We start from the raw sequence: 49319 nt of genomic DNA on the forward strand, positions 1-49319 counted from the left end.
AACCACCTGATCCCATCCCGAACTCAGAAGTGAAAAGCGCCATCGCCGATGGTAGTGTGGGAGATCCCATGTGAGAGTAGGTCGTCGTCAAGCTTTTAATTAAGAAGCCCTGATCGCTAACGCGGTCAGGGCTTTTTTGCGTCCGTCGAAAATGCCTCGCCTTGATCCCCCGATAGCAAAACCTTAGCTAAGGGGTCAGATCCCTAGACTGACTGCAGTGATCTGAAACTGATGTACGTACAGGGATCTGACCCCTGAGGGTCAAATGGCGATAGCGAGAAGTCATAAAATTGGAAGCAGATGCGCGCGCAAGTGAGCTAAAACTTAGCTACTCAATAGATTCAATGCTCTTCCTGCTTCAACATTAGCCTGAGCTTGTACTGAAACGGATGAGCGCTCAAGGATGTCAGCAGCAACTTGCTGACTTATCGTTGCGGCAAAGTCCGCATCTTCAATACGGGAGCGTGCAGCAGATTCGTTCACTTGATTTTCAAGCAAAGCATCTATTCGGCTGCTAAAAGCATTCTGAGTCGCTCCATAATCCGCTTGAAGGGAATCAATACTTTCAATGCTGCTGTCTACTGCCTCGATTGCTGTATTTAAGGTAGAGGGTTCAGTAACATCAAATGAGAAAAGCCCATCAGAAGATAAGATGGAATTCAGGTCTGACGTCGGTATTCCTATTGTATTCTCAGCTTCTGCTCCAACTTGGAATTCTAAAGTACTCGTATCGGATAATAACTCTTGCCCAGCGAAGGTTGTCGAGCCGATCGTATTCTGTATGTTTTCAATTAAAGCATTAGCTTGCTGCTGGAGAGCTTGTCTGTCTGAGTCTGAGTAAATCCCATTTCCAGCTTGAACAGCCAGTTCACGTAAAGAAGACAAATCATTTGTTATAGATTCAAGGCCTCCCTGTGCAATCTGAGTGACTGATATGCCAGACATACTGTTTGCGATTGCCTGGCCATTACCATCGATTTGGCTGGTTAAACGATTGGCAATTTGTAATCCTGCAGCATCCTCTGCGGCACTATTAATACGTTGGCCACTTGCAAGGCTTGACTGTGTAGAGTTAAGCGACTGAGTGGCCGCCGCATTTACATAATTTGAACCAATGTTGTTAATACTCATGAGATGACCTTTCCGATCTGAAGCGGAAGTTGTGATTGCCTCCTTTGAGTATAGTCTTCAATTCAGTAGATTAAAAATTGACCTATCTTGTTTTTTTATGGGTTCCTGCGATAGAACGCTGCAAGCTAAATCATGATGGACAATGTGCTGTGGTTTTTACAAACGCCTTCTTTAGTGCCATTGGTGCGGCAAAAGAGCTGCCTTTGATTGGCGGCCAAGTTGCCTTAGGGAGTTGTGTCTTATCGCTACTGGTTAGAGCTGAGATGGGGATGTCTTGGCATCCATCACCGTCTACATCGTAACCTAGGGGTACACCGTTGCTGTCATCAAGGCGTATAAATTGATAAGCAGCTTGTTCGTATGTGTCCACAAAGACATTGTCAGAAATGAAATAGTTGAGCTCTTTCTCCGCTGCTCCAACAGTCGTAACGCCTTTTGCAAAAGACAAAGTATTGATCGCTCTTGAACCACTGTTTCCTGCGATTGTGAAGACTTGTACCCCTTTATCCGTCAATGCTTCAAGGGCTTTAATGACTAGATAAGTGTCGTGCCAACTTGGATTTTCTTCGCCCCATTGGCGAATCGTTTCTATGTATTTTTCTCTATGTTTTCTACTTAGTGGTTGATCAAATGCACTGATGAGGGTTGAAGACTCCCACGACAATACAAGAGAATCTATTGGTGTTCGATCAAAGCGATCATTAATGCTATTGATGGCCATTAGAATCTCTTTCATAGGGCTGCGTTGTCCAGCGAGTGGATATCTTAAAAAAACAAAGCTTGGATCATTTGCGATGAGCTGTACCATATCACCGTGGTAATATGCTTCTTTTTGGTAGTCTTTATCTATATCAACAACGCCATACATCCAACGGTGCTGTGTCTTGTCATCCTCAGATTCGAATGCTTCCATCGGAGGATAAAAACGATCGATGATGGCGACGTAGTAATAGCTTTTCTGTTCTTGACTGGATACGTTCCACGTTAAAGCGAGAATCAAGCATGAAAGCAATAGTCTAATGAACTTCATATGGGCTCTCCCTCGGTTTTAAAAAGGTAGTCAGAGAGCACGGATGTGCTGTGGTATGAAACAGGTGTCTTACATAAGCTTTGTCACACATTGAAAATTTCTCCATGTTTTCAATGTGAATATTTTGTGACGATATGTATAACCTTTGATGAATTTTGTCGTTAGTTCAGGTTCAAACGTGTATTTACAAAGCGCTCCGAGCTTTTATTGTCTAAGTTAAAAATAAGGTCTAAACCAAGGCTATTGATAGCCAAGGTGGAAAAGTATGTTCAAACGTTTATTTTCAAGAACAAAGAAAGAAGCTCTATCGAGTACACCAAATCGAAATATTAAGCCCATGGAGCATAATCGTGGGGAGATGTCTCGTCTGATCGAGTCTATCCAAATGAATAACCCTGATTGCGATGTGCTTAATGTAGAGGAGCTGCAACAAAAATTTAATCAGTTCGTTGCTCAAAACAAATTAGGTACCGATTTAAAGACTGATTACATCAGTCATTGTTCTCCTGAGAAGTTACAACGCTTATTGGAATCAGGTTACTATGGTTCGACCATTAAAAATGGTATCAAGAAGATAGAAGCTTCAGATCATGAGTTTTCTTGGTCATCTGACAAAGACGTCGTAGGTTCCCTTTTCATGGATAGAGGTTTCTTTATCTTAGTGAGAGCTGTTAATCGTAAGTCAGGATTTACGCGTCGTTGGGTGTTTGATATGTACCTAGCAACTAAGCACTTTGCTTAACCTTTTGATGTAAATATGTCTGTTCTCGCGCCTGAGTTTTTTATTAAACATTTCCTTAATGCTGATTACGTAGAAAAGTCCGAAACGATCCAATCTCTATGGAGCGGTTATGGTCATATATCCCGTTATCATGTTGAACATCGAGGGAATCGCTCGAGTGTTATCTTAAAAGCAATCGATTGGAAGGCTACTGCCAAACACCCTCGTGGCTGGCAATCCGACCTAGCACATCAACGTAAGGTAACTTCCTATCAGGTCGAGATGGATTGGTACAAGAACTGGTCAAGAGACACCCAACATTCGATTAGGATTCCAAACTTTTTATCTAGTTTGGAACAAGAGTCTGCCGTTTATTTGTTGTTAGAAGACCTTGATGCCAGTGGCTTTCATGTGCGTTGTGCATCTCTTGAATCTCATCAAGCCAGTACCGTATTACATTGGTTAGCTAGTCTTCATGCCCATTACTTAGTGATCACCCCCAATGTAGATTGGCCTAAAGGGCTTTGGCCCCAAGGCACCTATTGGCATTTAGCAACGCGTCCAGATGAGTGGCAAGCCATGGCAGAAGGTCTGTTAAAACAGAGTGCACAGCGGCTCGATGACGCTATTAGAACCTGCTCGTATCAAACGTTGGTGCATGGCGATGCGAAGGTGGCGAACTTTTGTTTCAACGAGGACTTATCCGATGTGGCGGCGGTAGACTTCCAGTACATTGGCCGCGGCATTGGTGTTCAAGATTTAGCGTATTTCTTGGGTAGTTGCTTAAGCGAAGCACAGCTCGAAGCAGATATCGATTATTTACTAGATATCTATTTTAGTGAACTGGCCCGTTGCATTATTGCTCGAGGAGAGTCGCCAGACTTGGCTGAATCCGTGACACAAGCATGGTATCGACTGTTCCCTGTAGCATGGGCAGACTTCCATCGCTTTATCATGGGGTGGTGTCCAACCCACCACAAAAATACCAGCTTTAGCCAGCGCATAACACAAATAGGCTTAGACCAAGTAAGCCTTTAACTATTTCGAAGTGCACGGTTAGTTTTTGCTGTGGCTTCCGCGGTTAATGGGTTTTCTGGCCAAGGATGCTTAGGGTATCTACCTCGCATTTCTTTACGAACGTCTGGGTAAGCTTCTTTCCAAAAAAATGCTAAGTCCATGGTGACAGCCAAAGGGCGTTGAGCAGGCGATAGCAGTTCAATTTTTACCGTCTGCCCTGCGATCATAGGGCTTTGCGTTTCGCCAAACATTTCTTGTAGTTTAACGCGAATGACAGGCTGCTCGCCTTGGTAATCCACTTTTATATTTGAGCCGGATGCCACGGGAATACGAATCGGTAATGTCTGTAAACTTTGTTGTTGTGGCCAATCTAGTAATGCCATTAAAGGGTCTAGTATAGAAAGCTTCTCTAACTGCTGAATGCGCTTCACGCCCGTTAAAAAAGGCCCTAGCCAATCCTCTAAACGTTCTAGCAAACACTCGTCCGACGCATCCGGCATTGATGGGTCAAGGTGTCGATGGGCAAATTGAATACGGGCACGAAGGGCTAGGCTGTCCTCGTCCCAATTTAACACGTGTAAGCCTTGTTGGCGGATATAGTGACAAGTTGCCATGGTTACGGCGCTGTCTGGTAAATGACTAAGGCGCTCCTGCTTGAGTTTTAGCTTGCCCAGCCAAGTCTCTGCAGCACCAACCAAACCACCGCTGGCTTTATCCCATTCACAGCGTTCAATAATTTCAATTTGATCGGCCAGAGCTTGTTCTAATTCGTTTAACGAAATAGGGCAGGTTAGATAGAGCCAATCCGCATCCCGCTCCGCATGACCACCGAGCTCCAACGCGATCAGAAAATCACTATTAGCATTCGAATCATGGTTAGCGAGCAGGGCTTGTCGGCCATTGCTCAACTTAAATAAGGTTTCACCTCCCTGTTGGCGTTGACGCATCGCGATACGATCAGGAAAGGCGGTGGCCAAACAGGCGGCTAAAGAGAATGATCTATCGGACTTATTATTAGGCAAATGTCGCTGCAAAGCGTTGATCGAGCGTTGCCAAGCTTTGCCTTTGGTCGCATAGGTAATAGCGTTGTGTAGGTTGGAGTCTTGGTGTTGTTTCGATACACCTTCGTAAAGTAACGCGGCTGCTTCTAAGGCTGATTGAGCCTCCCCACGTCGGCTTGCTTCGAGTAGCAAGCGCGCCAAACGCGGCGGTAAAGGCATACTTGCCAGCGCTTCTCCATCCGCGGTCAGAGCGAGGCTGTCGCTTGTTTCCAGCAAGCCTAACTGTGTTAACAAGCTTTTTGCCTGTTGCCAATGGGCTAATGGCGGCAAGCTAATCCAATCTAACTCTTCACGCTCTTGTACCCCCCAACGAGCCACATCCATCACTAGATGACTTAGATCTTCTAGCTCGATCTGTGGTGCGTTATGGGCTGCTAGACGGTGTTGTTGCTCTTCTGACCACCAACGGTAACAGACACCGGCTTGCAAACGTCCCGCACGCCCCGCTCGTTGAATGGTTTCAGCTTGGGAAGCACGACGAGTATGCAAACGTGTGGTGGCGGTTTTGGCATCAAAACGGGCTTCGCGAGAGAGGCCAGAATCAATCACAACACGAATGCCTTCGATGGTTAAACTGGTCTGGGCGATGCTGGTTGCGAGCACCACTTTTCTTTGTTTTTCTAGAGCGGGTGCAATGACCTTTTCTTGCTCTGCCACGCTCATATCACCAAAGAGAGACAACAATTCGGTGTTATCGGGCAGTTGATTTTCTAACAGGCTTTGTACTGTGCGGATTTCACGCTGACCAGGCAAAAACACGAGAATCGATCCGTCTTCTTCGCGCAACGCTTGTTGAACCTGCTTGGCAATTTGCAGAGATACGTCCTGCTGTTTCAATGCTAGGTTAGCGTAACGCATGGTGATCGGAAATTGTCGCCCTTCACAAATAATAGGCTCGCAATGCAGCAGTTCCGTTAAGCGTTCGCTATCCAGTGTCGCGGACATGACTAAGAGTTTAAGGGGATCATCTTCACGAAACAGTTCCCGCGCTTGTAGACTCAAAGCAAAGGCGAGATCAGAGTGTAAATTGCGCTCATGAAATTCATCAAAAATGATTAATGCGACGTCATCTAAGCTCGGATCATCTTGCAACATACGGGTGAGAATTCCCTCTGTCACGACTAAGATTTGAGTATTAGCGCTTTGTTTGCCTTCTTGGCGGATCTGGTAACCAACACGTTGACCTAAGGGTTCGCCTAGCTGGTCTGCTAGACGCTTAGCGGCTGACTTAGCGGCAAGGCGACGCGGTTCGAGCATGACGATTTTGCGCTGACCAAGCCAATTCGCATCCAGAAAAGCAAGTGGCACGGCTGTGGTTTTACCTGCCCCAGGTGCTGCTTCTAAAATAGCTTCATGGTGCTGATTTAACTGTGATTGCAGCGCTGGGATGGTAGAGTAAATAGGTAAAACAGTCGTCATGTGAATCCCCTGTAACGATGCTCACATAATAACGATATTTGTTTTAACTTTCAGGATATATAAGGCAGAAGCGGAAAGGACATAGGAGCTTTCAGGCATTGTTAATGGTGTGTTAACAAAAGCATGATAAAGATCTTCTAGCACATACCGCCTCCGCTAAATTAATAAAAAATATAAGGATAGAGAACGGCATGAACGAACTCGGTAAGAAAACCCTGTTAATCGTTGATGATGAGCCAGATATTCGACACTTGCTATGCGATGCGTTAGCTCAAAAAGGCTATCAAGCATTGGATGCGCAAAATGGCGAGCATATGTGGCGTTGCTTGGAAAAGCAGCCTGTTGATTTAGTGCTAATGGATTTATACCTACAGGAGGAAGATGGGCTTCAACTGGCTAGGGAAGTGCGAGAACGCTTTCATGACATGCCGATTATGATGCTCACTGGTAAAGGGGATGAAACCGATAGAATCCTTGGTCTAGAGTTGGCTGCGGATGACTACATGATGAAGCCATTTAATTTGCGAGAGCTGACCGCTCGCATTCATGCACTGCTACGACGCAGTGCCCGCCAAGCACCAACACAGCCGATCAATACGGATCATGACTGTCTCTATTTCGGTAAGTGGACATTAGACCTGACCTCGCGACAGCTTCGTGATCAGCAGGGAGAAGAGGTGATTCTTACTCTAGGAGAGTTCTCTTTACTCGAAACACTTGCCACGCGCCCGGACCGCGTTCTGACGCGAGAACAAATTATTGATTTAAGCCGTGGACTGGAGACAGAAGTATTTGATCGCACCGTCGACGTATTGATTCTACGCTTACGTCGTAAATTGGAAGCTAACCCCAAAGCACCGGAATTTATCAAAACACAGCGTGGTCTGGGCTATTTATTTAATGGTCCAGTGGCCAAGAGTGTGAGCTAATGCGACAAGTTAGCATCCGACAAAAAGCCTCAATCATCATCTTTGCCATCAGTGTGGTGGCTTTTTGTATGGTGTTAATTGGCTGGCAGTCGATGCGAGTAAGTGAGTCATCACTGTCAGACTTTGAAGCGCAAACACTACCGGAAATCAGTACCGCCCTGACGTTAGCCGAAAGTGTGGCGCAACTGGCGGCAGCTGCACCCTACACAGCCGGTTCAGCCCGTCCCTTTCAACTGCAAACAGAGTCCGAGCGTTTAACGCGGCGAATCACCGATTTGCGCAGCGTGGCGGATAGCTTAAATGACACCGAGTTTCGGGCGCAGATTGAGACGCGCTTAGGAAGCTTTGATGCCACCCTGGCAGAGCTTGTCGATCTGGTGCACGAAGAGTTGTATATCCGAGAAGACAGTTTGGCGCAGCAGTTTGCGATTCGCCAGCTCATTAGCACAGAAAGTAGCTTAGCGAAGGTACACCAAAAACAAGTTCTAGTCTGGCTGCTGAGTCTAATTGAACAGCCAGGAGATGTGGCATTACAGCTAACTCATGAGCTGAACCTCTTGAATGCTGAACCGCAGACAAAGAAGATCGCCACTGAATTGCTCAAGGCGCAGCAGCGTCTGAATGACATTCAAGAGCGGAAAATCTATTTGTTGATCTCATTGCGTGCGAAGTCTGAGCAGCTAAGTGCGCAAGTCAGTGATTTTGTCGGCATGCTGCAGAAACAAGTGTCTCGTCAACGTATTGAAGTAAGCGAGGTTGTAGCGAAAGGACAGCGTTGGTTGGCAGGGATTTCGCTATTTCTTGTCTTAGGTCTAGGGTATCTGTACGTTTCAAGCCGACGCATGACAAAGGACTTGGAAGCCGTGACGCATGACATGGAAGAACTGTCTCTTGGGCAAGTGGACTCTCGCAGCCCGCAGGTGCGTCGTAATGATGAAATCGGCACCTTAGCCAATGCCTTTGAAGTGTTCCGCCGAGATGCCATTCGTCGTATCGAAGTGTCAGCAGAGCTGTCAGAGCAAAAGCGTCTACTGGAAACCATCTTCGACAATATGAACGACGGCTTAAGTGTATTTTCGGAGCAGGGGCTTTTGATTGCATGGAACAAGGGCTACGAAAGCTTGTTCGAGATTCCACCCAATCTATTGTATCGCGGTATGCCGATAGACGATGTGCAAGCGTTGATCACGCAAAGCTCTCATAAAAACCTCAATATAGAAAACCAGCTGGTGCAGATGGATGAAATCAACGCCTCGCGCCACCATCGTAGCCAAAGTTTTGAGCGGCACTTTGATTCAGGAAAGATCGTCGAATTTAGGTCAAAGCCCATGCCAGAAGGGGGCTTTGTTACCCTTTATACGGATCTTACGGAGCGTAAAAGTGTCGAGAGCCAATTGCGTCAGGCGCAGAAAATGGAGGTGCTTGGGCAGCTAACGGGTGGGGTTGCCCATGACTTTAATAATCTACTGGCAGCCATCATGGGGAACTTACAAATGCTGTCGGATTCTGAACCCAAAACACTGGATCAAGCTCGCTACATTGAGCGATCCCTCGCGGTGGCTGAAAAGAGCAGTAACTTAGTGCACCGTTTATTAGCGTTCAGTCGTAGACAGCAACTGTTTCCTGAACCCACGCATATCGATGATTTGATAGAAGGCATGTTGGACTTAGTTGAGTACAGCGTGGGCAATCATATTACGGTAGAAGTTGACCTGAACTGTCCCGAAGAACATTGTCTGATTGACCCATCGCAATTGGAAAATGCTCTCTTGAATCTTTCCTTAAACAGTGCCGCTGCTATGTCCCGAGGTGGTTATCTACGCTTCTCCACTAAGTTAACTCAACTGCCGGATTCAGATGTTCCTGCGGTACGCATTAAAGTAGAAGATACTGGAAAAGGCATATCCGAAGCCGTATTGGGGCGTATTTTTGAACCCTTCTTTACCACCAAACCTGTTGGCAAAGGCAGTGGGTTGGGGCTCAGTATGATCTATGGTTTTGTGAAGCAAAGTGGTGGCGAGATCATAGTGACATCCGAAGAAGGAGCTTGGACCAAAGTCTGCTTGTTCTTGCCTCTGATGGCGCAAGAGAGAGCCTTTAACAAACGGACCACCATTGAAAGCTTACCAACCCTAGTCGTGCCCGAAGAGCCGCTCATTTGGTTGGTGGAAGACGACCCTGAGGTATGCCACGTTATGCGTGAACAGCTGCAGCAATTGGGTTGTACAGTACAGACATTTGAATGTGCAGAAGCGGTTTTGCAAGCCTTGCAAGGTTCGTTTCATCCAGATGTAGTGATGTCGGATGTTAACCTTGCTGGCGACCTACACGGCGTGGCGCTGGCTCACAGCTTAAAGCGAATGTCGTCATGGCAAGGGCAAGTGTTGCTTATGTCGGGTCTGCCAATTCAAGAATTAAGTGAAAGTTACGGCTTAATGAAAGAAGATTTAATTCTCTCAAAACCTTTTACTATTAATGAGTTAAGTGAAGTTTTTCAGTTCAAAAACTAGAATATTACAAATATTACAGCCCTTGCACACTGGTTGAAATCTTTCGTTAGTTTTCGTCGACCATATTGTTATGAGAAACAGCGGTGACTGTCTGTTTCAGCGGCCTTAGCCGAGAATAAAAACAATACTGGAGTCATTTTCATGAAATTTAACTACCGTAAACTTGCTTGTCTTGTTGCTGCCGGCGCACTATCCACTGCTGCGATGGCGGAAACTCCTATCATCGGTCTGATCACTAAGACCAACACCAATCCATTCTTCGTTAAAATGAAAGAAGGCGCTCAAGAAAAAGCCGCTGAGCTAGGCGTTGAGTTGCGTACTTTTGCTGGTCGTTACGACGGTGATAACGAAACTCAAGTTCAAGCTGTTGAAAACCTGATTGCATCCGGTGCTAAGGGTATCTTGATCACACCAAGTGACACCGCAGGTATTGTACCAACCATCGAAAAAGCACGTGAAGCGGGCTTGTTGGTGATTGCACTGGATACACCGCTTTCACCAGCCAGTGCGGCGGATATGACGTTTGCAACGGATAACTTCAAAGCCGGTGAAATGATCGGTATGTGGGCCAAAGCGAAAATGGGCGATAAGGCGAAAGATGCCAAAATCGCACTGTTGGATCTAAGCACAAGCCAAATTACGGTAGACGTGGCGCGTAACCAAGGTTTCTTGAAAGGCTTCGGTATTGATCTAAACGATCCAAATCAAATGGGCGATGAAACCGATCCACGTATTGTTGGCAACGACGTGACCCAAGGCTCGGAAGAGGGCGGTCGCCGTGCCATGGAAAACCTATTGCAAAAAGACCCAGGTGTGAACTTGGTGTACACCATCAACGAACCCGCTGCTGCAGGTGCGTATGAAGCATTGAAATCATTCGGCATGGAAAAAGATGTGCTGATTGTCTCCGTTGACGGTGGTTGCCCCGGTGTACGCAACATTGAAGATGGCGTGATCGGTGCGACGTCTATGCAATTCCCTCTAAAAATGGCCTCTGAAGGCGTTACTGCGATCGTTGAGTTCGCGAAATCTGGCACACGCCCGAGCGCATCTGACGGTCTAGACTTCTACGACACTGGGGTTCAGTTGATTACTGACGAGCCTGCCAAAGGCGTTGATTCTGTTACGTCTAAAACTGGCCTAGCGATGTGCTGGGGCTAATCGAGTAAAGACTTTTCATTGAAGGGACTTTCCCCTTGCGCCGCTGGCTGAGCTTTGGTCAGCGGCAGTTATTCTGTCTGGAGTTAACCCTATGAGTTCTGCTAACCCAAAACCGTCTGCACCGGTATTAGATCATGATAAAGTCGCAGATCAGGCTGGCAGTGGTAGCTATGTAGCGAATTTCGAAAGTAAAGACAGTGCGCTGACACGCTTTCAGAAATTTCTTCATAAGTACCCGGTCGCAGCGCCAACCATCGTCTTAGTATTTGCCATTATTGGCTTTAGTCTATTGGTTGGAGACCGTTTCTTACATCCATTTAACTTATCCCTCGTGCTACAGCAGGTGACCATCATTGGTGTGATCGGTGTGGCGCAAACGTTAATTATTTTGACCGCGGGGATCGATCTATCCGTGGGGGCGATCATGGTATTAGCCTCCGTCGTGATGGGGCGCATGGCGATTGACCACGGCTTGGATGCGGGCTTTGCCTTGCTGATAGGTATCAGTGTTGGTGCCTTGGCAGGTTTGATTAATGGTACCTTGATTACCCGTTTCAAATTGCCGCCATTCATTGCCACCCTAGGCTCTTGGAACGTGTTTTTTGCCTTGAACCTTTGGTACTCAAAAAGTGAGACCATTCGTTCACAAGACATCGCCAATAATGCGCCACTGTTGCAATGGTTAGGGGAAACGATTTCATTCTTCGGTGCTCGGCTGACCTATGGCTCACTCTTGATGTTGGCCTTATTCTTCCTGATTTGGTACGCCTTAAATTGGACTGCTTGGGGGCGTCATGTGTATGCCACGGGGGATGACCCTGCGGCAGCTAAGTTGGCAGGTATTCGTACTGATCGCATTCTATTGTCTGTCTATGTGTTAGCGGGCGTGGTATGTGCAATAGGTGCTTGGGTATTGATCGGCCGTATCGGTTCAGTATCACCTCAAGCGGGTTACACCACTAACCTTGATAGTATTACGGCGGTGGTAATCGGCGGGTGTAGTTTATTTGGTGGGCGGGGCTCTATTTATGGCACGCTGATCGGGGCGCTCGTAGTGGGGGTATTCCGAAACGGTTTGGCGCTCGCAGGAGTCGATGTGCTTTGGCAGGAGTTCACCGTAGGTATCTTGATTATCGTCGCCGTTGGTGTCGACCAGTGGATTCGTAAGGGGACAGCATAATGACAGCACATTACGATCAACAACCGGTATTACAAGCTCGTGGTTTAGTAAAACGCTACGGTAGCGTGACCGCCATCGATCATGCCGATTTAACGCTTTACCCTGGGGAAATCCTAGCGGTAATTGGTGATAACGGGGCTGGCAAATCGTCCTTGATCAAAGCTCTTTCAGGTGCACTGGTACCTGACGAAGGTGAGATCTTGCTGGATGGGCAACCTGTGCACTTCAACTCCCCGATGCAGGCACGTGAACTTGGCATTGAAACCGTCTACCAGAACTTAGCCGTTTCTCCTGCTTTGAATATTGCGGATAACTTGTTTTTAGGTCGAGAGCTTCGCAAGCCAGGTATTTTGGGGTCGGTCTTCCGTATGCTCGACAAAAAAGCCATGGAAGAGCGTGCTCAAGCGAAGATGAAGGAACTCGGTCTGATGACCATTCAAAACATCTCTCAGGCCGTTGAGTCTCTCTCTGGTGGTCAGCGTCAAGGTGTTGCTGTGGCGCGTTCTGCTTTGTTTGGTAGTAAAGTAGTGATTATGGATGAGCCGACTGCCGCACTGGGTGTGAAAGAGTCTCGTCGTGTACTGAACCTGATTAAGGAAGTGCGTGACCGTGGTTTACCGATCATTTTAATCAGTCACAACATGCCGCACGTATTTGAAGTGGCGGATCGCATTCACATTCACCGTTTAGGAAAGTGTGCGGCAACCATTACGCCTGAATCACATACTATGTCTGAAGCCGTCGCTATCATGACGGGAGCGATGGAAGTGGACGACAGCTCCGCGGCTGCGTAAAGTGGCGACTGAGTAAAGTGTGTGGCGGAATCGGTTGAGTGGAGTGACTATGGCATGTTTATCAAACGCGCGTAATGAAGCAAAAGTGGCAGCGCCGCGTTCTGCATACGCATGGATGGCATCGTGCCTAAGACGCTCCTTGATCACGGCTGCCTGTATTTGCTCCTCTTGGGGAGTGTTTGCGCAGCCAGTCGTTGATCAGCCGCTACGCTCTATTGGTATGAGCGTGGCCGATCTTGGTAATCCATTCTTTGTGGAGTTGGTGGATTCCGCTACCCGCAAAGCGAATGAGCTGAATGAAGGCGTACCGGTGGAGGTCATCGTTCGTTCAGATGCTTATGACCTGAACCGTCAGATGCGTCAGCTTAATGACTTTATTGAGCGTAAAGTTGACCTCATCATTCTGACGGCAGCGGATGAATATAAGATTGCGCCGGTGGTGGCAAAAGCTCAGCGAGCAGGCATCAAGGTGATCGCAGTGGATGTCAACGCACACGGTGCGGATGCCACCATTACCACAGATAACGTTCAAGCGGGTATGGTCGCCTGTGAAAGACTTGCCAAGGAAATTGGCTACCAAGGACAGTTCGTTATTATTAACGGCGTGTCAGTGTCATCGGTGCTTGAGCGGGTTGCTGGATGTAAATCTGCCATCAATCGTTACCCCAACATCACCTTATTAAGTGATCGACTGAACGGTACCGGAAGTCGCGAAGGCGGAATGGAAGCGATGACTTATCTAATGGAAGAATATGACCATTTAGACGCAGTCTTCGCGATCAATGACCCGACCGCATACGGTGCCATGATGGCAGCGCAGCAAGCAGGTAGGAACGAGTTTGTACTAGCTTCTGTTGATGGGTCTAACTTTGCCATCAAAACCATTCAATACCCTAACATATGGTTAGCGACCGCCATTCAAAGGCCACAGCTTATGGCGGAAAAAGCGGTAGAAATTGGTATGGCGTTGCTTAAAGGGGAAGACGTGCGCCAACGCTTTATTCTGATTCCTGCTAAGTTGGCGCAGAAGGATGCACAACCAGCATCTAATTGAAGGCTAATAGTTGGCGTTCTTGGCGAACCTCGTTACTCTAACGACTTAGTCGCCAAGGATGTTATATGGATACGTCGAGTCTCTTCCAGCAAATCTTTAATACCGTTTTCCCATTACTGATCATTGTTTTGATCGGGTTCTTTTACGCTCGTGTTCGACCGACAGATATGACCGTCGCCAATCGAATCAATATGAGCGTGTTTATCCCTGCTTTGATTTTTTCGGTCATGGCCGCGAAAGACTTCCAAATACAAGCGTATCAACCCTTAATTGCGGCCTCGGCGTTCGTGGTCATATGCTCAGGTTTAGTCGCGTGGCCGATAGCAAGGCTGCTGGGTTATGAGTTTAAGACCTTTGTACCGCCAATGATGTTTAATAACAGTGGTAACTTGGGCATCCCCCTAATGGTACTCGCGTTTGGTGAGTCAGCGCTGCCTATTGCTGTGGTGATGTTTTTAACTGAGAACCTGCTGCATTTTACCCTAGGTATGTACCTCCTCAATCCGAAGACTAATCTGATGAATCTGCTGAAGATGCCGATGATCATAGCCACGGTATTAGGTGTGGTGTGGAGTGTTCAAGGATGGAGCCTGCCTCCATCGATCGGTACTGGGGTAGATATGCTGGGACAGATATCCATCCCATTAATGCTGTTTGCCTTGGGCGTTAGAATGACCGATGTGGACTTTGGGCAGTGGCGTATTGGTGTGGTCAGTGGGTTAGTGAGCCCGTTAAGCGGTCTCATCGCGGCATTAATATTCTATTGGCTATTTGGTTTAACAGAAGAGTGGTTTGGCTATTTAATTGTCTTTGCCTGTTTGCCGCCTGCGGTGTTGAATTATATGGTGGCGGAGATCTTTCAGCAGGAGCCGCAAAAGGTGGCGTCCATCGTTTTACTGGGTAATTTAATGTCATTGGCGTGCATTCCTGTGGCGCTGTATTTTGTTCTTTAGTGGAGTTGCATAGCATGTTGGTGCAAATAGGTTTGCTCGCGTTATTAGTCTTGGCTTATGTCGTAGTGCTGCGATTAATTTCAAAAGCCATTCACTCGGTGGGTTTGCGTCGCTCGTTGAATGATTTGCGGGTTAGTTTGATCTCAAAGATGGTGAATCTTGCCTTAACCGCAGTGTTTGTCTTCCTGTTTTGTGTCGTGTTAGGCGTTGGGTATGGTCAATTAGCGGTCTTTTTCTCCTCTGTATTTGCCGTAGTCGGTATTGCCTTATTCGCTCAATGGTCGATTCTAAGTAACGTCACAGCCAGTTTGATTATCTTTTTCGGGTTCCCTTATCGAGTTGGGGACTGGATAAAAGTCGTCGATAAAGACGAAGAGATTCTTGGACAAATTCATGAAATTACCAGCTTTCATGTGATCATCACTCGTCTAACGGGTGACACTGTGACGTACCCAAACAGTATGATTTTGCAAAAAGGGGTTATCCGCTATCGTAATGAAGCCGAAGCGAAACAGCACTCAACGTTACTCAAAGACGTTGCAAAAGGTGACAATGGTGCAACAGAAATAAGTAAAAATTGATCAAAATTTACTCAGTCGATCGGGTTTGTGGCATACTATATGGCCTCGTCTAACATTTCACACCACAAGCTCGGTAGGAGAGTTCCATGAAATCCAAACCCGAAGCCCTGATCACTAAGCATCCCGGCCTCATTCATAGCGACGCAATGAAAGTTAAATCCCATGTACAACGTAATCAAGAAGACTGGGTGCTGCATACTTTGATGATCGAAGGTTATGACGTGCCATTCCGCTTTAAACGTCAAGGAAAGTACCACTCGCTACGAGGCGCACGTGTAAACCTGACCTATTACCCTGCTCAAGAGTCCGTTGCTGGGATCGATATGGAAGTCATGAAAGTCGTGCGTGTGAAGCGCAGCTAACATTCCTTCTTTGTCAGAGCTTTCGGCCTCTATCATCTAAGATCTTTTCGCCGTCTTCTTTGAAATATGGCCCTTGAGGCCACTTATCTAGTATATCTAATACACTTTCACTAGGGCGGCACAATTTTACACCCTTAGGGCTACAGACAATCGGTCGATTGACTAATATTGGGTGTTCAAGCATAGCCTTGATCAACTGTTCATCGGTAATATCGTCATCTAGAAGTCCCATTTCTTGAGCTGGCGACTTGGTGATGCGTAAGGCTTCTCTTGGAGTGATATTCGCCGCTGCAAATAGCGCCATCAGCTGGTTGCGAGTCCAGCCATCCTTAAGGTATTCAATAATAATTGGAGTGTAGCCCGCATCTTGTATGATTCGCAGTACGTTTCTAGAAGTGCCGCATTCTGGGTTGTGATGAATTACAATCATAGTCGTCTCTTCGCTAAAATGGTTAATTGGATAAGGCTCAAATAGAGGCTTGATTTACCCGTTGGCTGAGTTGCTCTGCACTTTCTACCCGTTCCGAATATCGGTCTACGAAATAGTCCTTACTTCCTCTTAGTAACAATGTGAACTTCATTAACTCCTCCATGACATCAACGATTCGATTGTAATAGGGGGATGGTTTCATCCGATTATTGTCATCAAACTCTAAGAAGGCCTTTGCAACACTTGATTGATTGGGGATTGTGACCATGCGCATCCAGCGCCCCAAAATACGTAATTGATTCACTACATTGAATGATTGGGACCCTCCACATACCTGCATCACGGCCAGCGTTTTTCCTTGGGTTGGTCTAACTCCTCCAACGTTTAAAGGAATCCAATCAATTTGGCTTTTGAAGATACTACTCATTGACCCGTGGCGCTCAGGAGAGCACCACACCTGTCCTTCTGACCAAATCATGAGCGACCTTAACTCTTGAACCTTAGGGTGCTGGTCATCCGCCATATCTGTCTGTGGAAGCCCTTCAGGGTTAAAAATCCTGACTTCTGCTCCCATGCTTTGTAATAATCGAGCGCTTTCCTCAATCACTAAACGGCTGAAAGAACGTTCTCTTAAAGATCCGTAGAGTAATAATATGCGAGGTGGGTGTTCGCTTATTTTGGGTTGGCATTTTTGTAAGGAGGGGATGTCAAGTTTATCCGTTTGTAGATTCGGTATGGCGTTATCTTGAAACATAGTAGAGCTTGTCCATAATATCTGTATTTTCATATATGCGAATAACTGTATATTTGTTTCCCCATATATTCAAGTGTTGTTCAAAATTTTCAAGGCATGCTGTTGGATTCTCCTTGAGGGGCTATTCCTTTCGTCATTGTCTGAAGGTACTCTTCGCTCATTGTGAGTATTTCTTAGGAGTAATATCAGGTAATGACTACGGCCCGTTCTCAGTCTTGGTTTGACGTCTTTAAGCGTGTTGAGCGCAGCGTTTGGTTTCAAGGCTTTATAATCAGCATCATCATTATTGCGGCCTTAACGGTGGGGGCAAAAACCTACCCGCTCCCGTATTCCGTTGAGCTGGCGATTAACTATCTTGATACGCTGATCACCGTGTTTTTTCTGGCGGAAATACTGTTGCGCTTTGTCACCTATGAACGCAAACGTGAGTTCTTCAAAGATCCTTGGAACCTATTTGATTCCGTCATCGTTATTGGTAGTTTAGTGCCGATATCCAATACTGACATGGTGCTAGTGGCGCGTCTGTTGCGCGTATTACGAGTGCTGCGACTGGTATCGATCATCCCAGATCTACGAGTGTTGATTAATGCCTTGCTAAAAGCCATTCCGAAGATGGGCTACATCGCCTTATTGATGTTCATCATCTTCTATATTTTTGGTGCGATGGGGTCAATCTTTTTTGAGGGCATCAACGAAACACTGTGGGGTGATATCGCCATTTCCATGTTGACCTTGTTCCGCATCGCCACGTTCGAAGATTGGACCGACGTCATGTATGAGACGATGGCTGTATACCCACTGAGCTGGATGTACTACGTGGTGTTTATCTTCTTAACCGCGTTTGTGTTCTTGAATATGATGGTAGGTGTGGTGCTAGAGGTAATGAGCCGCGAGACATCCGCTGAAGAACAGCAGCACCAAGAGGATCATCATCAAGCCTTGGTTGAGCAAATCTCGCAACTACAGCAACAAGTGCAAGCCCTGAGCGACAAACTGGATCGCAAGGACTAGCAGTAGGCTAGTCCAAATGCAGCGTTAATCCCTGTTCTGGCAGTGGCAAAGCAGTTTTGTAGCGCACTTGTTTTAAGGCAAAGCTAGAGCGAATGCTGGCGACGCAGGGAATCTTTGAAAGGTACTGGAGGATAAATTTCTCCAGTGCTTTCATATTCGGTACGACCACACGTAATAAGTAATCCTCATCCCCTGTCATAAGATAACACTCCATCACTTCTGGTCGATCACTGATCGCTTCTTCAAAGCTCTGTAAGGCTTCTTCTACTTGTTTCTCTAGGGTAACGTGGATAAATACATTCAGCGTTAGGCCCAGCTTCTCCGCTTCCAACAAAGTTACCTGCTGTTTAATAAGGCCTTTCTCTTCCATGGCTTTGATACGGTTGTAGCAAGGCGTGGTGGACAAGTTAACCGCTTTGGCGAGCTCAGCGTGGGTGATGCGAGCATTTTCTTGGATTTGGTTAAGAATCAATATATCGGTTTTATCAAGCTGGCTCATGATATTTTCTTTATAATTTAATTTTGCAGGGTAAATTTTCTCTAATTCAGAGATTTAAGAGAGATAATAGGAAAATAAAACTCGGCGGCAGAAATTACAATGGTTAGATCAAATTTCGAGGTGATCTATGCCATCTACATCCACGCAAAACTATCCTATTTTCAGCCTGAAACGCTTTCAAGTTTCGTTGCCAAACCAACTGAAAATCGTCCTAATGTTTGCATTGGCAGTCGTGGCGCTAGGTGGTAATTGGCCGGTGATGAAACTGGGTTTAGAGCATATTTCACCGCTTTGGTTTGCGGCCGTACGATTCGTGATGGGATGTGTTTGCCTATTCTTTTTGCAGGCCATTACAGGCAAGGTGAAACTGCCAACGCGCAAAGACCTTCCGATTGTCGCCAGCGTTGGTTTGGTGCAGATGATGATGTTCACTGCTCTAGGGGCGATTGCTATGTTAAGCGTCTCGGCAGGGCGTTCGGCAGTATTGGGTTACACCACGCCTTTGTGGGTGACACCGATTGCTTTGTTCGTGTTGCGGGAGCGCTTTAGCACGATGCAGATCGCGGGTACCGTGATTGGATTCGTAGGCGTACTCATTTTGCTTAACCCTGCCACCATTGATTGGCGTGATACAGCTGTACTGCAAGGCAATGCGTTACTGCTGTTTTGCTCTCTATGCTGGGCGCTGTGTATTTTGCACCTTCGCCATCATAAAGGTGACAGTAATGCTTACCAACTGGCACCTTGGCAAATGTTGCTTGCGAGCTTTTGTCTGATTCCTTTGGCGTATTACTTTGAAGGAAGCTTCACTGGTGACTTCAGCGCTACGTTTTGGTGGGTTATGTTGTACATGGGACCGTTTGCGACCGCTTTTTCATTTGTGGCCATCAATGCCGCCAGCAAACACCTTTCTTCAGCCAGTATGTCGAACGCCATGTTAGGCGTTCCTGTTACAGGATTATTGGCGTCAACCGTGTTTCTCGGTGAAACGCTTACACTGTCTCTTGCGTTAGGTGGTGCTGTCATCTTAGGCGGTATTATGTGCGTATCTTTGGCTGGGCGTGGCGCAAGCGGCCGCCAAAAGTGTTGAGCATTAAACCTAGCAGCACGACCAGAATCCCGACCCACTGTTGGTGGCTGATGCTTTCATTCAGTACCAACGCCGCAGAGGTTAAGCCAACCACGGGGACGCCTAATGACAGTGGCGCGACGGTGCCAGCGCTGTAACGGGACATCAGTTGGCTCCAAAGGCCATAGCCTGCCAATGTGGCGAATAGTGCTAGGTAACCAAGAACAGCAACGGTGCTCCAATTGATATCCTTCAGGTTAGACCACATTAGGTCTGGGCCGTCGACAAAGTAAGAGGTAATGAAGAAGGGCACAGACGCGATCCCCGCACTCCATACGATTAAGCTAAGATCTGCTTGGTAGCCTTTCTGAATAATAGCTTTGGTGGTGATGTTACCCAATGCCCAGCTAGACGCTGCCGCTAGGGTCAAAATAAAGCCCAATACGGTCATGGAGGTGTCTTCTCCCGCGGCACCGATAATCGCCAGTCCACCGCTGGCAATCGTAACCGCCAGTATTTGATAAGGTCGGACCGTTTCTTTTAGTAAGAGTACGGAAAAAATCAGTGTAAAGATGGCTTGTGACTGTAATACCAAAGACGCCAATCCCGCTGGCATGCCAAATGTCATGGCGCAGAACAGCCAAGCAAATTGGCCAAAGTTCAAGGACAAGGCATAGAGTAAACACCATTTTAATGGGGTCTTAGGGCGAGCAAAGAAAAAGCAGCCGACCAATGCTAAGACTAAGAAACGCATGCCGCCGAGCATCATCGGGGTCATGGCATCGAGTCCCCAACGAATGACAACGAAGTTGAACCCCCAAGCGAAGATAATAATTAAGCCTAGGGATAAGTCTTTCGCGGTCATGATAGGAGGTCCTTTTGTCGATAAGGTCTAACTGTAACGATTTCTTATCTGATGAAAAAAGGAACAACTGGGGACATTATGACGTTTCTTTGACGAGACACTTTAGAGTGCCGTCCGCAACACGAATGTTAATGTCATCCCCCTCGCTCACATCACGACAAGAGCGGATGACCTGTTTGTCTTTGCTGGCAATAGCATAGCCTCGAGACAGAATATTCAAAGGGCTCACCAAATCCAACTTTTCAATAGTTTGGGCGAAGCGTTGCTGTTTCTGGTTCAGTGTTTGACCTAAGGCTTGATTCAGTCTTTGCTGAAGCCTTTCAATACGCTCCTGATGAGCGACTACCTTCGCATTTGGGTTGGCTTGTTTAAGGCGTTGCTGCAGGTGGCTTTCGCGCACTTGCCTCTGTGCAAGTTGGCTGAGTATGGCTTGAGATAAACGCTTTGTGCTTTGGTCTAAACGGTTTTGCTGTTGTTCGATACGCTCTTTAGGGTGGCGAATACGTTGCGTGATGAAATCTAAGCGCTGCTGATGCTGTTGTAAGGTTTGCTCAAAGCGACGTGTAAACAGGTGCTCAAAATGTGCAATCTGCTGTTCTAGGTTGCGTACATCGGGGCTTAATAATTCAGCCGCAGCGGTTGGCGTCGCGGCTCGAACATCTGCCACAAAATCTGCGATGGTAAAATCAACTTCATGACCTACTGCTGAAACAATTGGTGTTTTAGCCTGATAAATGGCGCGAGCGAGCGCTTCGTCATTAAAGCTCCAAAGGTCTTCTAACGAGCCACCACCACGTCCGACGATGATGGCATCAAAATGCCCACTGACATCGGCACGTTCCAGTTGTTGGCGAATATTAGTCGCAGCCCCTTCACCTTGAACAAGGGTTGGTAAAATCGTTAGCTCGGTCAATGGGAAGCGTCGTTTAAAGGCGATGACCATATCGCGCACCGCTGCGCCTTTGGCAGAGGTGATGATCGCAACGCGCTCTGGACGAGTAGGGAGAGCTTTCTTGCGGGTTGGATCGAATAATCCTTCCGCTTGTAATTGGTTCTTCAAGCGCTCAAAGGCCGCTTGCAAGGCACCTTCGCCAGCGGCTTCCATGGACTCCACCATCAGTTGGCAGTCACCGCGCGCACCGTAAAAGGTCACTCTTGCGCGAAGTCGAACCAGATCACCGTCTTTGGGCTTGAATTTGACCGCCATGTTTTTGCCCTTGAACATCGCACAGCGTATTTGTGCGCGATCATCTTTCAAGGAAAAGTACCAATGACCTGAGCTTGGTTTGGCAAGGTTAGAGAGCTCTCCTTCTACTAAAATCCATGGCAAACTGGCTTCCAACAACTGCTGAATTTGGCGGTTTAATTCTGAGACGGTAAAAGTCGGTTCTGAACTGTGCAAAGTTGTAAATTTTTTCATCAATGTCCCGTGGTTTTGATTTACCGAATCACAATGTTGGAGTAGAATTACTTGCCATCTTAAACCCAGTTGGCATTGGAAATTCCCTATTATGTTACGAATCGCACAACAAGCACTAACGTTTGATGACGTTTTGCTTATCCCAGGCTATTCTGAAGTTCTGCCGAAAGACGTGAGCCTAAAAACACGCATCACGAAAGGCATCGAACTAAATCTTCCTCTTGTTTCCGCTGCCATGGATACGGTGACTGAACACCGCATGGCGATTGCCCTAGCGCAAGAAGGCGGCATTGGCATTATCCACAAAAACCTAACGATTGAGCAACAAGCGGCAGAAGTTCGTCGCGTGAAAAAGTTCGAAAGTGGTATTGTCAAAGACCCAGTAACGATTCACCCTGGCGCGACTGTTCGCGAGTTGATGGATCTGACTGCGGCACACAATATTTCTGGTGTACCGGTTGTTGAAGGAAAAGACCTAGTCGGTATCGTAACCAGCCGTGACGTTCGTTTTATCAAAGACTTCGATAAAACCGTTGCTGACATCATGACGCCAAAAGAGCGTCTAGTGACTGTCCTAGAAGGTGCTTCTAGCGGCTCTATCCGTAAGCTACTTCATGAACACCGTATCGAAAAAGTGTTGGTTGTGAACGAGCAGTTCGAACTACGTGGTATGGTAACGGTAACGGACATCAACAAAGCACAAACTTTCCCGAACGCTTGTAAAGACGACAACGGTAGTCTTCGTGTTGGCGCTGCAGTAGGCACTGGCGCAGACACTGGTGACCGTGTGACGGCACTAGCAGAAGCGGGTGTTGACGTGATCGTTGTTGATACTGCACACGGCCATTCTAAAGGCGTGATCGACCGCGTACGTTGGGTGAAAGAAAACTTCCCTCAAGTACAAGTGATCGGTGGTAACATCGCGACAGCAGAAGCTGCGATCGCGCTAGCGGATGCAGGTGCTGATGGCGTTAAAGTGGGTATCGGCCCAGGTTCGATCTGTACGACTCGTATCATCGCAGGTGTGGGTGTTCCACAAATCAGTGCGGTTGCAAACGTAGCGGCGGCAATGAACGAGCGCGGTATTCCAGTTATCGCAGACGGTGGTGTACGTTTCTCTGGTGACATTGCGAAAGCGATTGCAGCGGGCGCAAGCGTGATCATGGTTGGTGGTCTATTGGCTGGTACTGACGAAGCACCAGGTGAAGTGGTTCTGTTCCAAGGTCGTTCATTCAAAGCGTACCGCGGCATGGGCTCTCTTGGCGCGATGTCTCAGTCTCAAGGTTCTTCGGACCGTTACTTCCAAGACGCAAGCAGCGGCGTAGAAAAATTGGTACCGGAAGGTATTGAAGGTCGCGTACCTTCAAAAGGTCCAATGGCAGCTGTTGTTCACCAATTGATGGGCGGTGTTCGCTCTTCAATGGGCTACACTGGCTCTGCAAACATTGAGCAGATGCGTACTCAAACGCAATTTTCTCAAATTACTGGTGCGGGTATGCGTGAAAGTCACGTGCATGATGTTACCATTACTAAAGAAGCGCCGAACTACCACGTTGGTGGTTAAGCGCTGATGAATGAAAAACCAAGATGGGGCGTTTAACGCCCCATCTTCTTTTTTTTTTGAACAGCTCTTACTGGGTAGGAGCGAAGGACTAGCTAATAATGTCGCAAGATATCCACGCTCATAAAATTCTTATTCTTGATTTTGGTTCTCAGTACACGCAGCTGATCGCTCGCCGTGTTCGTGAGATTGGTGTTTTCTGTGAAATCCGTGCATTCGACATGGAAGAACAGGAAATCCTAGACTTTAACCCGAAAGGTATCATCCTTGCGGGTGGCCCTGAGTCGGTTACGGAAGAAGGCTCACCACGTGCACCTGAAATCGTTTTCACACTAGGTGTTCCTGTTCTAGGCATTTGTTACGGCATGCAAACCATGGCAGAGCAAATGGGTGGTAAAGTTCAAGGATCTGAATTGCGTGAATTTGGTTACGCGCAAATCCGCACGCACGGTAACTACTCATTGCTTGACGGCATTGAAGACCACGTTGCAAACAACGGTGTTGCCTTGCTTGATGTGTGGATGAGCCACGGTGATAAAGTGGTTGATATGCCAGAAGGCTTCGCTTTGATGGCGTCAACTGAAAGCTGCCCAATCGCTGCGATGGCCCACGAAGGCAAAAAGTTCTACGGTGTACAGTTCCACCCAGAAGTAACGCATACGAAACAAGGCGGACGTATCCTGTCTCGTTTCATTGTTGATATCTGTGGCTGTGAAACTCTATGGACGCCAGCAAACATTGCTCAAGACGCAATTGATCGTATGAAAGAGCAAGTTGGTGACAAGAAAGTTCTACTGGCCCTTTCTGGTGGTGTGGACTCTTCTGTTGTGGCGGCTTTATTGCACAAAGCAATCGGTACACAGCTAACCTGTGTATTCGTTGATAACGGTCTACTTCGTCTAAACGAAGGCGATCAAGTAATGGCGATGTTCAAAGAGAACATGGGCGTTAACGTTATCCGTGTTGATGCTGAAGACCTATTCCTAGGTAAACTAGGCGGCGAAGCAGACCCAGAGAAGAAACGTAAGATCATTGGTAACACCTTCATTGAAGTATTCGACGAGGAAGCGGCCAAGCTAACGGAAGTAGAGTTCCTAGCACAAGGTACTATCTACCCAGACGTAATCGAATCTGCTGCCTCTAAAACAGGTAAAGCACATGTCATCAAGTCTCACCATAACGTAGGTGGTCTACCAGAAGACATGAAGATGCAGCTTGTTGAGCCACTACGCGAATTGTTCAAAGACGAAGTGCGTAAGCTAGGTCTAGAGCTAGGTCTACCGTACGACATGGTTTACCGTCACCCATTCCCAGGACCTGGTCTAGGTGTTCGTATCCTTGGTGAAGTGAAGAAAGACTACGCGGACATCCTACGTCGCGCTGATGCTATCTTCATCGAAGAACTTCGCAACGCTGGCTGGTACGAGAAAACAAGCCAAGCATTCGCTGTATTCCTACCAGTTAAATCTGTAGGAGTTGTAGGCGATGGTCGTCGTTACGAATACGTGGTTGCACTACGTGCTGTAGAAACCATCGACTTCATGACAGCGCGTTGGGCACACCTACCATACGAGCTACTAGAGAAAGTGTCGGGTCGTATCATCAACGAAATCGAACACATCTCTCGCGTGACTTACGACGTATCGTCTAAGCCACCAGCGACCATCGAATGGGAATAATTCAGCGTTAGGTAACACCTTGCACTGAACAGCAATAAACACTCTCAAGCCCGCTATCTAGCGGGCTTTTTTGTATCTAAAGGCCAAATCATTTGGCACTGTCTAGCAGCTTCAAGCACGGTTTGACCGTGGTATAGCGGTGGGTATTATTTTCTCCAAACACCATGCGCAACCCCGATACCATAAAGCGATATTTCCATGCCTCATGGTATTAATTTTCTCTAACTATTTGAAAGTAAAAGAGAAAACAGGCTCTAAAACATAGGATTTACAGCATGGTATTAAACTCAACGGAGAACCATAGTCATGCTGACCGATACCAAGATCAGAAACCTAAAGCCCAAGGATAAACTCTACAAAGTAAACGACCGTGACGGCTTGTACGTGGCCGTCACCGCAGCGGGTACTAAGTCCTTTCGCTACAACTATTCCATCAATGGACGCCAGGAAACGATTACCTTTGGCCGCTATGGCAATGGTGGTATCAGCCTCGCGGAAGCCCGTGAGCAGCTTGGAGAGGCTAAGAAGCTAATCGCCAATGGAAGGTCTCCTGCAAAGGAAAAAGCGCGTAGCAAAGCTCGTGTGAAGGATGCGGCAACATTTGGAGCCTGGGCAGACAAGTGGTTGCGCGGTTATCAAATGGCAGAGTCCACCCGAGATATGCGCCGCTCGATCTATGAACGCGAACTTAAAGCCAGGTTTGGCAATCTACAGCTAACAGAAATTTCCCATGAGGACCTACGCATGCTGACTAACAGCATCGTGGATCGAGGTGCACCGGCCACGGCGGTGCATACCCGCGAGATCGTGATGCAGGTATTTCGTTGGGCCATGGAGCGTGGCCAGAAGGTAGAGAACCCTGCTGATCATGTACGGCCAAACTCTATTGCTCGATTCCAGCCACGGGACCGTTCGTTAACGCCAGAAGAGATTGGCGTGATGTACAAGTACCTAGAGAAAGTAGGCACCAGTCCAGTTAACCGCGCTGCTGCTAAACTGCTTCTACTGACCATGGTGCGAAAAGGGGAGTTGTGCCAGGCAAAATGGAGTGAGATCAATTTCAGTGAAGCTCTTTGGAGTATCCCGAAAGAGCGAATGAAACGCCGCAAACCTCACCTGGTGTTCCTATCACGCCAGGCGATAGATTTGTTAGTTGCGTTAAAGACCTTTGCCGGCGGCTCAGAGTATGTCCTACCATCACGCTACGACACCGACCAACCTATGAGTAACGCTACGATTAACCTGGTGCTGAAATACACCTTCCAGGCCGCCCAGAAAGATGGCATACCGATGGAGAAGTTTGGACCACATGACCTACGCCGCACAGCAAGCACCTTGCTCCATGAGGCAGGTTATAACAGTGACTGGATCGAAAAATGCCTAGCCCACGAACAGAAAGGCGTCAGAGCCATCTACAACAAAGCCGAGTACCGAGAGCAGCGCGCGGCCATGTTGCAGGATTGGGCAAATATGATTGATGAGTGGGTGGCATGATCATCAATCAAATATGTTTAAAAAGTGGATAGAAAATTCTAAAATGGGAAAGCCCTAAGAGGGCTTTCCCGACTACTACCCGATGATGCGTTTAAATCGGCTTCGGAAGGCCTTTTCCCCGCCTTCCATTTGTTTACAGATAAAATCTTTCACTTCTTGTTCTTGGATGCCGCCTGTAATATATGGTGTGAGGCGCATCTGATTCTGGCTCATTCCAATGATATATTCCGCATCTCCATTTACTACTATTGGTGCTGAGTGCGTAACTAAAATCAGCTGTCTTCTTTGTTTATTTTTAGAAATAGCGGGAATAACACTCTCTGCCAGCATTGCGCAGTCGAGGTCGTCCTCTGGCTGATCTAAGATTAGAGGATCGCTACCATAAGACATTAAAAAAGTAAGCATTGAGGCAGACTTTTGCCCCGGTGATGCTTTGTCTAATGGGCGTTTTTGTCTGTTAACATCGAAAAACTTGATATCTATACCATCGTCAGGGAACCAGCAGTCAAAATTGTCTAGCTGTTCATCAGATAACTGGCTAATTCGTGTTTTAAGCGCTCCGTGTATATCGTAATTAGTGTTATTAGTATTATTCCTACAGTCTCTGTGGAACTGCTTTAACTTTTCAACTTCTTCGAATCGTTTTGCTTCGAGTTTGGGGTTCTGTCGTTCAAGTTTATCCAGCTCACTTAAAAGGCCAGAGTTGCGTTCGCTTTCTAAAATATGGCTAGAGAATCGATCGATACCAGTTGCCTGTTGATAACCCAAGATTAGCTCTTCTGGCTTGCTCGCCAATGGAAGAATACTAATATGTAGGTCTGTTAAGCCTAAATTATCGATGAAATCCTTTCTTCTTTTGGTTAAGTCTTTGCGGTGCTCCATCAGGCTAGTAAGAGCTTCTGACTTTCTTTGTAAGATATTAACTCTTTTATCTTTAAGAGATGCCTCTTTGGCTACTTTCTGTGCAAGTTGCTCTCTTTCCGTAAGTAAATGATCTAGCTTATCTGGACTAATCTCAGCATCTTCTAATGTATCTAGAGTGACTTTCATATCATTCGTAGTCACTTTGATATTTTCTTTAAGCTGAAGAAAATACTCTTTCTGTTGGAGAGCTTCTAAAGAAGATTCAGCACTTGTTACTTGTTCTGTAGTGTTCTTGAGTAAATCTTTTTGAATTTTTTGGACAGACTTAAGAAACTCATCCAGCTCGGTATCAGTATTGGTTACAACTATCTCTTCACATTCGTTTAGTGCTGCTTTTATACTATCAATGTGTGAATTTATCTTGCTGATAGCATCGCCCGCTTGAGACATTTCTTTTTGATAATTAGACAATTGGGTTTGTTTTTCAGATAAACCGCAGCTTTCTAAAGTTTTTAGTTTGTTGTTAATGTCGGTCAAGTTTCCCTGGATCTTTGGGATTTCGTTTAGACTCGACTCTACTTCTCTAAGGTCATGACAAAGCCCTTTATAGTCACTTTGTAGCTCTTTGTTTTTACTTTCCCAATCGGCGAATTTTACAACTTCACTATCATCTATTACTTTAAGAAAAGCATTTGGCTTCGTTGCTATATCGAAGAGCATTTTCTGAGAGTAAATTGAAACTGGGAACCTACTTACATCAAAAGTAGGGTCTTCTGTCCAGTCACTGGTATGAATGTCATACTTAAAAAGTGTGTGTGAAGTTGGGGTCCAAGTTAATTTATATTTCTGAGAATCTTTTTCATACAATAATTCAATATAAGAGTCATCTCTTACAGCTCCCTCACTAGTATTCTTGAATTCTGAAAGGCGCTTCTCAATATCGGATGAAAGTTTAGGCTCTGTAGCTCTCGTGTCTCGTTTAAGAGCTAGCCTAACAGCCTCAACTACAGTTGACTTACCAGAGCCTCGACTACCTACAATAGCTGTATACCAAGGGCTTAGCTCAAGATTGATCGCATGATCTGATGAGTCTTTGCACATATACGTTTTCAAAGACATTTGTGAAATTTTATAACTTGGATATCGCGGAGGGTTACCATCTTTTATGATGCAGTGATCAGGATCGGTTAACGCAATTTTTATTCCTTCAAAAGAAGGTTGAGACATTTTGACCCAAGTAAATGAACGCCCCATCTGCTCACGGCAATGAGCATCTGAACCTTTAACCTTTGCGAGATCATTTACTAAACTTTGAGCAAATCCATCAAGCTCATCATTACTGCCAATCAATTCAACTGCATCTGGTTCTGCATTGAATGCTGCTCTAACTTCGTCTTGATTTGTATTTTTAAAAATACCTTTAGCCTTATCGACGTGGGCAAGGATTGCGATGCCTCCAGCATCTTTTATTTTCGAAATAATCCTTGGAACTCCAGACCCTAGAATAGTCTGATGATTTTTTTTATCTTCACTAACAGGTGGTTCGCAGCTACCTACAACTCTAGCAATATGCTCAGCTTTAAAGGATTCCGGAAATAGACCGAGCACATGACAGTTTCCTGCAGCAGTTAACTCAACGGCAGGTATTATGTGAATATCGCGGTAGGAAGTTAGCTCTCCTGCGTCACTACGTTCTTTTAGGTCAACTAAAGCAGCTCTTACTTCGTCAATCCATGCTCCGGTGTTGTGGTCACTTAACACTACACAGTCAATTTCGTGTTTCATGTGCTCTAAGAGCCACTGTTCGGGCGAGCAGCCATCCTTATCCATTTCAGAGCCTCTTGGGTAATCATCGGATGCAGGGGAGTGGCAATGAAAATCTACTTTGAACCAGTGACTTCCTGTTGTTTTCATTAGTGACCTCAATGTAAATATAAAAGTGAGAAAACCTAGTCTGTTAATTCTATCGCTAGTGTTTAAATTCTAAAGTTAGAGTCCGTGGAGTGAAGTGACTTATAGACTGCTTGAGGTGAAATCTTTTTTCCTTCAAGCTCCGTCAATCTCTCTGAAATTTGTGTCTGGTTAAGCCCTTGCTTCAGAACGAGAATTTGTTTCTTACGATCCGTAAGTCTTGAATCAACCATCTGGCGAGCGATGTCCCGCAGTTTTCCTTCATCATCAGCACCCAATAATGTACCTGCTCCTGTTAAGCGCACGGCGGCCTCATCAATGAGCCGTTTGGTTTCTCCTTCAACTGCTATTGGACACTTAAAGTTATGTTTAACGTACTCGAAATATGCCTGGACGTGTTCTTGTGTAACCGTCTTACCTTCTAAAAAGAGATAGACATAGCGATCAATAAGTTCTTCTGCTGATAAGGATCTTAGTTCTTCGTCATCTAGCACCGGCCTATACTCTACGGCACCAGCAACATGAAGCTGTAAGCGTCGAAGTTCCTTTTCAAATTGTTCTTTTGATTGCAGAGCGCTCTTGTAAGCAGGATTCCAAGTTCGGCCATCTTTGTTTCTTGGTCGATGGTGAGCGCAATATCTATGACTAAGTTGCAATTTTGTCTTTTGCTGATCATTAGCTTCTTGCAGGTCGTTGAGGTCTAACAGGTTGTTATCGAGTCGATAGAAATACTCGGCCAGTTCATTTCTTTGGCCGCATAGCTCGCAATAGGTTTGCTTGCGTCTTGCATTGATCTTTATATCTGGACTGTGATGCCTAAAGCGTGTTGGGGTTAGGTGCAGCGCCCATAGAAGTTCTAGCAGGTTATCGACGGTCGCCTGAAATCGGAAGTCTACTGGTCTGCATTGATGCTCTGTTTTCAGAAAGTGTCTAAGCTGCTGCTTGATCGCGTCATGAGTATCTTTAAAACCCATCATCACGATTAAGTTGGTCAATGGTGTATCTTCTCTGAATTTTTTCCCGAACTTAATTGTCCTCTCGCGAGCTGTTTTTTCTGGAATACTTAGTTCTGCTTTTGAAGCTTGTAAAAGCGAATAATCAATATTTAGGTAAGGGGTCGGAAAGAAATACAAATGTGTCTCTGGTAGAGAATTCAGAAACGCTGATACCTTGGGATCAAGGACTTCTAGGATAAGCTCGCCAATAGGGCGTTTATCCGTTTCTTTTTTGATGTCTGCATGAGCATCTTTTAGATGGTTTCTAGGGTCTTTTCTATGGGAGTGTACGGAATAGTTCGCCCAACGATCTCTAAACTCTCGTATGCCTTCGGCAACAAGAGCGTCGCAGTCTTCCCAGACAGAGATAAAGTGTCTGTCTAGGCGATCACTAGCTTCCTTTTCGATTTCCGCATATTCCATTGCCACACCTTCAACCCCTTAGCACTAGGTCATGTTACTACTGGTTAAATAGTGAGTCTATTAGCAACTAGTCGCAATGTCTGGCTGCTTTTCTGGGGTGGAATTCTGAAAATAAATAGCGTTTTCAACTTTTTCCTCCACAAGGTCCAATCAAGCTTCGAATGAATACAGGCATAGTCAGGTTTCAGTCACTAAGAGGAGGCCAAGACATGCAGGAGCTGGCACATAAAACCCTAATTAATCGAAAAACACTTTTACGAATGGTGCCGCTTTCGGATCGGACCATTTACAACTTAGAGCAGCAAGGTGAGTTCCCCCGTCGCATTGTTCTAACCAGTCGCAGTGTGGCTTGGGATCTTGCTGAGATAGAAGAGTGGATCGAACAACGCCGCAAGGGTGCGCTCAAGGCGGCTCGCCCTGGATACTTTGGGGGTAACTGATTATGAGAATCGATGTATTCAAAGCCCTCACAGAACAGCCCCCGGAATTGGACTATGTCTTACCAAGTCTATTGGCGGGTACGGTCGGCGCGTTCGTTGCGCCGGGTGGTACGGGGAAGTCGATGTTTGCCTTAGAGTTGGCGGTATATATTGCGGGTGGTCCTGACCTCTTGGGCGTTGGACCGCTGACACAAGGGCCGGTGGTGTACATCTCTGCCGAGGACCCAGTAAAGGTCATCATGCATCGTCTGCAAGCTATCAGACAGCATCTAAGCCAGGAGCAAATAGAGGTCGTCAGTCAAAACCTTGTGATCGAGTCGGTTGCTGGTCTCGCTCCAGATCTCCTGGATGAAAAGTGTGTCGAACTTTTGGTGAAACAATCAGAAGGCCAAAGGCTTTTGATCCTGGATACATTACGCCGATTTAGTACCGAAGATGAAAACTCAAGTAGTGCCATGTCCCAGGTATTAAATCGTCTTGAGCATATCGCTGTTAGAACTGATGCAGCGGTGATTTTTATTCATCACACCAGCAAAGATTCTGATGGCCAACATACGGGTCGAGGCTCTTCTGTAATCGTTTATCACTGTCGCTGGCAGTCTGTGTTAAGTGAAATGACGAAAAGCGAGGCCAAGGCGTTTGGTTTGGAGGAGACAGAGCGCGTGAATTACCTACGTTATGGCGTTAATAAAGCCAACTATGGGCCATGTTACGACGGGAGCTGGCTAATTCGACGTGAGAATGGACTGTTGGAACAAACGACACTACAGAAGTCACACAAGTCATCTAATGGTCGATCACGTGAAGAAGCTTAGGCATCAGCTAACACATGTTAGGCATGCTCCATCGCACTGCTTGGCTCCAGGTTTATTTCGAGCGCTGCAAAAAGGTGAACGTAAAAAGTCCAAATTGGATGTGGTATACGACTACGGCAAAGGGCGCTTGATTGAGTTCAGCGGACCTGAGCCGTTAGGAGCGGATGATTTGCGTGTACTTCAGGGCTTAATAGCTATGGCTGGCCCAACAGGTCTGTTATTAAAACCGGAGCCTGCCACAGAAAGTGGACAGCAGCTGAGGCTATTTCTAGAGCCAAAATGGGAAGCGGTAGATTTGGATGCCATGGTGGTTAAATGTAGTTACCGCAATCTAGCGCAAGAGATTGGTTATGCAACAACGTCGAATAACACTAAAACCATTAAAGATTGTATTGAGCGGATGTGGAAGGTGTCGATTATTGTTCAACACGGAGGTAAGCGTAAAGGTTTTCGTTTGCTGGCTGAGTATGAAAGTGATGATTCAGCGAAAAATCTATATGTGGCGTTAAACCCAATGATTGCTGAAGCCATTCTTCCAGACGGTCAGCATGTCCGCATTGATATGGACGAGGTTCGAGCCTTGCGTACTCACAATGCGCTATTAATTCATCAAAGGCTATGTGCTTGGATCAACCCAGGCCAAAGGGGAAAGGTTGCTTTAGAAACGCTAAGTGGTTACCTACATCAAAATCCTGCTACTGGTGCAACGTTGCGTAAGCGTCATAGTCGTTTAAGAGATACGTTAAGTGAAATACAAAGCATAGGGTGGCTAATTGTCGAGTACCGTCAGGGCATGTTTGAAATACAGCGGCCATAGGGACCCATTAACGGTCACAATCTATCCCATCAACAGTCACCTTTACTCCCATTAACAGTCACGTTTTTAAAGGTTAGAAAACGCTGTAAGCCTTGATATTAAAGGGCTATAGGGGATTCGACAAAAAACGGTCTAAGATCTCTCTAAGATCTTTCTACTAGGCGTAGTCTTTAACGCCCTAGTAGGGCTAAGACTTTGCCGCAGATATACACCTGCATGGAGTTAAACCGTGTTTATTGACATATGAAGGGCAGAGCACAAGACAAGGTACTTTATTGACACTTGAGGGGCAGAACGCAAAACAGGGCGTTTTATTGACATATGAGGGGCACTGTTCAAAACCGGCTGATTAGCTTTGGTTAGCGAGGAAAGTAGTAGGAAAGCTGTGTTTTTCGGTGTTGTGATGGTGAGTAAAGCCATCATACGTAAATCGCTGTAAGGCCGCTATTTTAGCGCTATTAAGTCGCTATAAGTGCGCTGTAACTATCGGTTTTTAATACGAAAAGAGCGATGAGCAGACCAAAACAGATGAAAACAGGGAAATGCACAGAAATGCAAACTTCTATGCAGAGGTTACCTTGCTAAAACCAATGCTGATATGCGGGCAGGATGTGTGAAGTAGGCCCACCATGCAAGCATGGCGAAGCCTCTTCACTTATGTGACTTATTCGCACCTTCGGCGCTCAACGTTGATCCTGCCCTGCGGGGCGAAAGAGAGGATGCACAGATGGAGAACAACACAAATAAGACGACGAGAAAGAACAGCCCACCGATTAAGGTCTATTGCCTACCGGAAGAGCGTGCGCTGATTGAATCCATGTCAGCACGGGCAGGGCTCAGTGCTTCGACCTATTTGCGTGAAGTCGGCCAAGGCTATCGTATCCAGGGAATTACTGATGCAGAGCAAGTACGCGAGTTAGTGCGGGTTAATGGTGACTTAGGACGTCTGGGTGGATTGCTAAAGTTATGGCTTAGCAATGATGCCAAGGTGGCACATGTTGGGGCCAATACGATCTTGGCAGTGCTTAATCGTATCGAGACGACGCAAGATCAAATGAGCTCACTTATGGAGTCCATTCTTCGTCCGAGGGCAGACCAATGATCGCCAAGCATGTACCGATGCGTTCACAGGGCAAATCTGACTTTGCAGGCCTGGTGAATTACATCACCGATCACCAGAGCAAAGAACATCGACTTGGTAGCGTTCATTTAAATAACTGTGAAGCGGAGACCGTGCGCGATGCGATCAGTGAGGTGTTGGCGACGCAGTTTGCGAACACCCGAGCGAAGAGTGATAAAACCTATCACTTGATAGTTAGCTTCCCAAGTGGCGAACAGTTAGAAGCAAATACCTTGGCCGCGATTGAAGAGCGAATTTGCCAAGGCTTAGGTTATGGCGAGCATCAGCGTGTCAGTGCTGTACACAACGATACGGACAATCAACATATCCATATCGCCATCAATAAGATTCACCCTGCGCGCAACACAATCCATGAGCCGTATTACCCGCATAAGAAGCTAGCGGAAATGTGCGAGGCCATCGAGCAGGACTTTGGCTTGCAGCCGGATAATCATATACCGCGCAAGCGCGGGGCTGAATCACGGGCGATGGATATGGAGCGACATTCGGGTATTGAAAGCTTAGTAGGGTGGGTGAAGCGCGAATGTATGGACGAGATCAAAGCAGCTGATAGCTGGCAGGCGTTGCACCAGGTCATGCAGGACAACGGTTTGCAGTTAAGGACCAGAGGAAATGGTTTAGTAATCGTTGCCGAGGGTGAAGCGATCATAAAAGCGAGCACCTTGGGGCGTGAGTTTTCTAAACCTAAACTCGAAGCGCGCCTTGGTTCTTTTGAAGCGGCCGCGACGGATTCTGTTAAGCCTAGCCGCCAATATACACATCGACCTGTTCGCTTGAAGGTAAATACCACCGAGCTATATGCCCGTTATCAAGTAGAGCAGAAACGTGCCGCAGCGAGTAAGTCGCAAGCTCTTGAACAGGCGCGCCGTGATAAAGATCGACAGATTGAAAACGCCAAGAGGAAAGGGCGTGGCCGTCGTGCGGCGATTAAGTTAACTGGTAGTAATAAGTTTGCTAAGAAGCTTTTGTACAAACAGGCCAGTGATGCATTGAAAAGCGATCTTGAGCGCATCCACAAACGTTACCAAGAGCAACGGCAAACGATATATCAAAGCAATAAACGCCAAGCCTGGGCGGATTGGTTAAAAAGCCAAGCGTTCCAAGGAGATAGCGAAGCCCTCAAAGCTCTACGCAGCCGAGAGGCGGCACAAAAGCTAAAAGGGAACACACTTAAAGGAGAGGCAGTTCGGGCCGAGTCCAAAGCAACGGTCGATACGATCACGAAAAAAGGGACCATTATTTATCGAGCAGGTAACAGTGCCGTACGTGATGATGGTGAGCGTCTACAAGTGGCAACGGCTTCTAACCAAACCAGTGTCTTAGCTGCGCTTAAGGTAGCAATGGAGCGTTACGGTAATCGCATTACCGTGAATGGCTCGCCTGAGTTCAAGGCACGAGTAGTCAAGGCAGCAGTAGATGGCAACCTGTCTATAAAGTTTGCCGACCAAGGGCTAGAACGCCGCCGTCAGGCATTAATAGCCCAGAACAAAAAGGCCAAACGGTCTGATAAGCCAGGCGTGTTACCGATTGGCAAAGTGCCACCTTCACGCCGTGGCCGGTTGCAGAATCTATCTCAGTTAGAGGTTTTAGCTATTCAGTCAGCTCCTGTAACTGAAAAAGCGGTGGTCATGCCAGCATTAGAGCAGCGTAAAGCCAAGCTACAAGCTGAGCAGGCAGCTAAAAAAGCGAAACGACAACATAAGAGCCGATCACGCTGATGTGATGGCAAAGGAATCGACGGAAGCCCTAACCGCTTCGGTTGGTAATGACACCGATGTTTAACCCTATTCGGCCGCGCGTTTAACGGTGTCGCGCAGGTCGGGCGCCGAGATAGTAAGTGGCGAGCTAGCTCTGTACAGGCCCACATTCACCGCTGGTAACGGCAGGAGTAGAGATCAAGTTTCTACAGGTTGGTGAATGCAAATTTTAGTCATAACAACTAAGAGTAAATGACCATGCTAAAACGCAAAATTTTAGCGGCTAAAATTCCCGTGCTCGCCATTTCCTTGGCGTTAAACATTTCTAATCCCGTTCATGCTGGTATTCCGGTTGCTGATGGTACGAATCTAATACAGAACATCATGTCGGCAATGGAAGCTGTTGCGCAGACAGCAAAACAAATCCAGCAGTACCAAACCCAGTTGCAGCAGTACGAAAATATGCTGCAAAACACGATGGCCCCAGCGGCTCATATTTGGGACCAAGCCCAGCAAACGATTCATGATTTAAACCAGGCAACGAATACGCTGGCGTATTACCAAAACCAGTTGGGCAGTATCGATGCCTATCTTAGCCGGTTCCAAGATGTGGCCTATTACCGCAGTTCCCCTTGTTTTTCCCGCAGTGGTTGCAGCGACGCCGAATGGGCGGCCATGGATGAAAACCGCCGCCTAGCATCAGAGTCACAGAAGAAGGCCAACGATGCTGTCTTTCGTGGTTTAGAACTCCAGCAACAGAACCTACAGAGTGACGCAGGCAAATTACTGCAACTCCAGTCCGCCGCCCAGGGCGCAGAAGGCCAGCTTGAGGCGATTGGTTACGCCAATCAGCTAGCGAGTAACCAGGCAAACCAGTTGCTGCAAATCCGCAGTCTGTTGATTGCCCAACAAAACGCCTTAGCTACCAAGATGCAAGCTGATGCCGACCTTAACGCACAGTATCAGGCGAGCCGAGACAACCTCTATAAAGGCTTACGCGAGCCGGTCGACCGTTCTAAGAGTAAGGAGTACTAACCATGAAATGGATGATGCAAACACTGGTGATGGTGTTCACAACGTTGTTTTTAGTGGCTTGCTCGGAGCCTGAAGCAACATGCACGCAAAACTGTGAGCAACAAGATGGCTCGGTTTATCAAAGCCTAGAAGGTCCGGTGGATCGCTCTAAGAGTAAGGAGTACTAATCATGAAAGGATTCACAACAAAATCAGCGTTAGTTCTCTCCTTGGGAACGATATCGGTACATGCCTCTGCCGCAGTAGAGCGAGGCGGTGTGCTAAATGATGTGGCGGACCGCTTCGCTGCGGCAAGTCAGGCATGGGCGTCTGTAATTACCGGTCATGCGACCTGGCTATTTTGGACGCTCGTTGTTATCTCGATGGTTTGGACCTTTGGCATGATGGCATTACGTAAAGCGGATATCGGCGAATTCTTTGCCGAGTTTGTCCGCTTTACAATCACAACCGGTTTCTTTTGGTGGCTGCTGATCAATGGGCCGATGTTCGCGATGTCGATCATTGATTCATTGCGTAACGTTGCGGCTGAGGCGTCGGGAATGTCTAGGGGGCTGAATCCATCGACGCCGATAGATATTGCCTTCGATATTCTGGCAAAGGCGGTGGATAGCTACAGTGTCACCAGTCCAATCGACAACTTATCTATCTTTCTCACCTCGTTCGCCATCTTAGCTTGTATGGCCATCGTGGCCGCGAACGTCTTACTAGCATTGATCACTGCCTGGATCATTGCTTACGCCGGTATCTTTGTCTTGGGTTTTGGTGGCTCTCGTTGGACCTCTGATATTGCGGTGAACTACTTTCGCAGTGTGGCCGGTATCGCCTTAAAACTGATGACTATGACGTTGTTAGTCGGTATTGCCGTTTCCATTATTGATGGCTACCACACCGATTTATCGGAAGGCGCGCCCCTTGATGAATTGCTAGTGATCTTCGTGGTGTCGCTAGTTATGGTGATATTGATTAACTCTGTACCGAATGTGATTGCTGCTTTGATCCCAGGTGGCGGAGCTGCGGCCAGCTCAGGTAGTTCATTTAGTGCAGGTGCCTTGATCGGTGGAGCTGTAGGAGCCGGTGCAGCTGTTATGTCTGGCGGCGCTGCGCTTGGCGGAGCGGCTATGTCTGGAGCGACCAATATGGCCGGTGGAGCCAGTGCTGTGAAGGCTGCCTTTGAGAAAGCTCAAATGAGTATGTCTGAGGGCCCGATGCCTGAGTTTGGTAGTTCTAGCTCTAGCGCTTCAAGTGGCGATACTGGCAGCAGTGATACTGGTGAAACGCCTTTTTCTCAAGCGGCTGGCTTCTCTGGCGGCGAGTCTCACGCTCCAGGTGAAGAGGCTGTATCTGAAAGTGCTGGCGACACCCATTCCAGCGAGCAGGCCCAAACATCAAGAGGCTTTATGACTGGTGCGGCCAACGCTGGCCGAGTGGCTGCCGGTACCGCATCGGCCCTTGCCAAAGGTATGGGCTCTAAAGCAATGGGTGGCTTCCAGAATAAAGTCAGCCAAACCGCCGGTGGCCGTTTGGCTTCATCTATCCGGGACAGCATGGGCACAGGGACTGATTCAATGGGACACCAAGAAGGGGATGGCTCAAGCGATGAACAATCACCATCTTTCGGCAGTGACTCACTCGGCGGCCAAGAAGGCTGGATAAACCAAAGCGGGGGCTTTAGCGAGCTATCTGAGTCAGACCAGGAAGAAGCCCGCCAGGCCCACGCCGACTGGCAAGAACGCGATCCCGAGAAACACACGTTTGATGTAGAAGATTACGTCGACTACGCCCAAGAGAAGCAAAAGGAACGGAACGAAGAGATAGCGAGTTTTGTTAAAGGGAACTAGCATGGGCGTTTATGCCAGCCTGTTACATGAGTGCTGGCATATTCGTTTGATTGCTCTACTAGACACAGAGGGCTAAATAGTCCCACTACAGCTTAAAGCTTTTTGAAGCTTGAATTATTTCTAATGGCTGTTGTAACGGCCGCCTTTTTCTTTCCTCTAATCAAGGAGTGAGAATCATTCGGTGTGAAAATATTGCCTTCTTCATGTGACAAGGGGTCATGAAGAATTTCTTGCTCCCAAGCAGCTACAAATTCCCCTGTGCGTTTAGGGTTCTGGGGATATCTAATCTCGTCACATACTTCAATTGATATTAAAAGTGTTCTGCCTGAATGTACGTGCGGCGAGTTTTCGGGCTGGCTTTGTAGCTTCTCCCAATCACATGACATTTCTTGATCATTGAAGATAGATACAGGAAGCTCTTCTTGTCCCTCAGGCAGAATCTTGGGGTCAGCATACCGATATAGCTTTTCTCCATTTCCAATCATTACACGATTCCCTCTAAAAACAAGCCCATTTCTTCATTGAACAGATCGAGGTTCAATTCATGCTCAGTGAATTCATCACTAGTTTCTATCGAAACATCTACTAGAGCGTCATTGTAGAAGTTGATATATATATTCTTGCTAGGTGAATGAAGCTCAACACCTACTCCTCCAGAGGGTACTGGACCCATTATTAGCTTTGGAATAACGGGGGCAGCGTGTTTCGAAAATAAATTCCTCTCAAAGGATTGAAGGAATTTGTTGCACTCCCTGCACACCTCCGCAGTGGGGGGTACAGCTTTGTTGCCCGATATCCAGCCTTCTTCTAAGTCAGGAAGAGAGTTTAAGTAGTCTCCTCTTGACTGAATAAGCTTCGAAAATTGCAGCTTTGCTTCTGCAGTTGAAACGTACTCTTCAATAGTGTCGAAGTTAATAAAGAAGTCTTGAATCTGCTCTTTGGAGATTCTCTTATTCATCCCTTCAATATAGTTGTTTTCCCACGGATGGTCAGTGTGAGACATACCAATCAATTTGGTCTGGCCTATGCTCAGAAATGCACTAAGGATGCTAACTAAAAAAGCTTTTTTAGCAGTATCGAGTGTTACGACCTCTTTGTCGGGAGATACGTATAAGTTTGCGTATCCATATTGCTTGAATCGCCCCCAAATTCCTGTGTTCACAGGGCCGTACTTCCATGCATCAAAGTCGGCATCAAATAGAGGCCTATTGTACTTTGCTAGATAGAAACCTTGGGAGTAATAGAGAATCTTTTGTAGCTCTCTGTGTGTGATGCCCAAACTCATATTACTTTCTTGAATAAGATATGTTGCAACATCATCGATCGTAGAGGTAGCCATGGTGCTTTCCTTACTTTGTCCTGCAGTGCGCATCGTATACTAAAAAACTCCTTGCCTCACTATATGCCTTTAGTGCTTCACCTTATATGAGGCTGTATTGAGTCTGTCTATTCCTGTTGTATGGGGGTTAGGTATCAAAATCAAAGGTTTTTAGTTTTCATGATCTTTGGAATTGATATGTTTGAATAAAGTATGAGTTAGCCATCCGCATTGGCTTGAGACTAGGTTTTGACTGAAATAACCTAACCTAAGAATGAGCTATAAGTCCGCATCAAAGGACTTAGCAAGTCAGTGCTAGTATGGCTTCTATATTCGTAAACGATCGCTAGATGCCTTAGAATAGACAGATTCGTGCGTAGTTTTTTTACTTAATATTTTGGCGCTGCCCCTTCGTCAAAGAGGAATTCAATGTATCAACAACCTTTAGACTTAGGGCTTTCTGCTCTATCACATGATAGCTCCGAGAGTAGACTAGCCGTAGATACTTTGTCCAATGTCTTAGCAATGAACGCTGATGCAGAAGCTCGTGGGGCGGTATTCACTCGGCTTGAAGTTGTCCGTTTTATTTTAGATTTGTCAGGCTTCCATTCAGATAACCAACTTTATACCAAGCGTATACTAGAGCCTTCTTTTGGCAACGGCGATTTCCTGCTCGAAATTGTACGTCGTTTGCTGGCTTCATGGAGTCGAGAAAATGAAACACCCCCATCGTTCGGGGACCTCTGCGACACCATTGTTGCGGTAGAGCTTCATCACGAGACGTTCATTCAAACATCTAAGCTAATTTTAGATGAACTAACCTGTAACGGTGTAGAAGAGGGGACCGCTTCTCAATTAGTGAAACATTGGTTGATACAAGGGGACTTTTTACTTGTTGGCTTACCTAAGCAGTTTGATTTTGTGATAGGAAATCCACCGTATATACGTCAAGAGCTTATCCCTACGTTACTTTTAGAGGAATATCGTCGCAGATACGAGACTATTTACGACAGGGCTGACATTTATATACCTTTTTTGGAGCGTTCCCTGTCTCTACTTTCGTCTGTTGGAGTCTTAGGTTTTATCTGTTCTGATCGATGGATGAAAAATCGTTATGGTGGGCCTTTGCGTAGGTTTGTATCTGATAGCTTCAGCCTTAAAGTTTATGTGGATATGTGTGATACAAAAGCCTTCCATTCAGACGTTATCGCTTATCCGGCCATTACACTTATATCGCGAGAAAAGCATTGTAAAACACGTATTTTTCACAACCCCCAAATTGAAGAGTCTTTTTTGTCGAGCCTTTCTAAAGTGCTTTTAGGTGAAGACTCTGTAGATAGCGACGTATTTAAATTTAAAGAGCTAGCCAATGTCATGAATGGGAATGAACCTTGGTTGCTAGAGTCATCTGATCAGATGGAGATGTTGCGTCGCTTGGAAGAAAGCTATCCATTACTAGAGGAAGCAGGCTGCAAAGTAGGTATTGGGGTTGCGACAGGAGCGGATAAGGCGTTTATCGGATCATATGATTCACTCTGTGTGGAAGATGATCGTAAGCTACCCATAGTAACTACAAAAGATATTTCATCCGGTGAAGTTAATTGGCGTGGCATGGGAGTGATCAATCCTTTCACTGAGAGTGGAGCGCTTGTTGATCTTGATGAATATCCAAAGTTGCAGCAGTATCTTGAAGAGCGACGCAGTGTAATTGCAGCGCGACATTGCGCAAAAAAGACTCCTGAAAAATGGTATCGGACTATTGATAGAATAACGCCTAATTTAGCTTCTACGCCAAAACTGCTGATTCCAGATATCAAAGGAGAGGCTCATGTTGTGTTTGAAGAAGGGAAATTGTATCCACACCACAATCTGTACTTTATCTTGTCTGAGGAGTGGGATCTAAGGTCTCTTCAGGCTGTACTTTTGTCTTCGGTTGCTCGACTATTCGTTGCTAGTTATTCGACTAAAATGCGGGGCGGCTTTTTAAGATTTCAAGCTCAGTATCTGCGACGAATCAGGATACCTAGATGGGATACCGTTTCTCAATCTTTGCGAGACGAGTTAAGCAAAGCGGCTTTAGCTAGGGATGTGGAAGCTTGTAATAGTGCAGTCTTTAAACTCTATGGACTTAGTTTAGAAGAACAGTCTGCTTTAGGAGGCAATGGAAAGTAAATGTCACTTGATTTAGTAAATTTTGAGAGTAAGGCCCAGGAAGCGATAAAAACATTCTGGCGTAGTCGTGAAGAAGCGAAGCAAAAGCAGGCTCGATCAGGGAGTGCAGACCAAGGTGAGCGCTCGGGCGTTACTGCCGGAAAAAATATGGATGGTTTCCTAGAGCTTATTCTTGACATTGTAAATGCCAATGGGCTTTCTAAAGCTGAAATCTATCAGAATAGGGCTATGCTGACTCTCCCTGGGTATTTCAGACCAACAAAGTTATGGGACTTGCTGGTGATTCATAAAGGGGAACTGATCGCAGCTATTGAGCTTAAAAGTCATGTTGGACCATCCTTTGGTAACAATTTTAACAATCGTACAGAAGAAGCTCTTGGAACTGCTCATGATTTGTGGACGGCTTACCGTGAAGAAGCATTCGGCAAGCAGCCAAGACCATTTGTAGGTTGGTTAATGATGGTTGAAAGTGCTCCAGGATCGAGAAGGTCTGTTCGAGATTCATCTCCCCACTTTCCTGTTTTTGAGGAATTTAAAGGTGCATCTTACTTAAAGCGTTATGACTTATTGTGCCAAAGATTGGTGCAAGAACAGCTTTATACGTCTGCTGCGGTATTGTCTTCAGAAAGAGAGTCGATATCTACAGGTGATTATTCGGAGCAGTCTTCTATGACGGGGCTGCGAACTTTTGTAGCTTCCTTTGCTGGGCATGTTGCAGCTGAAGCAGCTAGATTAGGCGAGTAATTAGGGAAGGGCGTTAGATGGAGCTATATTTTGGCGAGTCAACCTGCATTTGAAACAGTAAGGCTGCTTTCGCCCCAGGAAAAGGAAGACCTTCGCCGCGACATGGCTGAGTCTTCTGCTTGGGCGCGTGCTGAGTTTAAGCGTCGGCGGGAAGAAAAGGCCAAACAAAACGCTGAACATGGTACTAATAATGGTACTACGACAGAGCCAAGCCCCAAGCAGCCGTAGTTAAAGGGCTTGCGGCCCTCATTGACGATAGAATGGGAATAATTCAGCGTTAGGTAACACCTTGCACTGAACAGCAATAAACACTCCCAAGCCCGCTTTCTAGCGGGCTTTTTGTTGTCTAGGCTAAGCGCTGAATGAGGTGCTCGCAGACGTAGTCGATAAATACCCTTAGCCGAGCTGGCATGTATCGAGTCTGGGCGTATTGCATGGCAATGAAACCGTGGTAATTGCTACGCAGTGTCCAGTCCGATAACACAGGTACTACGTCGCCTTGTTCAAGTGCATCAGCAATAACGAAGTCATGTAATATGCCGATACCTAATCCGTTCTTAACACCGGTTAGCCGCATTTGGGAGTGGTTCACGGCATAGCGTCCGGTGACGGAGACCGAGTGCACTTCGTCCCCCTTTATAAAGCGCCAGATATGGTCGTGGTCGTTCTCTGCTAGGTAAAGGCAATCGTGCTGGACCAATTCACTAGGGTGCTCAGGCATACCTCTTTGTTCGATGTAATCAGGGCTGGCGCACAATACCAGATTGGTTTTGCCGAGTTCTTTCAGAATCAGACGCTCATCAGGTGTGTCGGTGAGCATAAATGCCACATCTATATTGTCTCTCAGCAAGTCGATTTCACCATCTGCGACCCGTAGCTGCAGCTTTACTTTTGGGTAGAGGTTTAAAAAGGGCAGGACATGGGGCTGCACCACCGAATTCAAAAATGCTTCGGGTGCTGCGATGGTGAGCGTGCCTTGAATTTCACTATGGTCAGAAAGAGACAATTCAACCGCTTGCTTGGCAGCATTGAGCATAATGACGGCTTGGTCGTACACCTTTTGCCCAGAGCGTGTAATCAGCAATGTGCGTGTGCTGCGTTCAAACAGCTTAATGGATAATGCTTTTTCTAGACGGGTAACGAGTTTGCTTAATGCGGAAGGCGTGACGTCGAGCTTTTTCGCAGCGGCGGTAAAACTGCCTTCTTCCACGATCAAGATAAAACTTGCTAGGTCCGGTAGCAATGGAATGAGCTGAGTGTTTTGCATGGTTATCTAGCCTCGTTACAGCATTATTAATGGGACGAAGTAAAATCTATTTGTGCTTTGGATTCAATAATGCTTTTCCGATAAGCCTAATAATCTCTTTTTCAGCTCTCTATTACACTTAATGTTATCGGCTATGGACTTGTTCTGTCTGCTAACAAGCCTTCACTAAACATCGTGATCGAGAGGTATTCATCATGACTTCTACTTTTTATCAGCATATTCAACAGCAAATCGACGAAGTGAAATCTGAAGGGCTTTATAAGCCTGAGCGCGTGATTACCTCTCAGCAAAAAGCTGAGGTCAGCGTGACCTCTGGTGAAGAAGTATTAAATTTCTGTGCCAATAACTACCTCGGATTAGCCAACAGCGATGAGCTGATTCAAGCGGCAAAAGAGGGGTTGGAGCAACATGGTTTTGGTATGGCGTCGGTACGCTTTATTTGTGGCACGCAAGATATCCATAAAACACTAGAGCAGAAGCTCTCTGAATTCTTGGGTATGGAAGACACGATTCTTTACTCCTCTTGCTTTGATGCCAATGCGGGGTTGTTTGAAACAATCTTAGGGAAGGAAGACGCGATCATTTCCGATGCATTAAACCACGCGTCGATCATTGATGGTGTCCGTTTATGTAAAGCCATGCGCTTTCGCTATGCGAACAATGATATGGCGGATTTGGAGCAACAGCTGATAGCCGCGAAAGAAGCGGGTGCTCGTCATACCTTGATTGTGACAGATGGTGTATTTTCTATGGATGGCATTGTGGCCAACTTGCCGGCTATCTGTGATTTAGCGGATCAATATGGCGCCTTAGTGATGGTGGATGATTCTCACGCAGTAGGATTCATGGGGAAAACCGGTGCTGGAACCCATGAATACCATGATGTGGTAGATCGCATTGATATCATAACCGGGACGTTAGGTAAGGCATTAGGTGGTGCATCGGGCGGGTATACGTCAGGTAAGAAAGAAGTGATCGAATGGTTACGCCAACGTTCACGTCCTTACCTGTTCTCTAATTCGCTCGCACCAGCGATTGTAAATGCTTCCATCCGTGTACTGGACGTTTTGAAACAGAGTGATGTGTTGCGTAATCGTCTGTGGGAAAACGCTCAGTATTTCCGAATGCGAATGGAAGCGTCAGGGTTTGTAATGGGCGGTGCTGATCATGCGATCATCCCGATCATGTTAGGCGATGCAAAACTAGCGGCGGAATTTGCAGAACGTTCTTTGCAAAAAGGCGTATATGTTATTGGTTTCTCGTTCCCCGTCGTGCCTAAAGGACAAGCTCGAATTCGCACGCAAATGTCAGCAGGGCATACCCGTGAACAGTTAGATCGGGCCATCGAAGTGTTTATAGAAGTCGCTCGAGAGATGGAGATTATTCATAGATGAAAATGAAAGCATTAGCCAAGTTAAAGCCTGAGCCAGGCATCTGGATGACGCAAGTAGATCGGCCAGTGATCGGCCATAACGACTTGTTGATTAAAATTAAGAAAACGGCCATTTGTGGGACGGATGTGCACATTCACAATTGGGATGAGTGGGCGCAGAAAACGATCCCCGTACCCATGGTAGTGGGTCATGAGTACGTCGGTGAAGTGGTTGAAGTCGGCCAAGAAGTGCGTGGATTTAACGTAGGTGATCGTGTTTCAGGTGAAGGGCATATCACCTGTGGCCATTGTCGTAACTGTCGAGCAGGGCGCACGCATTTATGTCGCAATACCATTGGTGTTGGCGTGAATAGAGAAGGTGCTTTTGCTGAGTATCTTGTTTTGCCAGCATTTAATGCATTTAAAATCCCAGATGGCATCTCAGATGATCTTGCCGCGATTTTTGATCCTTTTGGGAATGCTGTGCATACGGCCTTGTCTTTTGATTTGGTTGGGGAAGATGTGCTAATCACGGGAGCTGGCCCGATTGGCATCATGGCTGCCGCCGTAGCGAAGCATGTTGGCGCGCGTCATGTGGTGATCACGGATATCAACGACTACCGTTTAGAGCTGGCGCGCAAAATGGGTATCGAACATACGGTCAATGTAGCAAAGCAATCTCTTTCTGATGTAATGGCTGAGCTGAAAATGAGTGAAGGGTTTGATGTTGGCTTAGAAATGTCAGGTAACGCCGCCGCGTTTGATTCAATGCTTGCAGCGATGAATCATGGAGGCCATGTTGCGTTGTTGGGGATTTTGCCAGCGGGCATGGGGATCGATTGGAGCCAAGTGATTTTCAAAGGTCTTGTTATAAAAGGCATTTATGGTCGAGAGATGTTTGAAACTTGGTATAAAATGGCTTCATTAATTCAATCTGGCTTAGATCTTACTCCTATTATTACCCATCATTACAGCATCGATGACTTCCAAAAAGGCTTTGATGTAATGTGCAGCGGTACGTCTGGGAAAGTCATTCTAGATTGGACCTGATTGTAGTTTTAAGAGGTATGACCGAACGATGCATTTTTCAGAGTTAATCGAAGGGCGCTTAATCAAACGATACAAGCGTTTTTTAGCCGATATTGAATTAGCGCATGGGGAGGTCATCACTGCACATTGCCCTAATACGGGGTCTATGCGCCGTTGTCAGCAGGATCAAGCGCGGGTTTGGGTGTCCAAAAGTGACAACCCAAAGCGCAAGCTGTCCTACACTTGGGAAATTGTTGAAGTCGACGAGCAGTTCCTCGCTTGTATCAACACTGGCTTGCCTAATAAGGTCGTGGGCGAGGCAATTGCCCAGGGCAAGATTGCAGAGCTGTCGGGATATAGCGGTCAGAAGGCCGAAGTGAAATATGGTAGTGGCAGTCGTATTGATTGGCTGTTGAGTGATGAGCATAAGCCATTGTGCTATGTGGAAGTGAAAAATGTGACATTACTTGAGGAAGATGGTCACGGATATTTCCCTGATGCCGTTACTGAGCGCGGCAGAAAGCACTTATATGAATTGGCGGATATGGTGAAAGCAGGCCATCGCGCGGTGTTGATGTTTTGTGTGTCACATACAGGCATTCAGTCCGTTGCTCCAGCGGAACACATTGATCCTAAATATGCAGCGGCTTTGGAAGAAGCGATGACTCAGGGTGTTGAGGTGATCGCATATCGTGCTCATATTGATACGACAGAAATCTATTTGACGGAGTCGATCCCTGTGACTCGTTCGTCTTTAAGTAAATACTGAAGCAGCAACTGAGTTGCTGGGCTTGGGCGATGGTTGTGTTCAATCACGTACTTTCGTCCAATATTGCCTTGCTCCTGAAACAGTTGAACTAGCGTTCCTTCGGCTAGCTCATTCTGAATTAAATTTATAGGGCACAATGCCACACCTTGCGCGGCCATGGCTGCGAATTTGAGTAAATAAAAGTCTTCAAATATTTGCTGGGTCTGCTGTTTGTGTTCCAGGCCTAAGCGAGTTAGCCAATCATTCCAGCTGTTAGTATTTTGATCATGTAGCAAGGTTTGCTGTGTTAAGCATTCGTGAGTGTTGATGGGGCCACGCTGAGCTAAGTACAAAGGGCTGCACACAGGGATGGTTTCGCCATTCATTAAGACTTCGAATGGATAGCGTTGCGTGCCGTTGACTTCAATGCTTTTGATGCAGATAGAATGTTCGTCAATGTGTGCGGGCATTGACTGGAGGTATTTCAAAGAGACTGACATATCCGGTACGCTTTGGTTAAATGCTACCAGTCTTGGCATCAGCCAATTGTTTATTAATGAGGGTATACAATAAATATTGAGATTGGACTCACGCTGCTGCTTGATGTCTTCGTACGCATAATCAATGTCGCTGAAAGGGGCGCTTATGCGATCGGCTAAGGCTCTACCTTTCTTTGTTACTTTCAATCCTCTTCCTTCTTTATATAACAGCTGAGTATCGGTGCATTGCTCCAGCTTTTTTAATTGGTGGCTAATCGCAGATTCAGTGACGTGTAGGCTCTCGGCGGCAGCTTTTAAGCTACCGAGCTGCACTACTTTCTGAAAAGCACGAAGGGCAGAGTAAGGAATCATTCTTTAAAATATTCAAGTGTTTTATAAAAGCTTCAATTTTCTAGAACTATGTTGCTGCATTAACCTAAAGTCAATCCAAACATGGGAGTTAAATGATGGCTAAGGTTGAAGCAGCATATCGTGCGGGCAAAGGCTCAAAGTTAGAAATTGATAAAGCATTTTACGATGGTCTTGTTGAAGGCAAGGCAAATCGCACTCTGATTGAAACTGTAAAAGTGCCGATGCGTGAAGGTATGGCTTGGGAAGTGCCAGCAGGCCATGTTTTTCGAATTCGTGTGCCGGAAGGCCCTCAAGTTGGGGATTTCAATATGTGGAATCTCCATGACCCACGAGAAAGAATGTGGGCATCACGCACCCGTCAAATACAGCGTGCTCATATTAGTACTCATGACCGAATTTGGTCCACGCTACCTTTCCTTCGACCAATGGTGACAATAATAGACGATACGCTTGCCTCTTATGGTGAAGATGAGCAGGGTGGTCGAGTCCATGATTTATTGGGGACTCGCTGTGATCCTTATGTGAATCACCTACTAACAGGAGAAGATTTTGATCATCATTGTCACTCAAACCTAGTGCGAGCTGTATTGCCATATGGCCTGACAGAGTTTGATGTGCATGATGTGCTGAATGTCTTCCAATGTACGGGCTTAAATGAAGACGATCAGTATTTCATGAAAGCCTGTCCTGCTCGAAAAGGCGACTATTTAGAGTTCTTTGCCGAAATTGATCTTTTGTGTGCTTTGTCTTGTTGTCCAGGTGGAGACCTATCAGTAGATCTATGGGGGCCAGAGGCGCAGGATCCATTATCAACTTGTCATCCTTTAGAGGTTGAAATCTATAAGCTAGAGAGTGAGGTTTTGGAGAGTTGGAAGCCGCCCGTTTCTCCAAACTATCAAGGCCAGCATGGTTTGAAAAAGCCTGCAATTGATTGGAGTGCTGAGAAACAGAAGCTTCAACGCAAAGAGTGATGAAGCGAAGTAAATGTAGGCGCTTTTTAGAGACGTTAAACTTTTTTAAAATTAATTCAAAAAGTGCTTGCATAAAATAATCGCGACGGTAATATACGCACCCACTGACACGGCAGACCACCACGGACTGCATTGCGAACTGGAAACGGTAAGTTATTAGCCCTAAGGGTTAAGAAAATGTGTCAAC

The 49319-nt window shown here is 46.5% G+C and carries 45 protein-coding genes and 1 rRNA gene; 32 read left to right on the forward strand and 14 right to left on the reverse strand.

The window, feature by feature from the left end; genetic code table 11:
- Nucleotides 1-93, forward strand: a 5S ribosomal RNA gene (rrf, locus tag C8D85_RS17805); the annotation flags it as partial.
- Nucleotides 94-324: 231 nt separating this feature from the next.
- Here rrf and C8D85_RS17810 read toward each other — a convergent pair.
- On the reverse strand, nt 325-1131 hold the full coding sequence (locus C8D85_RS17810) for a flagellin N-terminal helical domain-containing protein (protein WP_133565264.1): 807 nt from the start codon (nt 1129-1131) through the stop codon (nt 325-327).
- Between the two features lie 130 nt (nt 1132-1261).
- A complete protein-coding gene (locus C8D85_RS17815) occupies nt 1262-2161 on the reverse strand; it encodes a hypothetical protein (protein ID WP_133565266.1) in 900 nt (299 codons plus the stop codon).
- Nucleotides 2162-2426: 265 nt separating this feature from the next.
- Between C8D85_RS17815 and C8D85_RS17820 the strand changes: the two genes are divergently transcribed.
- Together C8D85_RS17820 and C8D85_RS17825 are read left to right on the forward strand one after the other, a co-directional pair.
- Entirely contained in the window at nt 2427-2903 is a 477-nt protein-coding gene (locus C8D85_RS17820) for a hypothetical protein (protein ID WP_133565268.1), read from the forward strand.
- Nucleotides 2904-2918: 15 nt separating this feature from the next.
- A complete protein-coding gene (locus C8D85_RS17825; protein WP_133565270.1) occupies nt 2919-3920 on the forward strand; it encodes an oxidoreductase family protein in 1002 nt (333 codons plus the stop codon).
- Here the strand turns inward: C8D85_RS17825 and hrpB are convergent.
- Nucleotides 3917-6379: an ATP-dependent helicase HrpB gene (gene hrpB, locus C8D85_RS17830; protein ID WP_133565272.1), complete on the reverse strand. Its 2463-nt coding sequence runs from the start codon at nt 6377-6379 to the stop codon at nt 3917-3919. The two genes, C8D85_RS17825 and hrpB, sit on opposite strands and share 4 nt — an antisense overlap.
- Nucleotides 6380-6570: 191 nt before the next feature.
- Between hrpB and C8D85_RS17835 the strand changes: the two genes are divergently transcribed.
- From C8D85_RS17835 to C8D85_RS17875, 9 genes are all read left to right on the forward strand, one after another.
- Entirely contained in the window at nt 6571-7308 is a 738-nt protein-coding gene (locus C8D85_RS17835) for a response regulator (protein WP_133565274.1), read from the forward strand.
- On the forward strand, nt 7308-9818 hold the full coding sequence (locus tag C8D85_RS17840) for a PAS-domain containing protein (RefSeq protein WP_133565277.1): 2511 nt from the start codon (nt 7308-7310) through the stop codon (nt 9816-9818). Before C8D85_RS17835 ends, C8D85_RS17840 begins: the two co-directional genes overlap by 1 nt.
- Before the next feature lie 141 nt (nt 9819-9959).
- A complete protein-coding gene (locus tag C8D85_RS17845; RefSeq protein ID WP_133565280.1) occupies nt 9960-10979 on the forward strand; it encodes a sugar ABC transporter substrate-binding protein in 1020 nt (339 codons plus the stop codon).
- 91 nt (nt 10980-11070) lie between these two features.
- Complete coding sequence (locus C8D85_RS17850) at nt 11071-12159, forward strand: ABC transporter permease (RefSeq protein ID WP_133565282.1); 1089 nt, start codon at nt 11071-11073, stop codon at nt 12157-12159.
- On the forward strand, nt 12159-12953 hold the full coding sequence (locus C8D85_RS17855; protein WP_133565286.1) for an ATP-binding cassette domain-containing protein: 795 nt from the start codon (nt 12159-12161) through the stop codon (nt 12951-12953). Before C8D85_RS17850 ends, C8D85_RS17855 begins: the two co-directional genes overlap by 1 nt.
- Before the next feature lie 49 nt (nt 12954-13002).
- Nucleotides 13003-14007 (forward strand): substrate-binding domain-containing protein, encoded by a 1005-nt coding sequence (locus C8D85_RS17860; protein ID WP_244937051.1) that lies wholly within the window; start codon nt 13003-13005, stop codon nt 14005-14007.
- Between the two features lie 65 nt (nt 14008-14072).
- Nucleotides 14073-14960 carry an AEC family transporter gene (locus C8D85_RS17865; protein ID WP_133565288.1) on the forward strand — a complete coding sequence of 296 codons (888 nt, stop codon included), beginning with the start codon at nt 14073-14075 and terminating at the stop codon, nt 14958-14960.
- Nucleotides 14961-14974: 14 nt separating this feature from the next.
- Nucleotides 14975-15541: a mechanosensitive ion channel domain-containing protein gene (locus C8D85_RS17870; protein ID WP_133565291.1), complete on the forward strand. Its 567-nt coding sequence runs from the start codon at nt 14975-14977 to the stop codon at nt 15539-15541.
- An 86-nt stretch (nt 15542-15627) separates the two neighbouring features.
- Nucleotides 15628-15903, forward strand: a complete 276-nt coding sequence (locus C8D85_RS17875) for a hypothetical protein (RefSeq protein ID WP_133565293.1) — start codon at nt 15628-15630, stop codon at nt 15901-15903.
- Nucleotides 15904-15916: 13 nt separating this feature from the next.
- Here the strand turns inward: C8D85_RS17875 and arsC are convergent, their stop codons facing one another.
- Entirely contained in the window at nt 15917-16333 is a 417-nt protein-coding gene (gene arsC / locus C8D85_RS17880; RefSeq protein WP_133565296.1) for an arsenate reductase (glutaredoxin), read from the reverse strand.
- A 37-nt stretch (nt 16334-16370) separates the two neighbouring features.
- A complete protein-coding gene (arsH, locus tag C8D85_RS17885) occupies nt 16371-17087 on the reverse strand; it encodes an arsenical resistance protein ArsH (protein WP_133565297.1) in 717 nt (238 codons plus the stop codon).
- 192 nt (nt 17088-17279) lie between these two features.
- On the opposite strand from arsH, the gene C8D85_RS17890 reads away from it, so the two are divergent.
- Complete coding sequence (locus C8D85_RS17890; protein ID WP_133565299.1) at nt 17280-18098, forward strand: ion transporter; 819 nt, start codon at nt 17280-17282, stop codon at nt 18096-18098.
- 7 nt (nt 18099-18105) lie between these two features.
- Here C8D85_RS17890 and C8D85_RS17895 read toward each other — a convergent pair whose 3' ends face one another.
- On the reverse strand, nt 18106-18597 hold the full coding sequence (locus C8D85_RS17895) for an Lrp/AsnC family transcriptional regulator (RefSeq protein ID WP_133565300.1): 492 nt from the start codon (nt 18595-18597) through the stop codon (nt 18106-18108).
- A gap of 127 nt (nt 18598-18724) precedes the next feature.
- Between C8D85_RS17895 and C8D85_RS17900 the strand changes: the two genes are divergently transcribed.
- Nucleotides 18725-19687 (forward strand): DMT family transporter, encoded by a 963-nt coding sequence (locus C8D85_RS17900; RefSeq protein WP_133565303.1) that lies wholly within the window; start codon nt 18725-18727, stop codon nt 19685-19687.
- On the opposite strand, the gene C8D85_RS17905 is transcribed toward C8D85_RS17900, so the two are convergent.
- The gene (locus C8D85_RS17905) at nt 19635-20531 is read right to left on the reverse strand and encodes an EamA family transporter (RefSeq protein WP_133565304.1); all 897 of its coding nucleotides are present in this window, start codon (nt 20529-20531) and stop codon (nt 19635-19637) included. The genes C8D85_RS17900 and C8D85_RS17905 overlap by 53 nt on opposite strands.
- Nucleotides 20532-20607: 76 nt before the next feature.
- Complete coding sequence (xseA, locus tag C8D85_RS17910; protein ID WP_133565306.1) at nt 20608-21951, reverse strand: exodeoxyribonuclease VII large subunit; 1344 nt, start codon at nt 21949-21951, stop codon at nt 20608-20610.
- A 91-nt stretch (nt 21952-22042) separates the two neighbouring features.
- Between xseA and guaB the strand changes: the two genes are divergently transcribed.
- From guaB to C8D85_RS17925, 3 genes are all read left to right on the forward strand, one after another.
- Nucleotides 22043-23515 (forward strand): IMP dehydrogenase, encoded by a 1473-nt coding sequence (guaB, locus tag C8D85_RS17915; protein WP_133565308.1) that lies wholly within the window; start codon nt 22043-22045, stop codon nt 23513-23515.
- A 98-nt stretch (nt 23516-23613) separates the two neighbouring features.
- On the forward strand, nt 23614-25191 hold the full coding sequence (gene guaA / locus C8D85_RS17920; protein ID WP_133565310.1) for a glutamine-hydrolyzing GMP synthase: 1578 nt from the start codon (nt 23614-23616) through the stop codon (nt 25189-25191).
- A gap of 306 nt (nt 25192-25497) precedes the next feature.
- Nucleotides 25498-26685 carry a tyrosine-type recombinase/integrase gene (locus C8D85_RS17925; RefSeq protein WP_133565312.1) on the forward strand — a complete coding sequence of 396 codons (1188 nt, stop codon included), beginning with the start codon at nt 25498-25500 and terminating at the stop codon, nt 26683-26685.
- Nucleotides 26686-26760: 75 nt separating this feature from the next.
- Here C8D85_RS17925 and ppl read toward each other — a convergent pair whose 3' ends face one another.
- Nucleotides 26761-29463, reverse strand: coding sequence for an anti-phage protein Ppl (gene ppl / locus C8D85_RS17930; protein ID WP_133565314.1), 2703 nt, complete (start codon nt 29461-29463; stop codon nt 26761-26763).
- 62 nt (nt 29464-29525) lie between these two features.
- Nucleotides 29526-30884: a hypothetical protein gene (locus C8D85_RS17935; protein ID WP_211342233.1), complete on the reverse strand. Its 1359-nt coding sequence runs from the start codon at nt 30882-30884 to the stop codon at nt 29526-29528.
- Nucleotides 30885-31087: 203 nt separating this feature from the next.
- On the opposite strand from C8D85_RS17935, the gene C8D85_RS17940 reads away from it, so the two are divergent.
- The 8 genes from C8D85_RS17940 to trbL all read left to right on the forward strand — a co-directional run bounded on the left by C8D85_RS17940 (nt 31088) and on the right by trbL (nt 38660).
- Nucleotides 31088-31318, forward strand: a complete 231-nt coding sequence (locus C8D85_RS17940; protein ID WP_133565316.1) for a helix-turn-helix transcriptional regulator — start codon at nt 31088-31090, stop codon at nt 31316-31318.
- A 2-nt stretch (nt 31319-31320) separates the two neighbouring features.
- Complete coding sequence (locus C8D85_RS17945) at nt 31321-32133, forward strand: helicase RepA family protein (protein WP_133565318.1); 813 nt, start codon at nt 31321-31323, stop codon at nt 32131-32133.
- On the forward strand, nt 32120-32950 hold the full coding sequence (gene repC, locus C8D85_RS17950; protein ID WP_425324511.1) for a replication protein C, IncQ-type: 831 nt from the start codon (nt 32120-32122) through the stop codon (nt 32948-32950). The genes C8D85_RS17945 and repC overlap by 14 nt, the downstream gene beginning before the upstream one ends.
- A 727-nt stretch (nt 32951-33677) precedes the next feature.
- The gene (gene traJ / locus C8D85_RS17955; protein ID WP_133565322.1) at nt 33678-34052 is read left to right on the forward strand and encodes a conjugal transfer transcriptional regulator TraJ; all 375 of its coding nucleotides are present in this window, start codon (nt 33678-33680) and stop codon (nt 34050-34052) included.
- Complete coding sequence (gene traI, locus C8D85_RS17960) at nt 34049-35809, forward strand: TraI/MobA(P) family conjugative relaxase (RefSeq protein ID WP_133565324.1); 1761 nt, start codon at nt 34049-34051, stop codon at nt 35807-35809. The genes traJ and traI overlap by 4 nt, the downstream gene beginning before the upstream one ends.
- A 237-nt stretch (nt 35810-36046) precedes the next feature.
- Nucleotides 36047-36823 carry a P-type conjugative transfer protein TrbJ gene (gene trbJ / locus C8D85_RS17965; RefSeq protein WP_133565326.1) on the forward strand — a complete coding sequence of 259 codons (777 nt, stop codon included), beginning with the start codon at nt 36047-36049 and terminating at the stop codon, nt 36821-36823.
- 2 nt (nt 36824-36825) lie between these two features.
- Complete coding sequence (locus C8D85_RS18120; RefSeq protein ID WP_162847625.1) at nt 36826-36990, forward strand: hypothetical protein; 165 nt, start codon at nt 36826-36828, stop codon at nt 36988-36990.
- A gap of 2 nt (nt 36991-36992) precedes the next feature.
- Entirely contained in the window at nt 36993-38660 is a 1668-nt protein-coding gene (trbL, locus tag C8D85_RS18305) for a P-type conjugative transfer protein TrbL (protein WP_133565328.1), read from the forward strand.
- 92 nt (nt 38661-38752) lie between these two features.
- Here the strand turns inward: trbL and C8D85_RS17975 are convergent, their stop codons facing one another.
- Nucleotides 38753-39145: a hypothetical protein gene (locus C8D85_RS17975; protein ID WP_133565330.1), complete on the reverse strand. Its 393-nt coding sequence runs from the start codon at nt 39143-39145 to the stop codon at nt 38753-38755.
- Nucleotides 39145-39999, reverse strand: a complete 855-nt coding sequence (locus tag C8D85_RS17980; RefSeq protein WP_162847626.1) for a Panacea domain-containing protein — start codon at nt 39997-39999, stop codon at nt 39145-39147. Before C8D85_RS17980 ends, C8D85_RS17975 begins: the two co-directional genes overlap by 1 nt.
- 408 nt (nt 40000-40407) lie before the next feature.
- Between C8D85_RS17980 and C8D85_RS17985 the strand changes: the two genes are divergently transcribed.
- Genes C8D85_RS17985 through C8D85_RS17995 form a run of 3 tightly spaced genes read left to right on the forward strand, consistent with a single transcriptional unit; the run spans nt 40408 to nt 43122 of the window.
- Nucleotides 40408-42150 (forward strand): Eco57I restriction-modification methylase domain-containing protein, encoded by a 1743-nt coding sequence (locus C8D85_RS17985; protein ID WP_211342234.1) that lies wholly within the window; start codon nt 40408-40410, stop codon nt 42148-42150.
- Nucleotides 42151-42894, forward strand: a complete 744-nt coding sequence (locus tag C8D85_RS17990; protein WP_133565334.1) for a PaeR7I family type II restriction endonuclease — start codon at nt 42151-42153, stop codon at nt 42892-42894. It begins immediately after the preceding gene.
- Between the two features lie 30 nt (nt 42895-42924).
- Nucleotides 42925-43122 (forward strand): hypothetical protein, encoded by a 198-nt coding sequence (locus C8D85_RS17995; protein WP_133565337.1) that lies wholly within the window; start codon nt 42925-42927, stop codon nt 43120-43122.
- Nucleotides 43123-43240: 118 nt separating this feature from the next.
- Here C8D85_RS17995 and C8D85_RS18000 read toward each other — a convergent pair whose 3' ends face one another.
- A complete protein-coding gene (locus tag C8D85_RS18000; protein ID WP_133565340.1) occupies nt 43241-44161 on the reverse strand; it encodes a LysR family transcriptional regulator in 921 nt (306 codons plus the stop codon).
- Nucleotides 44162-44355: 194 nt separating this feature from the next.
- Here C8D85_RS18000 and C8D85_RS18005 point away from each other — a divergent pair, with 194 nt between their 5' ends.
- From C8D85_RS18005 to sfsA, 3 genes are read left to right on the forward strand one after another with little or no spacing between them, the layout of a single operon-like run.
- Entirely contained in the window at nt 44356-45555 is a 1200-nt protein-coding gene (locus C8D85_RS18005) for a glycine C-acetyltransferase (protein ID WP_133565343.1), read from the forward strand.
- 2 nt (nt 45556-45557) lie between these two features.
- On the forward strand, nt 45558-46583 hold the full coding sequence (tdh, locus tag C8D85_RS18010) for an L-threonine 3-dehydrogenase (protein ID WP_211342235.1): 1026 nt from the start codon (nt 45558-45560) through the stop codon (nt 46581-46583).
- 28 nt (nt 46584-46611) lie between these two features.
- Nucleotides 46612-47331: a DNA/RNA nuclease SfsA gene (gene sfsA, locus C8D85_RS18015; RefSeq protein ID WP_133565348.1), complete on the forward strand. Its 720-nt coding sequence runs from the start codon at nt 46612-46614 to the stop codon at nt 47329-47331.
- On the opposite strand, the gene C8D85_RS18020 is transcribed toward sfsA, so the two are convergent.
- Nucleotides 47280-48161: a LysR substrate-binding domain-containing protein gene (locus tag C8D85_RS18020; protein ID WP_133565350.1), complete on the reverse strand. Its 882-nt coding sequence runs from the start codon at nt 48159-48161 to the stop codon at nt 47280-47282. The two genes, sfsA and C8D85_RS18020, sit on opposite strands and share 52 nt — an antisense overlap.
- Before the next feature lie 92 nt (nt 48162-48253).
- On the opposite strand from C8D85_RS18020, the gene C8D85_RS18025 reads away from it, so the two are divergent.
- Nucleotides 48254-49132 (forward strand): urea carboxylase-associated family protein, encoded by an 879-nt coding sequence (locus C8D85_RS18025; protein ID WP_244937052.1) that lies wholly within the window; start codon nt 48254-48256, stop codon nt 49130-49132.
- The last annotated feature ends 187 nt before the right edge of the window (nt 49133-49319 follow it).

The organism is Marinomonas communis, from assembly GCF_004363305.1.
GTDB classification, from domain to species: Bacteria; Pseudomonadota; Gammaproteobacteria; order Pseudomonadales; family Marinomonadaceae; genus Marinomonas; species Marinomonas communis.

Bases quoted from the DNA above. Each gene is read 5' to 3' on its own strand.
- C8D85_RS17810 (WP_133565264.1), bottom strand. From the start codon at position 1,131: ATGAGTATTAACAACATTGGTTCAAATTATGTAAATGCGGCGGCCACT.
- C8D85_RS17815 (WP_133565266.1), bottom strand. From the start codon at position 2,161: ATGAAGTTCATTAGACTATTGCTTTCATGCTTGATTCTCGCTTTAACG.
- C8D85_RS17820 (WP_133565268.1), top strand. From the start codon at position 2,427: ATGTTCAAACGTTTATTTTCAAGAACAAAGAAAGAAGCTCTATCGAGT.
- C8D85_RS17825 (WP_133565270.1), top strand. From the start codon at position 2,919: ATGTCTGTTCTCGCGCCTGAGTTTTTTATTAAACATTTCCTTAATGCT.
- hrpB (WP_133565272.1), bottom strand. From the start codon at position 6,379: ATGACGACTGTTTTACCTATTTACTCTACCATCCCAGCGCTGCAATCA.
- C8D85_RS17835 (WP_133565274.1), top strand. From the start codon at position 6,571: ATGAACGAACTCGGTAAGAAAACCCTGTTAATCGTTGATGATGAGCCA.
- C8D85_RS17840 (WP_133565277.1), top strand. From the start codon at position 7,308: ATGCGACAAGTTAGCATCCGACAAAAAGCCTCAATCATCATCTTTGCC.
- C8D85_RS17845 (WP_133565280.1), top strand. From the start codon at position 9,960: ATGAAATTTAACTACCGTAAACTTGCTTGTCTTGTTGCTGCCGGCGCA.
- C8D85_RS17850 (WP_133565282.1), top strand. From the start codon at position 11,071: ATGAGTTCTGCTAACCCAAAACCGTCTGCACCGGTATTAGATCATGAT.
- C8D85_RS17855 (WP_133565286.1), top strand. From the start codon at position 12,159: ATGACAGCACATTACGATCAACAACCGGTATTACAAGCTCGTGGTTTA.
- C8D85_RS17860 (WP_244937051.1), top strand. From the start codon at position 13,003: ATGGCATGTTTATCAAACGCGCGTAATGAAGCAAAAGTGGCAGCGCCG.
- C8D85_RS17865 (WP_133565288.1), top strand. From the start codon at position 14,073: ATGGATACGTCGAGTCTCTTCCAGCAAATCTTTAATACCGTTTTCCCA.
- C8D85_RS17870 (WP_133565291.1), top strand. From the start codon at position 14,975: ATGTTGGTGCAAATAGGTTTGCTCGCGTTATTAGTCTTGGCTTATGTC.
- C8D85_RS17875 (WP_133565293.1), top strand. From the start codon at position 15,628: ATGAAATCCAAACCCGAAGCCCTGATCACTAAGCATCCCGGCCTCATT.
- arsC (WP_133565296.1), bottom strand. From the start codon at position 16,333: ATGATTGTAATTCATCACAACCCAGAATGCGGCACTTCTAGAAACGTA.
- arsH (WP_133565297.1), bottom strand. From the start codon at position 17,087: ATGTTTCAAGATAACGCCATACCGAATCTACAAACGGATAAACTTGAC.
- C8D85_RS17890 (WP_133565299.1), top strand. From the start codon at position 17,280: ATGACTACGGCCCGTTCTCAGTCTTGGTTTGACGTCTTTAAGCGTGTT.
- C8D85_RS17895 (WP_133565300.1), bottom strand. From the start codon at position 18,597: ATGAGCCAGCTTGATAAAACCGATATATTGATTCTTAACCAAATCCAA.
- C8D85_RS17900 (WP_133565303.1), top strand. From the start codon at position 18,725: ATGCCATCTACATCCACGCAAAACTATCCTATTTTCAGCCTGAAACGC.
- C8D85_RS17905 (WP_133565304.1), bottom strand. From the start codon at position 20,531: ATGACCGCGAAAGACTTATCCCTAGGCTTAATTATTATCTTCGCTTGG.
- xseA (WP_133565306.1), bottom strand. From the start codon at position 21,951: ATGAAAAAATTTACAACTTTGCACAGTTCAGAACCGACTTTTACCGTC.
- guaB (WP_133565308.1), top strand. From the start codon at position 22,043: ATGTTACGAATCGCACAACAAGCACTAACGTTTGATGACGTTTTGCTT.
- guaA (WP_133565310.1), top strand. From the start codon at position 23,614: ATGTCGCAAGATATCCACGCTCATAAAATTCTTATTCTTGATTTTGGT.
- C8D85_RS17925 (WP_133565312.1), top strand. From the start codon at position 25,498: ATGCTGACCGATACCAAGATCAGAAACCTAAAGCCCAAGGATAAACTC.
- ppl (WP_133565314.1), bottom strand. From the start codon at position 29,463: ATGAAAACAACAGGAAGTCACTGGTTCAAAGTAGATTTTCATTGCCAC.
- C8D85_RS17940 (WP_133565316.1), top strand. From the start codon at position 31,088: ATGCAGGAGCTGGCACATAAAACCCTAATTAATCGAAAAACACTTTTA.
- C8D85_RS17945 (WP_133565318.1), top strand. From the start codon at position 31,321: ATGAGAATCGATGTATTCAAAGCCCTCACAGAACAGCCCCCGGAATTG.
- traJ (WP_133565322.1), top strand. From the start codon at position 33,678: ATGGAGAACAACACAAATAAGACGACGAGAAAGAACAGCCCACCGATT.
- traI (WP_133565324.1), top strand. From the start codon at position 34,049: ATGATCGCCAAGCATGTACCGATGCGTTCACAGGGCAAATCTGACTTT.
- trbJ (WP_133565326.1), top strand. From the start codon at position 36,047: ATGCTAAAACGCAAAATTTTAGCGGCTAAAATTCCCGTGCTCGCCATT.
- C8D85_RS18120 (WP_162847625.1), top strand. From the start codon at position 36,826: ATGAAATGGATGATGCAAACACTGGTGATGGTGTTCACAACGTTGTTT.
- trbL (WP_133565328.1), top strand. From the start codon at position 36,993: ATGAAAGGATTCACAACAAAATCAGCGTTAGTTCTCTCCTTGGGAACG.
- C8D85_RS17975 (WP_133565330.1), bottom strand. From the start codon at position 39,145: ATGATTGGAAATGGAGAAAAGCTATATCGGTATGCTGACCCCAAGATT.
- C8D85_RS17980 (WP_162847626.1), bottom strand. From the start codon at position 39,999: ATGGCTACCTCTACGATCGATGATGTTGCAACATATCTTATTCAAGAA.
- C8D85_RS17985 (WP_211342234.1), top strand. From the start codon at position 40,408: ATGTATCAACAACCTTTAGACTTAGGGCTTTCTGCTCTATCACATGAT.
- C8D85_RS17990 (WP_133565334.1), top strand. From the start codon at position 42,151: ATGTCACTTGATTTAGTAAATTTTGAGAGTAAGGCCCAGGAAGCGATA.
- C8D85_RS18000 (WP_133565340.1), bottom strand. From the start codon at position 44,161: ATGCAAAACACTCAGCTCATTCCATTGCTACCGGACCTAGCAAGTTTT.
- C8D85_RS18005 (WP_133565343.1), top strand. From the start codon at position 44,356: ATGACTTCTACTTTTTATCAGCATATTCAACAGCAAATCGACGAAGTG.
- tdh (WP_211342235.1), top strand. From the start codon at position 45,558: ATGAAAGCATTAGCCAAGTTAAAGCCTGAGCCAGGCATCTGGATGACG.
- sfsA (WP_133565348.1), top strand. From the start codon at position 46,612: ATGCATTTTTCAGAGTTAATCGAAGGGCGCTTAATCAAACGATACAAG.
- C8D85_RS18020 (WP_133565350.1), bottom strand. From the start codon at position 48,161: ATGATTCCTTACTCTGCCCTTCGTGCTTTTCAGAAAGTAGTGCAGCTC.
- C8D85_RS18025 (WP_244937052.1), top strand. From the start codon at position 48,254: ATGATGGCTAAGGTTGAAGCAGCATATCGTGCGGGCAAAGGCTCAAAG.